This is a genomic window from Haloferax chudinovii, assembly GCF_042663345.1.
Classification (GTDB): domain Archaea; phylum Halobacteriota; class Halobacteria; order Halobacteriales; family Haloferacaceae; genus Haloferax; species Haloferax chudinovii.
In genome coordinates this window covers 1-53,505 of record NZ_JBHTAB010000011.1, presented here as the reverse complement: position 1 = coordinate 53,505, position 53,505 = coordinate 1, and the positions used below count along the sequence as shown (strand labels likewise).

At 68.4% G+C, this 53,505-nt stretch carries 61 protein-coding genes and 2 pseudogenes (1 of these 63 only partly in view); 25 read left to right on the top strand and 38 right to left on the bottom strand.

The window, feature by feature from the left end; all coding sequences use genetic code 11:
• Window positions 1–480, bottom strand: the start of a protein-coding gene (locus ACFQI8_RS16740) for an anthranilate phosphoribosyltransferase (RefSeq protein ID WP_390246795.1). 603 nt of this gene lie to the left of the window's left edge; 480 of the gene's 1,083 nt are visible here — the first part of the coding sequence; the start codon lies at window positions 478–480; its stop codon lies off the left edge, out of view.
• A 108-nt stretch (window positions 481–588) separates the two neighbouring features.
• On the opposite strand from ACFQI8_RS16740, the gene ahbB (ACFQI8_RS16735) reads away from it, so the two are divergent.
• Window positions 589–1,632, top strand: coding sequence for a siroheme decarboxylase subunit beta (gene ahbB, locus ACFQI8_RS16735; RefSeq protein ID WP_390246793.1), 1,044 nt, complete (start codon window positions 589–591; stop codon window positions 1,630–1,632).
• A 59-nt stretch (window positions 1,633–1,691) separates the two neighbouring features.
• Here ahbB (ACFQI8_RS16735) and ACFQI8_RS16730 read toward each other — a convergent pair whose 3' ends face one another.
• Both ACFQI8_RS16730 and ACFQI8_RS16725 read right to left on the bottom strand, forming a co-directional pair.
• Complete coding sequence (locus ACFQI8_RS16730; protein WP_390246791.1) at window positions 1,692–2,561, bottom strand: CehA/McbA family metallohydrolase; 870 nt, start codon at window positions 2,559–2,561, stop codon at window positions 1,692–1,694.
• Window positions 2,562–2,714: 153 nt separating this feature from the next.
• Window positions 2,715–3,749, bottom strand: a complete 1,035-nt coding sequence (locus ACFQI8_RS16725; RefSeq protein WP_390246789.1) for an NAD(P)/FAD-dependent oxidoreductase — start codon at window positions 3,747–3,749, stop codon at window positions 2,715–2,717.
• A 156-nt stretch (window positions 3,750–3,905) separates the two neighbouring features.
• On the opposite strand from ACFQI8_RS16725, the gene ACFQI8_RS16720 reads away from it, so the two are divergent.
• From ACFQI8_RS16720 to msrB, 5 genes are all read left to right on the top strand, one after another.
• Entirely contained in the window at window positions 3,906–4,634 is a 729-nt protein-coding gene (locus tag ACFQI8_RS16720; RefSeq protein WP_390246787.1) for an HAD family hydrolase, read from the top strand.
• Window positions 4,631–5,407 carry an aldo/keto reductase gene (locus ACFQI8_RS16715; protein ID WP_390246785.1) on the top strand — a complete coding sequence of 259 codons (777 nt, stop codon included), beginning with the start codon at window positions 4,631–4,633 and terminating at the stop codon, window positions 5,405–5,407. The genes ACFQI8_RS16720 and ACFQI8_RS16715 overlap by 4 nt, the downstream gene beginning before the upstream one ends.
• A gap of 86 nt (window positions 5,408–5,493) precedes the next feature.
• A complete protein-coding gene (locus ACFQI8_RS16710; protein WP_390246783.1) occupies window positions 5,494–6,198 on the top strand; it encodes an RAD55 family ATPase in 705 nt (234 codons plus the stop codon).
• A gap of 13 nt (window positions 6,199–6,211) precedes the next feature.
• Entirely contained in the window at window positions 6,212–6,628 is a 417-nt protein-coding gene (locus ACFQI8_RS16705; RefSeq protein WP_390246781.1) for a hypothetical protein, read from the top strand.
• A 63-nt stretch (window positions 6,629–6,691) separates the two neighbouring features.
• Window positions 6,692–7,093 (top strand): peptide-methionine (R)-S-oxide reductase MsrB, encoded by a 402-nt coding sequence (msrB, locus tag ACFQI8_RS16700; protein WP_390246779.1) that lies wholly within the window; start codon window positions 6,692–6,694, stop codon window positions 7,091–7,093.
• Window positions 7,094–7,186: 93 nt separating this feature from the next.
• On the opposite strand, the gene ACFQI8_RS16695 is transcribed toward msrB, so the two are convergent.
• From ACFQI8_RS16695 to ACFQI8_RS16685, 3 genes are all read right to left on the bottom strand, one after another.
• Window positions 7,187–7,639, bottom strand: coding sequence for a DUF8036 family membrane protein (locus tag ACFQI8_RS16695; protein ID WP_390246777.1), 453 nt, complete (start codon window positions 7,637–7,639; stop codon window positions 7,187–7,189).
• Window positions 7,636–7,935, bottom strand: a complete 300-nt coding sequence (locus tag ACFQI8_RS16690; protein WP_390246936.1) for an ArsR/SmtB family transcription factor — start codon at window positions 7,933–7,935, stop codon at window positions 7,636–7,638. The genes ACFQI8_RS16695 and ACFQI8_RS16690 overlap by 4 nt, the downstream gene beginning before the upstream one ends.
• Window positions 7,936–8,156: 221 nt before the next feature.
• Window positions 8,157–8,591, bottom strand: a complete 435-nt coding sequence (locus tag ACFQI8_RS16685) for a hypothetical protein (protein ID WP_390246775.1) — start codon at window positions 8,589–8,591, stop codon at window positions 8,157–8,159.
• Window positions 8,592–8,840: 249 nt separating this feature from the next.
• On the opposite strand from ACFQI8_RS16685, the gene ACFQI8_RS16680 reads away from it, so the two are divergent.
• Window positions 8,841–9,119, top strand: coding sequence for a hypothetical protein (locus ACFQI8_RS16680; protein ID WP_390246773.1), 279 nt, complete (start codon window positions 8,841–8,843; stop codon window positions 9,117–9,119).
• A gap of 36 nt (window positions 9,120–9,155) precedes the next feature.
• On the opposite strand, the gene ACFQI8_RS16675 is transcribed toward ACFQI8_RS16680, so the two are convergent.
• A complete protein-coding gene (locus ACFQI8_RS16675; protein WP_390246771.1) occupies window positions 9,156–9,584 on the bottom strand; it encodes a universal stress protein in 429 nt (142 codons plus the stop codon).
• Between the two features lie 196 nt (window positions 9,585–9,780).
• Here ACFQI8_RS16675 and ACFQI8_RS16670 point away from each other — a divergent pair, with 196 nt between their 5' ends.
• Window positions 9,781–10,800 (top strand): NAD-dependent epimerase/dehydratase family protein, encoded by a 1,020-nt coding sequence (locus ACFQI8_RS16670; protein ID WP_390246769.1) that lies wholly within the window; start codon window positions 9,781–9,783, stop codon window positions 10,798–10,800.
• A gap of 101 nt (window positions 10,801–10,901) precedes the next feature.
• Window positions 10,902–11,120 carry a hypothetical protein gene (locus ACFQI8_RS16665; RefSeq protein ID WP_390246767.1) on the top strand — a complete coding sequence of 73 codons (219 nt, stop codon included), beginning with the start codon at window positions 10,902–10,904 and terminating at the stop codon, window positions 11,118–11,120.
• Between the two features lie 120 nt (window positions 11,121–11,240).
• Here ACFQI8_RS16665 and ACFQI8_RS16660 read toward each other — a convergent pair whose 3' ends face one another.
• Complete coding sequence (locus tag ACFQI8_RS16660; RefSeq protein ID WP_004062666.1) at window positions 11,241–11,849, bottom strand: translation initiation factor IF-2 subunit beta; 609 nt, start codon at window positions 11,847–11,849, stop codon at window positions 11,241–11,243.
• A 139-nt stretch (window positions 11,850–11,988) separates the two neighbouring features.
• Between ACFQI8_RS16660 and ACFQI8_RS16655 the strand changes: the two genes are divergently transcribed.
• The gene (locus ACFQI8_RS16655) at window positions 11,989–12,207 is read left to right on the top strand and encodes a DUF8015 family protein (RefSeq protein WP_390246765.1); all 219 of its coding nucleotides are present in this window, start codon (window positions 11,989–11,991) and stop codon (window positions 12,205–12,207) included.
• Between the two features lie 130 nt (window positions 12,208–12,337).
• Here ACFQI8_RS16655 and ACFQI8_RS16650 read toward each other — a convergent pair whose 3' ends face one another.
• From ACFQI8_RS16650 to ACFQI8_RS16640, 3 genes are all read right to left on the bottom strand, one after another.
• Window positions 12,338–13,057: a fumarylacetoacetate hydrolase family protein gene (locus ACFQI8_RS16650; RefSeq protein WP_390246763.1), complete on the bottom strand. Its 720-nt coding sequence runs from the start codon at window positions 13,055–13,057 to the stop codon at window positions 12,338–12,340.
• A 90-nt stretch (window positions 13,058–13,147) separates the two neighbouring features.
• Window positions 13,148–13,369, bottom strand: a complete 222-nt coding sequence (locus ACFQI8_RS16645; RefSeq protein WP_390246761.1) for a hypothetical protein — start codon at window positions 13,367–13,369, stop codon at window positions 13,148–13,150.
• A 184-nt stretch (window positions 13,370–13,553) separates the two neighbouring features.
• The gene (locus tag ACFQI8_RS16640) at window positions 13,554–14,396 is read right to left on the bottom strand and encodes a potassium channel family protein (RefSeq protein WP_390246759.1); all 843 of its coding nucleotides are present in this window, start codon (window positions 14,394–14,396) and stop codon (window positions 13,554–13,556) included.
• Window positions 14,397–14,715: 319 nt separating this feature from the next.
• On the opposite strand from ACFQI8_RS16640, the gene ACFQI8_RS16635 reads away from it, so the two are divergent.
• On the top strand, window positions 14,716–17,070 hold the full coding sequence (locus ACFQI8_RS16635; protein WP_390246757.1) for a methyl-accepting chemotaxis protein: 2,355 nt from the start codon (window positions 14,716–14,718) through the stop codon (window positions 17,068–17,070).
• On the opposite strand, the gene ACFQI8_RS16630 is transcribed toward ACFQI8_RS16635, so the two are convergent.
• From ACFQI8_RS16630 to ACFQI8_RS16565, 14 genes and pseudogenes are all read right to left on the bottom strand, one after another.
• A complete protein-coding gene (locus tag ACFQI8_RS16630; RefSeq protein WP_390246755.1) occupies window positions 17,041–17,859 on the bottom strand; it encodes a hypothetical protein in 819 nt (272 codons plus the stop codon). The genes ACFQI8_RS16635 and ACFQI8_RS16630 overlap by 30 nt on opposite strands.
• Before the next feature lie 127 nt (window positions 17,860–17,986).
• On the bottom strand, window positions 17,987–19,375 hold the full coding sequence (locus ACFQI8_RS16625) for a uracil-xanthine permease family protein (RefSeq protein ID WP_390246753.1): 1,389 nt from the start codon (window positions 19,373–19,375) through the stop codon (window positions 17,987–17,989).
• A gap of 145 nt (window positions 19,376–19,520) precedes the next feature.
• On the bottom strand, window positions 19,521–20,066 hold the full coding sequence (hpt, locus tag ACFQI8_RS16620) for a hypoxanthine/guanine phosphoribosyltransferase (RefSeq protein ID WP_390246751.1): 546 nt from the start codon (window positions 20,064–20,066) through the stop codon (window positions 19,521–19,523).
• Between the two features lie 408 nt (window positions 20,067–20,474).
• Window positions 20,475–20,696: pseudogene (locus tag ACFQI8_RS16615) on the bottom strand (hypothetical protein); the annotation flags it as partial.
• A 123-nt stretch (window positions 20,697–20,819) separates the two neighbouring features.
• Window positions 20,820–22,073, bottom strand: coding sequence for a M20 family metallopeptidase (locus tag ACFQI8_RS16610; RefSeq protein WP_390246749.1), 1,254 nt, complete (start codon window positions 22,071–22,073; stop codon window positions 20,820–20,822).
• Window positions 22,066–23,466, bottom strand: a complete 1,401-nt coding sequence (locus ACFQI8_RS16605) for an APC family permease (protein WP_390246747.1) — start codon at window positions 23,464–23,466, stop codon at window positions 22,066–22,068. The genes ACFQI8_RS16610 and ACFQI8_RS16605 overlap by 8 nt, the downstream gene beginning before the upstream one ends.
• Before the next feature lie 115 nt (window positions 23,467–23,581).
• Entirely contained in the window at window positions 23,582–24,271 is a 690-nt protein-coding gene (locus ACFQI8_RS16600; protein ID WP_390246745.1) for a helix-turn-helix domain-containing protein, read from the bottom strand.
• A gap of 100 nt (window positions 24,272–24,371) precedes the next feature.
• Window positions 24,372–25,400: a deoxyhypusine synthase gene (locus tag ACFQI8_RS16595; RefSeq protein ID WP_390246743.1), complete on the bottom strand. Its 1,029-nt coding sequence runs from the start codon at window positions 25,398–25,400 to the stop codon at window positions 24,372–24,374.
• Window positions 25,401–25,481: 81 nt separating this feature from the next.
• Window positions 25,482–26,243, bottom strand: a complete 762-nt coding sequence (locus tag ACFQI8_RS16590) for a Nif3-like dinuclear metal center hexameric protein (RefSeq protein ID WP_390246741.1) — start codon at window positions 26,241–26,243, stop codon at window positions 25,482–25,484.
• Window positions 26,244–26,297: 54 nt separating this feature from the next.
• Entirely contained in the window at window positions 26,298–27,116 is an 819-nt protein-coding gene (gene speB / locus ACFQI8_RS16585) for an agmatinase (RefSeq protein WP_390246739.1), read from the bottom strand.
• Window positions 27,117–27,131: 15 nt separating this feature from the next.
• On the bottom strand, window positions 27,132–27,506 hold the full coding sequence (locus tag ACFQI8_RS16580) for a translation initiation factor IF-5A (RefSeq protein WP_004062652.1): 375 nt from the start codon (window positions 27,504–27,506) through the stop codon (window positions 27,132–27,134).
• 94 nt (window positions 27,507–27,600) lie between these two features.
• Entirely contained in the window at window positions 27,601–28,029 is a 429-nt protein-coding gene (locus ACFQI8_RS16575; RefSeq protein ID WP_390246736.1) for a DUF5518 domain-containing protein, read from the bottom strand.
• 57 nt (window positions 28,030–28,086) lie between these two features.
• Window positions 28,087–29,763 carry an ABC1 kinase family protein gene (locus ACFQI8_RS16570; protein WP_390246734.1) on the bottom strand — a complete coding sequence of 559 codons (1,677 nt, stop codon included), beginning with the start codon at window positions 29,761–29,763 and terminating at the stop codon, window positions 28,087–28,089.
• 8 nt (window positions 29,764–29,771) lie between these two features.
• Complete coding sequence (locus tag ACFQI8_RS16565) at window positions 29,772–30,140, bottom strand: Hsp20/alpha crystallin family protein (protein WP_390246732.1); 369 nt, start codon at window positions 30,138–30,140, stop codon at window positions 29,772–29,774.
• Window positions 30,141–30,309: 169 nt separating this feature from the next.
• Between ACFQI8_RS16565 and ACFQI8_RS16560 the strand changes: the two genes are divergently transcribed.
• The 3 genes from ACFQI8_RS16560 to ACFQI8_RS16550 all read left to right on the top strand — a co-directional run bounded on the left by ACFQI8_RS16560 (window position 30,310) and on the right by ACFQI8_RS16550 (window position 34,277).
• Complete coding sequence (locus ACFQI8_RS16560; RefSeq protein WP_390246730.1) at window positions 30,310–31,530, top strand: molybdopterin molybdotransferase MoeA; 1,221 nt, start codon at window positions 30,310–30,312, stop codon at window positions 31,528–31,530.
• Window positions 31,527–33,431: a molybdopterin biosynthesis protein gene (locus ACFQI8_RS16555; RefSeq protein ID WP_390246728.1), complete on the top strand. Its 1,905-nt coding sequence runs from the start codon at window positions 31,527–31,529 to the stop codon at window positions 33,429–33,431. The genes ACFQI8_RS16560 and ACFQI8_RS16555 overlap by 4 nt, the downstream gene beginning before the upstream one ends.
• 99 nt (window positions 33,432–33,530) lie before the next feature.
• Entirely contained in the window at window positions 33,531–34,277 is a 747-nt protein-coding gene (locus tag ACFQI8_RS16550; protein WP_390246726.1) for a response regulator, read from the top strand.
• A gap of 58 nt (window positions 34,278–34,335) precedes the next feature.
• Here the strand turns inward: ACFQI8_RS16550 and ACFQI8_RS16545 are convergent, their stop codons facing one another.
• The 8 genes from ACFQI8_RS16545 to ACFQI8_RS16510 all read right to left on the bottom strand — a co-directional run bounded on the left by ACFQI8_RS16545 (window position 34,336) and on the right by ACFQI8_RS16510 (window position 40,025).
• Window positions 34,336–35,004 carry an HAD family hydrolase gene (locus ACFQI8_RS16545; RefSeq protein WP_390246724.1) on the bottom strand — a complete coding sequence of 223 codons (669 nt, stop codon included), beginning with the start codon at window positions 35,002–35,004 and terminating at the stop codon, window positions 34,336–34,338.
• A 46-nt stretch (window positions 35,005–35,050) separates the two neighbouring features.
• The gene (lwrS, locus tag ACFQI8_RS16540; RefSeq protein ID WP_390246722.1) at window positions 35,051–35,446 is read right to left on the bottom strand and encodes an LWR-salt protein; all 396 of its coding nucleotides are present in this window, start codon (window positions 35,444–35,446) and stop codon (window positions 35,051–35,053) included.
• Window positions 35,443–35,718, bottom strand: a complete 276-nt coding sequence (locus ACFQI8_RS16535) for a 4a-hydroxytetrahydrobiopterin dehydratase (protein WP_058825764.1) — start codon at window positions 35,716–35,718, stop codon at window positions 35,443–35,445. Before ACFQI8_RS16535 ends, lwrS begins: the two co-directional genes overlap by 4 nt.
• Window positions 35,719–35,763: 45 nt before the next feature.
• Window positions 35,764–36,294, bottom strand: a complete 531-nt coding sequence (locus tag ACFQI8_RS16530; RefSeq protein WP_390246720.1) for a hypothetical protein — start codon at window positions 36,292–36,294, stop codon at window positions 35,764–35,766.
• A gap of 62 nt (window positions 36,295–36,356) precedes the next feature.
• The gene (hemA, locus tag ACFQI8_RS16525) at window positions 36,357–37,751 is read right to left on the bottom strand and encodes a glutamyl-tRNA reductase (RefSeq protein ID WP_390246718.1); all 1,395 of its coding nucleotides are present in this window, start codon (window positions 37,749–37,751) and stop codon (window positions 36,357–36,359) included.
• Complete coding sequence (locus ACFQI8_RS16520; RefSeq protein ID WP_390246716.1) at window positions 37,748–38,395, bottom strand: precorrin-2 dehydrogenase/sirohydrochlorin ferrochelatase family protein; 648 nt, start codon at window positions 38,393–38,395, stop codon at window positions 37,748–37,750. Before ACFQI8_RS16520 ends, hemA begins: the two co-directional genes overlap by 4 nt.
• A gap of 1 nt (window position 38,396) precedes the next feature.
• Window positions 38,397–39,458, bottom strand: a complete 1,062-nt coding sequence (gene ahbB / locus ACFQI8_RS16515) for a siroheme decarboxylase subunit beta (protein ID WP_390246714.1) — start codon at window positions 39,456–39,458, stop codon at window positions 38,397–38,399.
• Window positions 39,459–39,626: 168 nt separating this feature from the next.
• Window positions 39,627–40,025: a DUF5778 family protein gene (locus ACFQI8_RS16510; RefSeq protein ID WP_390246712.1), complete on the bottom strand. Its 399-nt coding sequence runs from the start codon at window positions 40,023–40,025 to the stop codon at window positions 39,627–39,629.
• A 108-nt stretch (window positions 40,026–40,133) separates the two neighbouring features.
• On the opposite strand from ACFQI8_RS16510, the gene uppS reads away from it, so the two are divergent.
• A complete protein-coding gene (gene uppS / locus ACFQI8_RS16505; protein ID WP_390246710.1) occupies window positions 40,134–41,063 on the top strand; it encodes a polyprenyl diphosphate synthase in 930 nt (309 codons plus the stop codon).
• A gap of 31 nt (window positions 41,064–41,094) precedes the next feature.
• On the opposite strand, the gene ACFQI8_RS16500 is transcribed toward uppS, so the two are convergent.
• Together ACFQI8_RS16500 and ACFQI8_RS16495 are read right to left on the bottom strand one after the other, a co-directional pair.
• Entirely contained in the window at window positions 41,095–41,463 is a 369-nt protein-coding gene (locus ACFQI8_RS16500) for an Rz1 protein precursor-related protein (RefSeq protein ID WP_390246708.1), read from the bottom strand.
• A 140-nt stretch (window positions 41,464–41,603) separates the two neighbouring features.
• Window positions 41,604–42,212 carry an undecaprenyl diphosphate synthase family protein gene (locus ACFQI8_RS16495; protein ID WP_390246706.1) on the bottom strand — a complete coding sequence of 203 codons (609 nt, stop codon included), beginning with the start codon at window positions 42,210–42,212 and terminating at the stop codon, window positions 41,604–41,606.
• 162 nt (window positions 42,213–42,374) lie between these two features.
• Here ACFQI8_RS16495 and ACFQI8_RS16490 point away from each other — a divergent pair, with 162 nt between their 5' ends.
• Window positions 42,375–43,688 carry a DUF92 domain-containing protein gene (locus ACFQI8_RS16490; RefSeq protein ID WP_390246704.1) on the top strand — a complete coding sequence of 438 codons (1,314 nt, stop codon included), beginning with the start codon at window positions 42,375–42,377 and terminating at the stop codon, window positions 43,686–43,688.
• A gap of 16 nt (window positions 43,689–43,704) precedes the next feature.
• Window positions 43,705–44,154 (top strand): GNAT family N-acetyltransferase, encoded by a 450-nt coding sequence (locus ACFQI8_RS16485; protein ID WP_390246702.1) that lies wholly within the window; start codon window positions 43,705–43,707, stop codon window positions 44,152–44,154.
• A gap of 42 nt (window positions 44,155–44,196) precedes the next feature.
• On the opposite strand, the gene dnaG is transcribed toward ACFQI8_RS16485, so the two are convergent.
• A complete protein-coding gene (dnaG, locus tag ACFQI8_RS16480; RefSeq protein WP_390246700.1) occupies window positions 44,197–45,630 on the bottom strand; it encodes a DNA primase DnaG in 1,434 nt (477 codons plus the stop codon).
• A 213-nt stretch (window positions 45,631–45,843) separates the two neighbouring features.
• Window positions 45,844–46,593 carry a sugar phosphate isomerase/epimerase family protein gene (locus ACFQI8_RS16475; RefSeq protein ID WP_390246934.1) on the bottom strand — a complete coding sequence of 250 codons (750 nt, stop codon included), beginning with the start codon at window positions 46,591–46,593 and terminating at the stop codon, window positions 45,844–45,846.
• 208 nt (window positions 46,594–46,801) lie between these two features.
• Between ACFQI8_RS16475 and ACFQI8_RS16470 the strand changes: the two genes are divergently transcribed.
• The 8 genes from ACFQI8_RS16470 (at window position 46,802) to ACFQI8_RS16435 (ending at window position 52,327) form a co-directional block, all read left to right on the top strand.
• Window positions 46,802–47,017: a DUF3311 domain-containing protein gene (locus ACFQI8_RS16470; protein WP_390246698.1), complete on the top strand. Its 216-nt coding sequence runs from the start codon at window positions 46,802–46,804 to the stop codon at window positions 47,015–47,017.
• The gene (locus ACFQI8_RS16465; RefSeq protein ID WP_390246696.1) at window positions 47,017–48,516 is read left to right on the top strand and encodes a sodium:solute symporter family protein; all 1,500 of its coding nucleotides are present in this window, start codon (window positions 47,017–47,019) and stop codon (window positions 48,514–48,516) included. The genes ACFQI8_RS16470 and ACFQI8_RS16465 overlap by 1 nt, the downstream gene beginning before the upstream one ends.
• 69 nt (window positions 48,517–48,585) lie before the next feature.
• On the top strand, window positions 48,586–48,870 hold the full coding sequence (locus tag ACFQI8_RS16460) for an amphi-Trp domain-containing protein (protein WP_390246694.1): 285 nt from the start codon (window positions 48,586–48,588) through the stop codon (window positions 48,868–48,870).
• A 75-nt stretch (window positions 48,871–48,945) separates the two neighbouring features.
• A complete protein-coding gene (locus ACFQI8_RS16455; RefSeq protein ID WP_390246692.1) occupies window positions 48,946–49,464 on the top strand; it encodes a GNAT family N-acetyltransferase in 519 nt (172 codons plus the stop codon).
• 116 nt (window positions 49,465–49,580) lie between these two features.
• Complete coding sequence (locus ACFQI8_RS16450; protein WP_390246690.1) at window positions 49,581–50,378, top strand: YqcI/YcgG family protein; 798 nt, start codon at window positions 49,581–49,583, stop codon at window positions 50,376–50,378.
• Between the two features lie 28 nt (window positions 50,379–50,406).
• Window positions 50,407–50,973 (top strand): cysteine hydrolase family protein, encoded by a 567-nt coding sequence (locus ACFQI8_RS16445; protein ID WP_390246688.1) that lies wholly within the window; start codon window positions 50,407–50,409, stop codon window positions 50,971–50,973.
• The gene (locus tag ACFQI8_RS16440) at window positions 50,951–51,076 is read left to right on the top strand and encodes a hypothetical protein (protein ID WP_390246686.1); all 126 of its coding nucleotides are present in this window, start codon (window positions 50,951–50,953) and stop codon (window positions 51,074–51,076) included. The genes ACFQI8_RS16445 and ACFQI8_RS16440 overlap by 23 nt, the downstream gene beginning before the upstream one ends.
• A 126-nt stretch (window positions 51,077–51,202) precedes the next feature.
• Complete coding sequence (locus tag ACFQI8_RS16435; protein ID WP_390246684.1) at window positions 51,203–52,327, top strand: putative sulfate/molybdate transporter; 1,125 nt, start codon at window positions 51,203–51,205, stop codon at window positions 52,325–52,327.
• Between the two features lie 813 nt (window positions 52,328–53,140).
• Here ACFQI8_RS16435 and ACFQI8_RS16430 read toward each other — a convergent pair.
• A pseudogene (locus tag ACFQI8_RS16430) lies at window positions 53,141–53,505 on the bottom strand (integrase core domain-containing protein); the annotation flags it as partial.

Here is a 53,505-nt window from a genome sequence, read left to right as displayed (position 1 = left end):
GTCGACCATGTCGGCGGACTCCTCGGGGTCGAGTTCCGTGCGGACGCCGAGTTCGTCGAGGACGTGCTTGTAGGCGTCCTGCTTCTGTGTCGGGACGCGGTCGCCGGAGTGGACGACGACGGGCGTGCCGGCCGCGGCGGCGACGACGCCGGCGGCGACGCCGAGGATGGCGGTCTTGCCCTTGCCGTCGTAGTTCGCGCCGCAGTCGACCGGGTCGGCGTCGGGCTCGGCGTACTCGACGTGTTCGGCCATCACGTCGGCGTAGGCGGCGAGTTCCTCCGCGTTGTTGTGCTTCCAGCGGTTGGCGAGCCAGAACGCCCCGAGCGTCGTGTGGTCCGGTTCGCCGGCGAGGATGCGGCGCATCGCCTCGGTCGCCTGCTCGCGGTTCATGTCCTCGGCGGACTTCGTGCCCGTGCCGACGACTTCCGTCATCAGACGCTTCAGCGGCCATTCCCCGAACTCGCTTTCGACTACTGCCATGCGCCTGTGTTCGCGCGAGCGGTCAAAAAACGTCCCGTTCGGTCCCGTCGCCCGGGAGCGTCCGCGCCGTCCGAAAGCGATAGGCTTCCCGACTCCTAACGCCGGGTAATGAGCGCGTTGTCGGACGATTGGCGGGACGACATCGACGAGGTCGATGCGGCGCTTATCGACGAATACCAAAGCGGCTTCCCGGTCGAACAGCGGCCGTTCCGCGTCGTCGCCGCGGAGTTAGGCATCGACGAGGACGACGCCCTCGACCGCGTCCGTCGGCTCCGCGAAGACGGCGTCTTCCGGCGGTTCGGGCCGGTTCTCAATCCGCCGGTCATCGGCAGTTCGACCCTCGCGGCCGTCTCGGCGCCCGAGGAACGCTTCGACGAGGTCGCCGAGCTCGTCAACGGCTACCGGCAGGTGAACCACAACTACCGCCGCGCCCACGAGTGGAACATGTGGTTCGTCGTCACCGCCGGCTCCCGCGAGACGCGCGACCGCATCCTCGCCGAAATCGAGGAGCGAACGGGCTGTGCGGTGTTGAACCTCCCGATGCTTACCGACTACTACATCGACCTCGAGTTCCCCATCGTCAACGACGACCGCTTCGCACGCGAGAGCCTCGGCGCGACCGACGTGAGCGCCACCCGCATCTCCGAGGACGCGACCGGCGACCTCTCGGCGCTCGAAGCCCGCCTGCTCGTGGAGATTCAGGGCGGGTTCCCGCTGTCGAAGACGCCCTACAGCGACGTGGCCGACGCCCTTGACGCCGAGGTCGACGACGTGCTCGTCGCCGTCGAGCGCCTGCTCGCGGACGGCTGTATCAAGCGCATCGGCTGTGTCGTCAACCACATCGTCACGGGCTTTCGGAACAACTGCATGGTCGTCTGGAACGTCCCCGACGACGAGCTCGACGCCCGCGGCGAGGCCGTCGGGAGTCTCCCGTACGTCACGCTCTGTTACCACCGGCCGCGCCGTCCCGAGCAGGGCTGGGAGTACAACCTCTTTACCATGATTCACGGCCGGGACGCCGACGCCGTCGACGAGAAGATAGACGAACTCGCGGCCGACCACCTGCCGTTCGACCACGAGCGACTGTATTCGACGGCGAAGCTCAAGCAGACCGGCGCGCAGTACGAGGAACTCGTGAGTTCTGACGACTGAGGTAGAGAACAAAACGCGCGTTTCGACGCCCGCGCCGCCGTCCGCGTCACATCAGTCCGCTACCGCGACAGCGGCGACAGCCGGTAGAGCATCCGCGCGGCCTGCGCGACGCCCGTCTTCGCCAGCGACCCGCTTTTGAGCGCGCCGAGTTTCGCGTAGTAGCCGGACCTGAACGCGCCCTTCTTGGCGAGGAGCGCGCTCCCGAGCGCCCCGCGCTTGGCGTAGTACGCGGACTTCCGGCCGGCCGCACCGGCGTAGTGCTTCGTGCTCGTCGGAATCGGCGTCCGGCGGCCCTGCACCTCGGTCGAACCGCTTCGGATGGCGTCCAAGATGTCGTCGGCGGTGAGGGAGGCCCGCGACACGTCGGAGATGTCGATTTCCGTGTAGGCGCGGCCGACGTACCCGACTTTGTGGGCGTCGCTCCCGGCGACGCCGGGGTACTGGCGCTTCGCGGCGAACCGGCGGGCGCGGCGGTTCTTGTAGCCCGTGAAGAGCCACGAGTTGTACGTCTCGATGGCGTCGAAGGCGTCGCCGCCCGCGGCGTCGTGATACCGGCCGAGCCGACGGCGACCGATGCCGTGTCGGCTCCGCTGGAACGGGTGCGGGACGATGGCGACGCCGCCGCGCTCGCGCACCCAGCGGGCCGTCTCGTCCAGCGGGCGACGCCGCGGCGGAAGCTCCTCCACGCCGAGCGCGAGGAGGTGGCCGTCGGCCGTCGAGACTTCCACGCCGGGGATGCCGACGAGGCCGTACATCGGCGCGAGTTGCGCCGCTCGAAGGGACTCGTCGATGACGTCGTGGTCGGTGACGACGACGGCGTCCAACCCGATTTCGGCGGCCTGCTCCAAGATGAGCTCCACCGGGTCGTGCGCGTCGTACGAGCCTTCCGAGTGCACGTGGGGGTCGATGCGGACGGTCAGCGCAGACACGACTTCTCGTTAGGTCTCGGCGACGAAAAAGACACGCCCGAATCGTGCTAGCTCGCGGCACGCTCGTCCGCGGCGTCCCTGACGGGTCGGACCGCGTCGAATCCGCGTCACGAGCCCCGGGAAGCCGACGGTTGCGACGGCGGGCCTACGGGCCTACTGCTCGGCGATTCGCTCGCCGGCTTCGACGCCGCTCCAGAGCGCGGCGTGCACCCGGCCCTCGCCGACCGTCCAGTCGCCAGCGAAGTAGAGGCCGTGAGACTCTCCGCGGCGGAGTATTTCGCGGTCGGCGACGCCGTCGGGAAGCGCGTATCGCCAGCCTTGGTCGTCCACCCAGTCGGGGTCGCGCAGGCGCTCGTCGTCGAGGAGGTCGGCGACCATCCCGGCGACCTCCTCGGCCGCGTCGTCGAGGGGGTCGTCGTAGTGCGCTTCGGACCACTCCGGGCTCGGTTGGACGACGAGCAGGCTCTCGCCGTCGGGAACGTGGCCGTCCTTGCACTCCTCGCGGGCGACCCAGCCGACCGGATGGCTCTTGCCGGGGTTGACGAGCGCGTACCACGGCTCCTCGCGCTCGAAGGGGTAGTGGAGGACGACCGTTCGAATCGTCCGGTACTCGACGCTCCCGATGGCCTCTCGGAGCGCGACCATACACTGGTCGCCCCAGCCCATCTCCGTGAGAATCGCGGCCGTCTGCGGGGCCGGCGGCGTCAGAAGCACCGAGTCGAACGGGCCGTGGCGCGTCCCCGCCTCGTCGACGACGGACCAGTAGCCGCTGTCGGGGTTGTGGTCGATTGCGGCGACGCGGGTCTCCCGCTCGAGTGTCGCCTCGGTCTCCGCGAGCAGGCGCTTCGCCAGTTGGGTGATGCCCTCGGTCCACGTCCACTTGTGTTGGTCGCGGTCGTCGCCCGGGGAGATGACGCCGTCGGCGTCGAACGTCCAGACGGGCTCGTCGACGTCGACCAGCCCGTCAGCACCCAGTCCGCGGACGAGTCGCTCGGTGCGGCGGTCGTAGTCTTTCACGTAGTTCGCGCCGTGGTCGTACCGACAGCCGTGCCGGCGGCGCGTCGCGGCGCGCCCGCACACGCCGCGGCTCTTTTCGAGAATCGTGACGTTCGCGTTCGCCTCGCGGAGCGCGTAGGCCGCGCCAGACCCAGCGGCCCCGGCTCCGACGATGCACACGTCGCGAGTCATCTCGCCACCCCGCGTGTGAGTCCAGCCAGCATCGGTTACAACTGCGGCTTCGAGGCGCTAAAAGACTCGCAACGCGGCGGGATTGGGGGCGGCGTTCGCGCCCGCCGCCCCGACCGGAGGCGAAAGCGATTCACGTCGCGCCGCCGGAGTCCGGGTATGTACGACTCGGTCATCTTCGACCACGACGGCGTGTTGACCACGCTCGTCGACCTCTCGCCCCTCCGCGACGCGACGTGGGACGCCTTCGCCGAACTCGGCGTTTCTGACCCCGACCCGTCCCACGTCGAGCAGGTGGTCATCCACGTGTCGCCCGAGGACGTGCGCGCCGCCGCCGACCCGTACGACCTCGACCCCGAGACGCTGTTCCGCGTCCGCGACGAACGCCAGTCGGCCGCCCAACGGCGGGCCATCGCCGACGGGCAGAAGGTCCCCTACGACGACTTCGACGCGCTCCGCCGCATCGACGCCCCGATGGGCATCGTCTCCAGCAACCAGCAGGCGACCATCGACTTCGTCGTCGACCACCTCGACGCGACCGACCTGTTCGGCACCGCCTACGGCCGCGAGCCCTCGATGACGAGCCTCCACCGCAAGAAGCCCGAACCCTACTACCTCGAACGCGCCATGGCCGACCTCGGCGTCGAGTCGCCGCTTTTCGTCGGCGACAGCGACAGCGACATCGCCGCCGCCGAGGCCGCGGGCGTCGACTCCGCGTTCATCCGTCGAGGGCACCGCGCCGACCACACGCCGACGCCCGACCCGACCCACGAAATCGCCGGCCTCGACGACCTGCTCGAACTCGACGGGGTCCCCGTCGACGGCGGGGCCGACGCGCCGGGTCCCGCGGTCGACGGCGGCCGCGAGGGCAGGGGGCAGACGCGGTGAGTTTTTCTCTCCCCCGCATCGGGCTCGGGACGATGGGCCTCGACACGCCCGACGAGGCCGCCGCCGTGACGACGGCGCTGGAGCTGGGCTACCGCCACGTCGACACCGCGCAGATTTACGGGAACGAGGCGGTCGTCGGCGACGCGCTCGCGGCGGCGGACGTGCCCCGCGAGGACGTGACGCTCGCCACCAAGGTCTGGGCGGACAGCCTCGCGCCCGCCGACGTGCGCCGGACGACCCGCGAGAGCCTCGACCGACTGGGAGTCGACTCCGTCGACCTCCTGTACGTCCACCGCCCCATCGACACGTACGACCCCGAGGCGACGCTGTCCGCCTTCGACGAGCTCGTCGACGACGGCCTCGTCCGCGGCGTCGGCGTCAGCAACTTCACCGTCGCCGAGGTAGACGAGGCGCTCGACCTGCTCGACGCGCCGCTCGTCGCCCACCAGACGGAGTACCACCCGCTGTTCCAGCGCCCCGCGCTCTGCGACCACGCCGAGGAACACGGCTACGACGTGGTCGCGTACTCGCCGCTTTCGGGGGGCCGCGTCCGCGACGTGGACGAGGTCGTCGCGGTCGCGGAGAGATACGGCGCGACGCCCGAGGCGGTGAGCCTCGCGTGGCTGGCCGAAAAGGGGCTGTGTCCGATTCCGAAGGCGTCGAGCGAGCGTCACCTCCGGGCGAACCTCGACGCCGTCTCGCTGGACCTCGACGCGGCCGACGTGGCGACCATCGACAGTATCGAATCTGAAGTCGAACTGTTCCCCGAGTGACGAGTCGGTCGTTCGATGTCGTTCCGAAGTCTCAATTTCGATACTAGTCCCGGAACGATTATAACAGGGCGGGCGAGTGTCCGACCATGCGGATTCCGAGTGGGGTAAGCGGGTTCGACGAGCTCATCCAGGGTGGTTTCCTCCCGCGCCGACTGTACGTGCTCAGCGGACCGCCGGGGAGCGGAAAGACGACGTTCACGGCGCAGTTCATGGCCGAGGGACTTCGCAACGGCGAGAAGTGTATGTACATCACCATGCACGAGACCGAAGACGAGCTGATAAACGACATGTCGGGGTTCGACTTCGGGTTCGAGACGCTCGCCAGCTCCGAGGGCTTTCACTTCGTCAACCTCGTGAGCCCGAAGGGGAAACACATCCTCAATCAGTTCTCCCAGAGCGGGAGCTCGTCGAGCGTCCAGAGCCTCACCGACAAGATCGTCGCGTTCGTCAACTCCCGGCAGGTCGACCGGCTCGTCATCGACTCGACGATGTTGCTCCGGCTGTTTTTCGCCAACGGCTCCGAGGAGATGACGCGGTTTCTGACGGCGCTCAAGCAGGGCGACGCCACGACGCTTCTCGTCTCCGAGATGACCGACCCCTCGTCGTACTCCGACGAGCACTTCCTCGCCCACGGTGTGGTGTTTTTCCACAACTATCTGGAGGCGACGGGGATGACACGCGGCATTCAGGTCATCAAGATGCGCGGGTCGAACATCGACTGCGACATCCGCCCGATCGAGTTCAGCGACAACGGGCTGGTCGTCGACCCCCGCTCGAAGGTCGACCTCTGAGGAACCCATAACCATGTACGAACGGGTCTACGGGACGGACTGGCAGACGATATCGGACGAGGAGGCCATTCGCCGGATGTACGCCCTCGGTGTCTCCAGCGCGCTCGGCCACCCGAATCGGGGGGAGTTCGAGCGCATCCGACGACAGGCCGGCACCGCCTACGGCCGGAGCGTCCTCCAACTCGCCTTCGAGGAGGGCAAACAGCGCGTCGCCCGCAACGAGTCGGAGTACGATTCGAAACAGGACGTCTGGGAGGCGCTCGTCGACGAGGAGACGACGCCCGCCACGACGGGCCGCGCCGACGTGACGATGCAGAAGTCGACGGACAAACAGGGCATCCCCGACGCCGTCGGCCGAGCGTCCGCCCTCGACAACCGACGCGACGACGTCGCTCGGATTCGACTCCCGGAGTTCCTTCGGCGCGGGTAGTCGGCAACACCACTGAGGCGCGTCGCCGACGGGCCTTTGGGCGTCCGAGCCCTCTGTCGACCCATGAGCGACAGCGAATTCAGCCTCTCGGAGTCCGAATGGCGCGAGCGACTTTCGGAAGACGCCTACCGCGTCCTCCGCGAACAGGGGACGGAACCGCGGTTCTCCGGCGAGCACGTCGACCGGAGCGACGACGGCGTCTACCGGTGTGCCGGCTGTGGGACCGAACTGTTCGACTCGGAGACGAAGTACGACTCCAACTGCGGGTGGCCGAGCTTCTACGCCGCCGAGGACTCGAACATCGAGCTTCAGCGCGACCTGAGCCACGGGATGGACCGCACCGAGGTGGTCTGTTCGACCTGCGGCGGCCACCTCGGCCACGTCTTCGACGACGGGCCGGAGCCGACCGGCAAGCGCTTCTGTATCAACTCGGTCGCGCTCGACTTCGAGGAAGACGGGGAGTAGCTCGGAGAGAGAACGCGACAGAACGGAGCACGCACGACAGAAGGGGAAACGGGTCGGACCGAATCGCCGCCGCCGACCCAGAGACCCACCGTCTCACGCCGAACTCTGATACGTGAGGAACGTCACGGCGACGGCCGCAAAGAGGTCGGGCAGGAACGTGAACGGACCCAGTCCGCTCCCCCTGAACCCGAGGAAGAGCGACGCCAGCGGGTTCGACGTGAGGGCGTACAGGAGCAGTGCCGCCGTAAAGAGGAGCAGGCTCAGGGTAAACCGGTTCGGAAGCTCCCGGTAGAGCATCGCGTAGGTGCCCGCGAGGAACCCGAGCGCGACGAGGTTGTACGTCGAGACGAACAGTTTCAACTGGATGAACAGGTCCGGGATGGGCGGGCCGCCGGGACCTCCCGGCTTATGCGAAACGAACAGTTCGGGGGCGAACCACGCCACGAGCTCGGGGGTGAACCACGTCGCGAGCGCCGCGACGGCGAGCGAGACGCCCACGACGATGGCGGTTCGCCGCAGGGGGTCTCGGCTGGCCGCGTCGCTCACGCGCCGTCACCCCCCGCGGAGACGTCGGTCAAGTTGGCCTTTCGAGCCACCTCGTTGAGCACGTCGAGGTTGGCTTCCATCCGGTCGGTCAGAAAATACGTCTTTCCGTAGTTGTCGCCCATTGTCATCAACACGTTGTTCTCGACGAGGAGTTCCAAGTGGTGCTGTGTCGTCTTGTAGTCGAGGTCGAGTTCGTTCGAGAGTTGGTTGGCGTTCATCGGCATATCGTCGAGCGCGCGGATGATTCGCAGGCGGTTCCGGCCCCCGCGCGATCCGCCGATTAGCCACCACAGCACACGTCGCATCCGGGTGAACCGTCAAATCCGGACGTATTAAAACGGCGGGCCTCGCGTCCGCGCCGGCGGCGGCCCGCGGTGAGGGGTACGGGGGAACCCGATTCGCGGTGGGTGGCGCGACGATGGTGGTTTCGGTGGGTCGTCGCGGGTGAATCGGCGTGGGGAGTGTCGTCAGCGGGGTGTGCGTGGGGAGGGGAGTCGTCAGCGGGGGAACGCGGGCGTCAGTCACCGCGCGGCCCGAAGCCGCCGCGGCCGCCCGCGCGGACTTGGATACCGTCGCCGTCGCCGTCGCCGTCACAGGCGAGCGCCGACGTGTCGACGCCGAACTCGGCGAGCGTCTCGTGGACGGCGGTTCGAATCTGGTCCGTCGTCGCGCCGTCGGCGCGCATGTCGGCGACGAGCGTCCGAATCTCGTCGGCCTGTTCGTCGGTCAGATTGGAGCGGTCGTGCAGGTGGTCGCCCGGCGCGTCCCGGGTTTCGTCGGCGGTCCCGGCGAAGGGACCGTGCCAGCCGCCGTCGGGTCTGACGGCGGTCCCGTCGGTCGCTTGGACGGCGTCCGACGCATGCGTCTGGACTGCGAAACCGGCGGCGGCCGTCCCCGCGAAGACGAGCGAGGCGACGACGAGCGCAACCCCGAGCGTTGTGAGTCTGGTCATAATCTGTTCCTCCGTCTCATCCGACGCTCAGCGGCTAAAAGAGGATTTCCCGAACTCGAACACGAGTCCACCGTGAATCCGCCCAGAGTTAGGCCCAAATTACGCCGGGAACCCCCCGACAGGCGCGGCGGACCGCGGGTACGCGCGGCGCTTCGAGAACGCCGGTATCAGGATGGTAGGGCGTGTCTAACGGTAGTCTATGGTGAGTAGCCGACACGTACCAAACTAGGGTGACGGCGTAGAGAGGGTATGTCTCGTAGTTACCCCGTCAACCGTCACTCGGCCCGGCCCCGGCGGCGACCCGCGTTCACGCCGTACGCGCTCGTCGTCGCCGGTCTCCTGACGTTCTGTATCGCCGTCATCGCTCCCGTCGCCGACCTCTCGGCGAGCATGTCGGTGATGAACGTCGCCGGCGGCGGGTCAGCCCCGGCGTTCGACGGGGGAACGCTCGTCCTCAGCGGCGGCCTGCTCCTCGTCAGCGCCGCCTCGACGTTCTTCGGCCTCCTCCTGTTGCTCCTCCGACTCTGAGTCGGGCGGGACGGCGGGCGGGCGACCGCGGGCGACCTATCGACGCTCGATAGGGGTGGCGAGCACGGGGACCTTCGACTGGACGACGACCGACCGCGAGACGCTTCCGAGGATGTTGTCCTCGAACCGGGCGTGGGTCCCCATCGAGATGAGCGCGGCGTCTATCTCCTCGGCGACGGCGAGAATTTCCTCGGCCGGGTCGCCGCGGCGGAGTTCGGTGGCGGCGTCGACGCCGTACTCGGCCATCGTCTCTGCGGCCTCACCGAGTGCCGCCTCGCCCTGCGACCTGAGTTCCTCGTACACCTCGTCGACGCGTTCGTCGGCGAGCGTCAGGAAGGCCCGTTCGTCGACGACGTAGACCAGGGAGACGGCGGCGTCGCGTTCGGCCGCGAACGCCGCGGCGTCTTCGATGACCGGTTGCATCGAGTCACTGCCGTCGGTCGGCACGAGGATTGTGTCGTACATCAACTGGGAGTTAGGTGGGGAAGCTATCACTCTCTTCGCCGGTTCCCGGACGGTGGGAACTACGCGGGGCGTGAGACGCGGGGCGAGACGCTCGGGGGAACAACCACTTTCATAATCGATTATTGACTCCGAGGCGAGATGAGTGTTGTCGCTCCGCTGTCCGGGGTTTATGAACGCTCGCCGCGGCGCTCCACACATGGACGTGTTCGTCATCGGTGGCACGGGACTGCTCGGCACGGGAATCGTTCGGCGACTTGTCGCCGCCGGCCACGACGTGACCAGCCTCCAGCGTGGCGAGACCGACGACGACCTCCCGTCGGGCGTCGAGCGGGTCGCCGGCGACCGGGGCGACTCGTCAGCGCTCCGCGGCGCGATTCGGGACGCGAACCCCGAGGTCGTCGTCGACATGGCGTGCTTCGACGCCGACACAGCCCGCGACGCGGTCGAAATCTGCCGGAGCGTCGTCGACCGCTACGTCTTCTGCAGTACCATCGACGTGTACCACCGGCCGCCGCCGAAGAATCCCGTCACCGAATCGAGCCCGCGGACCCCACCGGTCAGCGACTACGCGGCCGGGAAAATCGCCGCCGAAGACGTGTTCTTCGACGCGCACGACCCCGGCGAGTTCGAGGTAGTCGTCATCCGCCCGTGGAACACCTACGGCGAGGGCGGGACGCTCGTCCACACCCTCGGCACGGACTCGTCGTACATCGACCGAATCCGCGAGGGCAACCCCGTCATCGTCCACGGTGACGGGACCTCGCTGTGGGGGCCGTGCCACCGCGACGACGTGGCGCGGGCGTTCGTCGGCGCGGTCGAGCGTCCGGGCGTCGGCGGCCGCGCCTACAACGTCACGAGCGAGGAGACGATGACGTGGAACCAGTACCACGAGCGGGTCGCCGCCGCGCTCGACGCGCCCGAACCCGACCTCGTTCACGTTCCGACCGAGGTGCTTCGCGAAGTCGCGCCCGACCGGACGCGGATGCTCCGAGACCACTTCCGGTACAGCACCGTCTTCGACAACGGGCGGGCGAAGGCCGACCTCGGGTTCCGCTACACGGTCGGGTTCGAAGAAGGCGTCAGCCGGGTGGTGTCGTGGCTCGACGCTCACGACGCGGTCGAGCCGTGGGACGCCGACCCCCTCTCGGACGACCTCGCGGCCGCGTGGCGGGAGTCGACCGACGCGTTCGTCGCGGGGTTCGAGTCGAGCGAGTGAGAGAACCCGACCCGAAACGCGCGACTGCGAGTGCCGCGGTCGCTCTCGGCTCGTAGGAACCGCCCCCCGTCTTTTCATCGATTCCGCCCCGATATTCGAGCATGCTCCGAGCCCTGCTAGCGGCGTTCGGCCTCGTGGAACTGCTCTTCCCGGACAAACTGGTCGCCGCGGTGACGCGCCTCGCCTACGAGGACGGCGACGAGATGACGGCGAAGCCGTGGGTGTCGACCGCGGCGCGAGTCGAGGGAGCGACGTTTCTCCTCGTCGCGCTGGTGGGACTCCGCGGTCGGTGCGGCGGTGACGACGACGAAGACGAGTGACCGGTCGGTCGCCGGAAGACGACCCGCGACGGGAGAATAGAAACGCCCGCGGCGAGAGAATATGAGACTGTGCGCGGAAGTCGGTCGCCGAGCGACTCGTGTTCCGCCGTGGGACCCGATTCAGGCGAGACGCGCGAACGCGAGCGACCCGCTCGTGTTCTTGATGTAGACGCGGACGGTCTGTCCCTCCTGCGCGCCGGGCACGAAGATGGTGTACTTCCCGCGCTGGGCGACGCCGTCGCCCTTGCGGCCGGTCCCGGTGATTTCGACCTCGTAGGTGCGGCCCTCTTCGACGGCCTCGCGCTGGCGCTTGTTGCTCACGCTGGAGCGCTTCTGGACCGGGCGGAAGGCACCGCAGGCCTCACAGCGAAGCATGTCGACGCCGTCCTCGGTGACGAGGCGGGTGTCCGGCAGGCCGCACTCCGAGCAGATGACGTACTCCTCGACGTAGCCGTCGATGGCCTCCTCGAAGTCGTTGATGGAGAACGACCCGCTGTAGCGGGCGCGGTCGCCTTCCAGTTGGCCGCTCGTCCCGAGCGTACGCTGGATGGCGCTGTGGAGGTGCGCGGGCGTCCGCGAGAGCGCGTCCGCAATCTCGCCGAGGTTGGTGAGGCGGGTGAACGCGCCGTCGGTCTCGCCGGACGGGTCCGGCACCGTGAGGCGTTCCTGTTCGACGTTTCGTTCCGGTAGGACGTTGAGCGCTCGGTCGAGCGCAGTCTGATACTCCATAGGCGTTCGAGTGTCTGGCAACGTATAGCCGTTCCGTGACCGTCCTTGCCGCGGCGTCGCCGGCTCGGCGTTCGTTTCAGCGCCCTCGACGACGCAACCGAGCGCCACGCCTTCGGCGCTGGCTCGCTAACGATTCGTCATGGGCTACACGTGGCAGTACTACGACCTCGTACTCCTCGGCATCCTCGGGAGTCTCCTCGCCGGCGTCGTCGTCGGCCAACTCACCCCGATGGAGCCGCAGACGACGCTCGTCGGCTTCAGCGCCCTCGCGGCGGTCGTGATGGCCCACGGCCTGTTCGTCAACGGTCCCGTGGACGAGCCGACCGACCTCACAGACGAGGTCGAGTCGCTGAACTGAGCCGGGCGGTTCGACGACCGTCGGCCGCCGACCGCCTGCAACCGCCCGCCGGCTATGGCCCACCAACCGCCGGCCATCGCCCGCCGGCCATCGCCCACCGCCCATCGCCCACCAACCGCTAACCGCCTGCTTACTCGCCGTCGACGACGCGGTTCGTGAGCGTGCCGACGCCCTCGTACCAGATTTCCACGTCGTCGCCGGGCTCGACCAGTCCGGGGTTCGCGGGACTGCCGAAGGAAATCACGTCGCCCGGCTGGAAGGTGTAGCGCTCCGAGAGGAACGAGACGACCTCGGCGGGCGAAAAGAGCATCCGCTCGGTGGTGGCTTCCTGCCGGAGTTCGCCGCCGACGTGAGTCGTCATGTCGATGTTCGACGGGTCCACGTCGGTCGCTATCCACGGGCCGAGCGGTCCGGAGCCGTCGAACGCCTTTCGAGCCGTTCGGCCGGGCTGGTCGAGCGCGTCGAGGTCGTTGAGAATCGTGTAGCCGCGGACCACGTCCGGCACATCGGCCTCGGCGACGTCCGAGCACTCGCGGTCGATGACGGCGGCCAGTTCGCCGGCGTAGGTCAGCTCGTCGGTCCAGTCGGGGTACTCGACGTCGGCCCCGGGGTCCAGCACCGACACCGGCGGCTTGATGAACCAGTCGGGCTGGTCGGGGATGTCGTAGTCCATCTGGTCGACCGTCGCCGCGTAGTTCCGACCCACGCAGTAGAGCGCGGTCGGCTCGCAGGGAGCGAGCAGTTCGGCGTCGACGCCGACTTCGTACTCCTCGCCGTCGGCCGCCACGACGCCCTCGTCGTACCGGCCCGAGACCACTCCGTCGTCGGTTCGAATCCGTGCCAGTCGCATTACCCGCGCCTGCGTCGGCCACTCACTTCAAGCGACGTGTCTCCGCAAGCGGGTGTGAAAAAACGTCCACGCGCGGGCCGCCGCCGCGACTCAGTCGGACGCGGACGCTCGGTTCATTCGCGGCATCGACCGGTTCTCGCGGTCGACGAGGTTGTGGATGCGCTCGGTACGCGTCGATTCGAACTGGCGCTGACACCGGGCGACGCCCGACGCGGAGTCGGCGCGGTCGGGGTTGGTGGTCTCGCTTTCGGCGGACTGTTCACGGACTGTTCGCAGGGTCGGTCCGTCGGTCGGGGTGGCGTTCGTGCTCACGATTTCGGGGTGAGTTCGGGTCGGTCGGACGGCTGTGCGGCGACGAGAAGAGTTAGGGACGGACGCGTACGACCGACATTGTTGTACCCGGCAGTACAGGCCAATCTATAATAAACATTCATGTTCGAACAGCGGACGCGTTCTCATCTCTGCGAACCGTCCGACCGCGTCCGTAGATGCGCGTTCACTCCCGCGAATCGTACTCCTGATAGATGACGTGCCCGCAGGACTTGCAGTGAGAGGCGTCGGCGTCGTGGTAGGCCAGCCCGCAGTTCTGGCAGGTGACGTTAACCTTGTCGCGGTGACCCCACTCCTTGACGATTTTGCTCGCCTGCCACGGGATGAGGATGACGCCCGCGAGGATGGCGGCAACCGTCACCCACCGGCCCGCCTCGGTCACCGGGACGATGTCGCCGAAACCGACCGTCGAGAGCGCGACGACGACGAAGTAGAAGGCGTCGCCGAACGACCCGATGTCGGGGTTCACCCGGTGTTCGAACGAGTAGAACATCCCCGCGGCGACGAAAAAGAGAGTGAGCACCGTCAACAGCAGTTTCATGACGCGGAGCGTCCCGACCGAGACGGTGCCGAAGAAGAACTCCTCGTCGCGCGTGAAGCGGTAGAACCGGAGGACGCGAACCACGCGAATCACCCGCAGGAAGCCGATGTTGGCGGCGACCGACGAGACGGGGAGCACGAGCACCGCCAGCGTCGGCAAGATAGCCAGCAGGTCGACGAACGAGTAGACGTTGAACAGTTCGGCGGTCCGGTCCCGCGCGCCGTAGAGGCGGAGGAGGTACTCCGCGAGGAAGACGATGGAGACGGCGGCCTCGACGGACCAGAGCGTCGACTGCACCGACGCCGAAAGCGGGGAGGTCTCGGCGACGAACACCCCGACGAACAGGAGGTTGAGCCCGAGGAGCGCGATGTCGATGGTCTTGCCGACCACGGTCCGGTGGTCGAGGAGGTAGAACCTGACCACGTCCCGCGGCGTCTCGCGGCGCGACCCTCGCGCGTGACCGTCCATGCCTCGTCTTCGGCGGTCAGATACTTATACCGTCGTGCGCTGAGAGCTCTGTTCGTTTTCGCTTTTGAAACTATATATTCCTAAAATCACTGTCGTCGATACCGCGTCAGACGCGTCTCATCGGCCACTCGAACTGACCCAGCGTTATCTCGACTACAAACGAGAAATAGCCGACAAACGCGTGCCAATACGCGTAAAAATCTCGTGCCGCGCTCGACAGCACCCGGATGTTTTTGGGTGTTCTATCCATGTTGGTATTCGTTCAATTAGTTCTATATAGTAGACGAATTTATCACAGATGAAATGAAACCCCCGTTCGATGGGAGAACGCTGGTCACGCCTTCGGGACGCGCTCCCCGACGGCCTATCGGACAGACTCGATGACCGATTCCCGCGGCCGTCCGTCTCGGCGGCGGTCCCGCGGGTGATTCGCCGCACCTACGCCCGGAAGTTCTTCGCGGCCGTCCTCGTCGCGATGGTCGTGATGGCGGGTGCCGGAGCGGTCACCTACACGCAGGTCCGCGACACGCTCGACGCGCAGGTCGAACAGCAGCTCACGGCGACCGCGGACCTGCAGGCCGACGGGCTCGAATCGTGGCTCGCCAGCAAGCGCCTCCAGACCCGGACGACCTCCTCGACGTGGCAGTTCCAGCCCGGCAACTCGCAGGCGGCCAGTAGCTATCTCTTTCAGCGGAGCGGCGAGCTCGGTCAGTCCGACGTGACGGCCATCCACTACGTTGACTACGCGACCGGCGAAATCAAAGAGAGCACCGCGAGTTCGCTGGAGGGCGAGTCGGTCGCCGCGGTCGGCCTCCCGTGGGACGATCTCGAACGGAACGTCAACCCCGAACCCGAGCGGGTGTACGTCTCCTCGTCGACGTTCCGGTCGCCGGTCGACGACGAGGTCTCGTTCGTCCTCGCGAGCAAGCCGCCGGAGAACGCCGAGTCGGTCGTCCTCGTCACCGTCAGTCTCCCGGCCCGGCTCGCGGCGACCGAACAGACGATGGCCGGAAGCGCGACCACGCTGTACGCCGCAGACGGGTCGACCATCGTCTCGACGGCCGAAAACGGGAGCGTCGCGCCCCCCGACGATGGTCGCTTGGCGAACGGGAGCGCGGCCGCCCTCGGCAGGTCCGGCGGGAACGTCGTCGCGTACACCGAACTCGACGGCGTGGACTGGACGCTCTCGACCGCGGTCCCCGCGGCGAGCGCCTACGGCGTCCGCGACCGCGTCGGCGGCGGCTTGCTCGCGACGATACTCGTCGCGCTCGGCTCGTTGGGTGCCGTCGCCGTCGTCGTCGGCCGGCGGACCACGCGGACGCTCGGCGAGCTGACCGCGCGCGCCGAGGAGATGTCCAATGGCGACCTCGACGTGGACCTCGATACCGACCGCATCGACGAGTTCGGAACGCTGTACGACTCGTTCGACGAGATGCGCGCGTCCCTGCAAACGAGCCTGAACGAGGCCGAAACGCTCAACGACCACCTCGAATCGAAGGCGGAGGAGTACCGCGCCGTCATGGAGCGCTGTGCCGACGGCGACGTCGCCTGCCGGATGGACCCCGACTCCGAGAGCGCCGCGATGGGCGACATCGCGCGGGCGTACAACCGGACGATGGACGAGCTCGGGGCGGTCATCGCCGACGCGCAGACGTTCAGCCGGGCGGTGGCGGAGTCGAGCGCGGCGACGAGCGCGGGCGTCACCGAGGTGAACGACGCCGGCGAGGCGGTCGCCGAGTCGATGACCGATATCCTCGACGACGCGGTCCGACAGGACGAACACCTCGACGACGTGGCCGACCGCGTCAACGACTTCTCGGCGACGATTCAGCAGGTGAGCGCCTCGGCCGCGTCGGTCGCCGACAACGCCGAGGCCGCCGTCACCCGCGGCGAACGCGGCCGCGATGCGGCCGACGAGGCGATTTCGGAGCTACGGGCCATCGAGACGGCGACCGACCGCACGGTCGAGCAGGTCGAGGAGCTGGCGGCCGCCGTCGCCGACATCGAGGACGTGGTCGAGTTCATCGACAAACTCGCTTCGCAGACGAACATCCTCGCGCTCAACGCCTCCATCGAGGCGGCGCACGCGGGCGAGGCGGGCGACGGCTTCGCCGTCGTCGCCGACGAGGTGAAGGGCCTCGCCGAGGAGACGCAGAAGGCGACCGGGCGAATCGGTGCCTCCATCGACCGCGTGCGCGAGCAGGCCGACGCGACCGCCGCGGACATCAGAGAGACGCGGACGCGGGTCGTCGAGGGCTCCGAGACCATCGAGGAGGCCGTCGAGGCCATCGACACCATCGTCGACGACGCGGCCGACACCTCGGAGGGGATTCGGGAGATTCGCCGCGCGACCGACCGGCAGGCCGAGGCGACGACCGAGGTCGCCGCCATGGTCGAAGACGTGTCCGCCATCAGCGACCGAACCAGCGCCGGGGCTCGCGAGGCCGCGGCGGCGACCGAAGAACAGACCGCGGCGCTCGCGTCGGTCGCAGAACGGGTGGACAGACTCGCCGAGCGCGCCGGCGACCTCCGGGCCGCGCTCGACCGGTTCGAGGTCGCGAACGACGGCGAGACTCCAGCCACCGAGGCGCTCCCGAGCGCGCCCGAGGCGCGGCTTCACGGCGGCGATGCGGCGGCGACCGCCTCAGAGGACGATTACGCCCTCGGGGAGTAGCTCTCGCTCGGTTCGTTTCGCCTCCTCGCCCTCCTCGACGAGCGTCGTGTCGTCGACCGGCTCCGAAAACCGGTTCGGGTCCGGTTCGACCCGCTTGAGCATCGACGAGAACACCGGCCCTTTCCGACCGCCGGCGGAGGTGACACCGCCGTACTGCCGCTCTTCGAACGTCGACTCGTCGGGGCTGGGGAACTCCTCGCGGATAATCTCCGCGGTGTCTCTGATGTACTCGGCGGCCTCTTTTTGCGAGTAGAGGCTCTCGTTGTAGTAGCGCTCGGCGTACTCGTCGTCGAGTTCCTCCGTGGAGTGTTCCGGCGACTCGTAGAGCACGGACTCCGTGGTCGTGTGGCCGCTGGCGAAGCGGATATTGACAGTGAAGCAGTCGGGGTACCGCAGGATGATGGGGAAAAACAGCATGTCGGTGACGGTGATTCGCTGTTGCATCCGCCAGAGTCCCTCGAAGTAGTAGGCGGTGAGCGCGCCGAGACGGTCGTCGCGCTCCCCGCTGTTGTACGCCATCGCAATCTCCTCGAAGTCGTCGCCGGCGATGTGCCGGCATCGCCGCTTGTAGCTCTTGGCGATGCCTTCGAGTTGCGTCTCGTAGGCTTCGAGCAGGGGGATGTCGGGGTCGGCGAGCATGTCCGCCTTCCGCTCTTGGGCGTCCGCGACGTTCATCATGTTCTCGTGGAACAGTCGCTCGGCGTCTTCGTCCGGTAGGGGCGTTCGAACCGCCTGTCGGTACAGCACCCGCGTATCCCCGTTGAACGTGACCCGCTGCTGCTCGCTCATCGTGCACTAGTAAGGTAGCGAACAGAAATCAATTCGTCGGTAATCCGGACGGTTTCCCGACAGTCACGAGACACGAACTATAAATCGCTCTTGAAACGGTAATCAGTTCTCATCTGTTCGGCGTGTGTCAGTCGTCGGTTGACGCGCGGCCGTCCGCGCCGTCGGCGGCGTCCGCGGCGACCGACTCGTCGGCCGCGTCGAAAAGCGGGCTCTGGTCGCCCGGCGCGAGCGTGTTGAGCACGAGCGCCGTCAGCGCGGTCACGATGACGGGCTGGCCGAAGAACGTCGCGGCGGCCTGCGGGAGCCCCGAGAGCGCGTCGGGTCGCGTGGCGACGCCGAGACCGAGCCCGAGCGAGGCGGCGACGACGACCATGTTGCGCCGGTCGAGGTTCGTGTGGAGGAAGACGAGGCGGACGCCGCTGGCGGCGACCATCCCGGCCATGAGCAGGACCGCGCCGCCGAAGACGGCGCTCGGGATGGTCGCGACGGCCGCGCCGACCTTCGGGCTGAGACCGAGGACGGCGAGGACGACACCCGCGACGCCGACGACGTACCGGCTCATCACGCCGGTGAAGTTGACGATGCCCACGTTCTGCGAGAACGAGGTGACCGGGAACGCGCCGAACACCGACGCGATAGAGCTCATGAGGCCGTCGGTAAAGAGGCCGCCGCGGAACTCCTCGTCGGTCGGGTTGCGCCCCTCGGCGGCGGTGATGCCGGACATGTCGCCGACGGTCTCCATCGCGGAGACGAGAAACAGGAACGCGAAGGTGACGATGGGGACGGGTTCGAACGTGACGCCGAACGCGCCGGGCCGGGGAACCGCGACCCACGCCGCGTCGGCGATGGGCGAGAAGTCGACCACGCCGAGCGGGACGGCGACCGCGTAGCCGACGGCGATGCCGACGAGCGTGCTCAGGAGCCGCGTGATGCCGTCGGTAAAGAGGTTGAGCGCGACGGCGACGCCGAGGACGAGCGCCGCGAGGCCGATGTTGTGGGCCGCGCCGTAGTCGGCGGCCCCGACCCCGCCGGCGGCGTAGTCCATCCCGACCGGGACGAGATAGAGGCCGATGATGACGACGACGAGACCCGTCACCAACGGCGGGAAAAATGGTTTGATGCGGTCGAACTGCCAGCCGATGAGTCCCTCGACGACGAAGCCGGTGACGAGAATCGCGCCGAACACCGCGCTCAGGCCGTAATCGACGCCGATGGTCGTCGCCGCGCCGACGAAGGTGAAGCTCGTCCCCATCACGATGGGGAGCCGCGAGCCGACCGGGCCGACGGCGTACGCCTGTACTACGGTGGCGAGCCCCGAAAACAGGAGCACCATCTGGACGACGTAGGCCGTGTCGGCGACGCCGAGTCCGACCGCGCCCGCGACGATGAACGCCACGGCGGTCGCCGGGACGATCATCACCGAGACGTGCTGTATCCCGAGGAGAATCGACTCCAGCAACGGCGGCCGGTCGTCGATTTCGTATTCGAGGCCGAGTTCGCCGCTCTCGTCTGACATCTGTACTCGCCACGAGCGACCCCCGTTCAATAATAGTTTCGCGTTCGAGCGTATTTCACGCCACGTGATGTGTCGTTATATGCATTTCTGTGCATATTCGTCGCGAAAATCCGAATCGCGGTCGCGCCGGTCAGCGACGGTCCGCTCAGTGAATCTCGACGCCGTCCTCGTCGACGCTGATGTCCACGAGGCTCGTCGCCTCGTAGTCGGTGTCGTCGAGGGCGGTCTCGCCGACCTTCCGGATGGCGACGACGATGTCGGAGACCTCCGCGCCGATGTCGTCGAGCGCGCCGCAGATGGCCGCGAGCGTCCCGCCGGTCGAAAGCAGGTCGTCCACGACGAGCACGCGGTCGCCGGCTTCGATGTCGTTGATGAACATCTCCGACTCGGAGTAGCCGGTCGTCTGGTGGAGCGCGACCTCGCCGTCGAGGCCGTACTCGCGCTTGCGGATGACGACGAGCGGCACGTCCGTCTGGAGCGAGAGCGCGGTGGCGATGTGAATGCCCATCGCCTCGGGCGCGACGATTTTGTCCACGTCGAGGTCGGCGGCGCGGGTGATGCCGACGACGACCTCGCGCAGGAGTTGCGGGTCGAGCATCGGCACGCCGTTGCTGACGGGGTGGACGAGGTAGGAGTAGCCGTCCTTGTCGATGATGGGCGCTTCGTGTAGGGACTCCTCGAGTCGCTTCATGGGGTCCGTTTCACGAATCGACCCAAAAGTGGTTCGCTCTCCGAGAGTACCTCTTTCCACCTCGCGCGCGATTCGAGCCATACGACGCCACGGTCGGCGGGTCGTAGTCGCTCTTTCGATTCACAGTAGTCGGCTCGAATCGACCGGCTTCGGTAGCTCTGTCACCGTCGCTCGTTCGGGAAAATGGCCTCGGCACTCATAGGGCTCCGCATCACCGAGTGCCTAGTTCGGTTCGGAACGGTGCCGTCGTCATCGGCCACTTCGCTCTCGCCCCGCAACCGAGTAATTACCATCGGTCTCGCCCGCCCCCGGTTCGGTCACGGCTTCTCCAACGCGGACACGCCGTGGGGTACCGCCCCCCGCCCGAAACCGACCCCTCGCCGGCGACGACGCCCCAGAGCCGGACGTGCTCGCCTTGTCCGCGGTGACCGTGCCCGTCGTCGTAATCCGGAGTCGGAGGTCGCGCTTTGCGCCCTCGGGCGTCTTCCCGGTGGCCTCCACGGGCACGTCGGGGCCGCGGAAGCGGACGCGCGTCTCGTAGCCTCGCGCCCCCCAGACGCGCTCGAAGACGGCGGCGAGCTCGACGTCGGAGCGGTCCGAAACGACCGACGTGAGACGGGGCGCAGTCATTGCGTGCGAGGATGCCGGGCGGGGGTGTTCGGTGTTTGCGCCCGGTTCCCGCCGTTGAGAACGCACGGCGCGAACTGGGGGCCGGAGGCAGTTCGGGTGGAACCCCGAACACCGACCGCCGCCTCAGTCGAGGAACCGAGCCGCGGCGTCGACGACGATGTCGGCCACGTCGACCACGTCGTCGGTGAAGACGAACTCGCCGGCGGCGTGGATATTCTCGCCGTCGGGGCCGACGATGACCGTCGGGAGGCCGGCGCGGTCGCCGAGGTAGTTGAAGTCACCGACGCTGGAGAAGTAGCCGTAAGTGGGGTCCACGCCGGCGACCGCGCGGGTGGACTCGGTGAGGGCCGACACGAGCGAGTGGTCTTCGTCCGTCACGTAGGGACCGTAGCGGATGCCCTCGTCGGGCGCTTCGCGGAACCCCACGTCGACCTCGCTCCCCAAGCCGAGTTCCTCGACGACGCGCTCGGCGTCGGCACGGGCGTCTTCGAGGGTCTCGCCGACGACGACGTGGCGGTCGACCATGAGTCGAGCGCGCTCGGGGACCGACAGCGTCTGGCTCCCGCCCTCGATTTTTAGCGGGCAGGTCGACCCCGTCCCGAGTTTCGGGTGGTCGCCCACGTCGAGGTCGTCGAGCGCGGCCGCGAGTTCGCCGGCTTCGACGACCGCGTTGACGCCGGTGTCCGGTTTCGACCCGTGTGCGGCCTGCCCGCGCACTTCGATGTCGTAGAAGTAGCGGCCGCGCGCGCCGAGGAGGAGCGCCGGGTTCTCGATGTCCTCCTGTGCGAGAATCGGGCCGGGTTCGGTGACGATGGCGGCGTCGCAGTCGTCGACGACGCCGTCACGGATGAGGCGGTCGGTGCCGAGTCCGTAGGGGCCCTCTTCGTCCACGACGGCCGTGAGGAGCACGTCGCCGGCGAGGTCGCAGTCGGCGAGGGCGTCGAACGCGGTCATGACGGCCGCGAGGCCGCCTTTCATGTCGCACGCGCCCTGCCCGTACAGTTTCCCGTCCTCGATGCGGCCCGAACACGGGTCTTCGTCCCAGTCTTCGACCAGTTTCACGGTGTCCATGTGGGCGTTTAACAGGAGCGTCGGCGCGTCCGGGTCGGACCCCGCCAGTCGAGCGACGACGTTGTCGCCCTCGTACTCCGTGATGTCCGGTTCGCTCACGTGGTGGTACTCCGGGTCGTGCCCCCGGGCGTCCAACCAGTCGTAGACGAACTCGCTTATCTCGGCCTCCTCGAAGTACGGGCTCGGAATCCGCACGAGTCCCTGCAAGAGGTCGATGGTCTCGTCGGGGTCGACGCGGGGGGCGGCGTCGCGGTCGAAGTCGGAATCGCCCGAGTAGTCCCCGTGCGGCGTCGCGTCGTCAGTCATCGCTCACCCCGCGGACGGACGGGTTGTACTCGTCGGAGGGGACGCCGGGGAGCGTCCCGAGGATGGCCTCAACGTCGTGGTCCTTCCGTTGGCCGCGGTACCAGTAGACGCCGAAGACGACGAGGCCGACGGCGACCCACGGGAGGTAAATCGACAGCGAGCCCTTGTACGCCTCGGTCAGGAGGCCGACCGCGCCGAGCGAGCCGACAAGCGCCGTCACCGTGAGGAGCGACGGGCGGGAAAAGCCCGCCTCCGCGCGGAGGTCGGTGCGGCTGTAGAGCACGTACAACACCGTTATCGACACCGCGGCGTAGGCGATGAGGTAGCTGAACGTGGCGATGGCGATGGCCTGACTGAGGCCGGTGCTCCAGAAGGCGAGGCCGGACGCGACGACGTACAGCGTCAACAGGGACCAATGGGGCGTCCCGAAGCGGTCGGAGACCGCCGAGAACTTCTTGGGGAACACCTCGTCCCACGCCCACGAGTAGGGCATCTTGATGCCCGCGGCCATGACCGCGTGAACCGACGACGCGGTGGCGAGCAGGCCGCCGATACCGACGATGGCCGTGCCGATATCGCCGAGAAACACCGCCGCGGCCGTCGACAGCGGCCGCGCCGAGTTCGCGAGGACCGTGTAGTCGCCGACGACGCCGTAGATGACGGCGGCGGTCAGCACGTACAGGAAGATGAGGATGGCCGTTCCGCCGGCCATCGCCAGCGGCAGGTTGCGCGAGGGATTCTTCACCTCCGCGCCCATCTGCCCGGCGACGGCGATGCCGATGTAGGCGTAGAACAGCGGGACCGCGGCGGCGGTGAAGCCGTCGAAGCCGCCGGTGAAGAACGGCTGGTAGTTCGCGGCGTCGATGTTCAACAGCCCGGGGCCGACGAGCACGAGTATCGACAGGATGAGGAAGCCGAAGATGGCGTTCTGCGAGCGGCTGTAACTCTTCGCGCCCACGAGGTTGACGAGAAAGAGAACCGTCAGGAGGCCGAAGCCGGCCAGCGTCGGGTCCACCGAGGGGTAAAACACCTGTAAGTAGCTCCCGAAACCGATGGCGAGGGCCGCGTCGGCGGCCATGTAGCCGAGCCACTTCGACCACGTCACCACGAACCCGGGGAGGCGGCTGTCGAACGCCCGCGAAACGTAGGCGTACGACCCCGCCGCGCCGGGGAAGATCGTCGCCATCCAGCCGTAGTTGAGCGCGATACTCATCGCGAGCAGTCCCGAGAGGACGACGACGAGGATGACGCTCGGTCCTGTCGTCGAACTCGCCGTGCCGAGGGTGACGAACAGCCCCGCGCCGAGCGTCCCCGCCACCACGGTGCTCACCGCGCCGAACAGTCCGATGTCCCGCGAGAGACTTCGTCCATCGTTCACGTCTACCGATGACATGCTATCACATGGATCGATTGTCGCCTAAAGTACCCCTCCCTCTCATGAGTGGGGTGGCGGGAGAGCGAGCGTCGCTCTCCCGACGGAACCCGACGCGAGGGACCCGAACCCGGGCTCAGTAGTCGCCGAGTAGTTTCGACTCCGCCTTGCGGAGGTGTTCGAGGAGCGTCGCCTTCGAGATGTCCAGTTCCGCCGCCAGCGACGCCGCGCTCACCTCGCGGGGCCACGTGTAGTAGTCGCGGCGGCGGGCCAGTTCGTACACCTCGCGCTGGCGCTCGGAGAGCGCGTCGGTGCGGAACATGCCGCCGCCGTCCTCGGGGGCGGTGATGAGTTCCACGTCGATGTCGGCGTTCCGCTCCTCGCGAACCTCCTCTAACCGCTCGTGGACGGTCTGCCGCGTCTCGTGGACGAGCACGGTCCAGCGCTCGCGGCCGCCCTGCATGCGAACCGGCTCGTCGGGGATGAACCCCCGCGAGACGAGGGCGTCGTTGATGGAGTTCTGGAGGTCGTAGCGGACGACGATTCCCCGCGCGGCGCTCCCCGGCACCCCGGCGTCGCCGCCGTGGTCGTCGGTCTCCCACACCGACTCGGTCAAGTCGGACGCGCGGACGGCCGAGACGAGGTCGTCCACCTCCTCGGTCGTGTCGGCGTAGGCGGTAAAACGCCCGTTGGCGAAGCCCTCTATCTCGTGGACGCCGTGACCGAGGAGTCCCCCGCTCGTCTCCGCGGTCACCTGTAGCGTCCAGCAATCCGGGTGCCAGATGTCGAGACAGACCCGAACGCCTCGTCCCCCCTCTCGCGACATTCGTTAGCATGGAAGGGCGCTCGCCGGGTAAAAAAGTATCCACCCTGACGCGACGGCCGGTCGGGACGGACCGTCTCGGCGGTCGCGGTCCGTCGCGGCGTTACTCGATTCGCTCGCGCGCCGCGGCGACCAGAAGCGGGAGCATAATGGTCGCGTCGCCGAGGACCGTCGCGTTGCGGGCGTCCTTCTCCAGTTTGCCCCACGAGCGCGCCTCGTCGAGCGTCGCGCCCGAGAGGCCGCCGGTCGCGGCGGGGTCCATCGTTATCTGGACGCCGTAGTCGTACGCGCCGGGCGTGACGAGCATCGTCTGGAGCGTGAAGTTCTTCGGGACGCCGCCGCCGACGAGGAGACAGCCGGCCGTGTCGGCGTCGTACGCGAGGTCGGTCAGCGGCGTCATGTCGGCCAGCGCGTCCAGCGAGAACGACGAGGTCTGCGAGTACATCCACGCCTGCAGGCCGAGGACCGAGTCCTGTACCGCGGGGCAGTAGATGGGCACGTCGGCCTCGTAGGCCGCGGCCGCGACGCCGGCGTCCTCCTCGATTCCCTCGCGGTCGTTGACCTCGCTGTTGGCGCGACCGAGTTCGCGGCAGAGGGCGGCGATGCTGACGGTTCCCTCTTCTTCCAGCGCCGGGAACACCTCGTCGCGCAGGTGCGACTCGAACAGCGCGAAATGTTCCTGCGGGAGGTAGACGTTGTAGATGCGGTCGACCTCCTCGTCGCGGAGCGTCTCGTCGTGCTCGCGTTCGGTCTTCTCGCCGTGGTGCTGGGCCCGTCCGTGATGGTGCTTGCCGCCGATGGCCTCGATGGCGTCGTGGGTGAGGTTCGCGCCCGTCGTCACGAGGGCGTCCACGTGGCCGTCGCGGATGAGGTCGGAGACGACCTTGCGCATCCCGGTGGGGACCATCGCGCCGGCCAGCGACATGAACACCGTGCAGTCGTCGTCGGCCAGCATCTCGGCGTAGATGTCGGCGGCCTCGTGTACGTCGGCCGCGCCGATGCCCGCGTGGCCGTACTGCTCGACTAACTCGCCGACTGTCATACCGCCGCGGACCTCGGCGTGGCCCAGCGGGTCGTGTTGGAACTCCTCGCGGTCCGGCATCTCGTAGCCGTTATCGTCGTGGTCGCTCATGCGAGGGAGTGCGTCGGCCGAGCGTTTGAACGCCCCGGTCCGGCGAGGCCGTGCGGCGGGTTGGCAGACGTTCGGTCGCCCTTACAGCCCGGTCGGGTGGCTGACGTACTCGGTCTCCAGCCCCCACTCGTCGGCGAGGTCGCGCAGGCTCCGCACGCCGAACGTCTCGGTCGCGTAGTGGCCCGCGAGGAACACCGAGATTCCGGCCTCGCGCGCCTCGTGGTATGCCTTCTGTTTCCCCTCGCCGGTGACGAGCGCGTCGACGCCGCGGTCGACGGCCTCGTCCAGCCAGTCGACGCCGGAGCCGGTGACGACCCCGACCGACGAAAGCTCGTCGGGACCGAAGTCGAGGACGGTCGTGCCCGCGCTCCCGTCGAGTTCGTCGAGCGCCGTCCGAATCTCGTCGGCCGACTTCGGCGACTCGAAGGTCCCCGCCTGCCCGATGTGAATCGGCCCGAGCGACCCGAACGGCTCGGTGTCCGCGAGGCCGAGGTGGTCGGCGACGCCGGCGGCGTTGCCGAGTTCCTGATGGCCGTCCAGCGGGAGGTGCGAGACGTAGAGGGCGAGGTCGCCACGAATCAGCGGCTCGATGCGGTCGAAGTCGCGGCCGGTCACTCGGTCGAGACCGCCCCAGACGAGGCCGTGATGGACGACGAGGAGGTCGGCGTCGGCGTCGAGTGCGGCGTCGATGGTCGCTTCCGCGGCGTCGACGGCGAAGGCGACGTTCTCGACCGACTTCTCGTCGGGGCCGACCTGCAGGCCGTTGGCGCTGGCGTCCACGTCGGCGAAGTCGTCGGTCGCGAGCGTCTCGTCGAGTCGGGCGACGATGTCGGAGAGTTGCATACCGGGGAGTCGTGACTCGGGGACTTGTAAGGAACGGGGTTCGCCGCGGGTCGATTACCCGTCTACCCGCTCGGCGGCGTGCGAGAAGACGAACTCTCGGAGGAGCTTCGCCGCCAGCGACGCGGCCTGTCCGTCGTCGCGGTCGTTGACCTCGACCACGTCGAAGCCGTCGGCGTGGGGCGCGACCGCCCGAACCGCGTCTCGCATCTCGCGGGAGGTGAGGCCGAACGGCTCTTTCGTGCCCGTGCCGGGCGCGAACGCCGGGTCGGCGGCGTCGATGTCGACGCTCAGATAGACGGACTCGTCGTCGAAGTCCGGCTCCCAGTCGGCGACGGCTTCGGGTTCGACCACGGTCACGTCGTCGGCGTCGGCGCGCTCCCACTCGTCGGGCGAGCCGGTTCGCGCGCCGAGAATAACGGCCTCGTCGACGCCGAGACCGTCGAGGACGCGGCGGGTGGCGGTGGCGTGGCTCCACTCGTTGCCGTCGTACTCCGTTCGCAGGTCGAGGTGGGCGTCGAGACAGACGAACACGTCGGGGTCGACGCCGGTGACGCCGGCGGCGGTGACGGTGTGTTCGCCGCCGAGGACGACGGGGACGGCGTCGTCCCAGACGGCGTCGCGGACGCTCCCGGTGAGCCATTCGACGTACTCAGGTGCGTCGTCCCACGCGCGGACGTCGCCCGCGTCGTGGACGCGCAAGTCGGTGAAAAACTGGTCGGTTCGCCGGTCGTAGTCGTCGAACGACTCGGCGAACCGACGGATTCGATTCGGTCCGAACCGGGTTCCGGGTTGGAAGGACGTCGAGATGTCGAGCGGAGCGCCGAAAAGGACGTAGTCGGCGACCTCGCGGTCTGCGATTGCTCCGGGAAACATCTCTGTGGCCCCCGTTTAGACGATCTTTCGCTGGCCTTCGTACTCGAGGTACTCGATCTCGTCTTCGGGGTTGAGGTCTTCCTCCTCGGGGATACGCATCGTGAACGTCTGGTACGTTTCGAGGTCCATGATCTGGGCGTCCTCACCGGTGACGGAGACGACTTGGCCCTGCTTCCGCTCGATGATGGGGACCCACACCTTCGCGTCCACAGGCTGGGAGAGCGAGCGCTTCTTGCTGTCGAAGACGCCACGGGCTTCGACGCGCGCCTTCGCACTACCGTGCTTACCGGGCTTTGCGGTACTGTAGGCGTTGATTTTGCACGGCTTTTCTTCCATCATGACGTAGCTTCCTTCTTGGAGCTCGCGCACCTGCTTCTGCTCTTTCGCCATGCCTCTCCGTTATCGGATGGAGGGTATAAACGGTTTGGAACCGTCTTCGCACGCGAATCCTTCTCGTGAAAATCGCGGGCGTCGGCCGGCTCGGTCAGGCGTCTTCGACCGCGTCGACGTCGGCCATCTCCGGGTCGAACCACGTCCCCGTCGCGTCGCGCCTGGCGCGACTCCCGAGCGCGCCGGACGCGACGTTCGGCAGTGCGAGCGCGAGCATGATGGCGGTCGTCAGCTCTCCGGGCGTCTCGACCAGCGGGATGACGTACTGGAACGGAAAGAGAATCGGCGTCCGTTCGAGAAAGGTCAAAAGCACCGAAAGCGGCATGAGCAGACAGCCCCAGGCGACGCCGGCCATGAGGCCGTGCCACCCGCCGTCGGCGGGGTCCGTGCCGACGACGTAGCCGGCGAGCGCGCTCCCCGTGACCCCGCCGACGAGGGTGAACTGCCCCGTCATCGCGTAGACGAGCGATTCGGTGCACGCGGCGAGACACACCCCCACGAGCACCGCTCGCCACTCCGTCATGGCAGAGAGCGTGTCCCCGCGGGGCGATAAAATTACGCGCCCGATTCTCAGCTTTGATTACTCTCTGCGGCGCTCTTTGAGGTTCTGCCGGGTGAACTGCGGCGTCGTCCGGATGCCCTTCCGCGAGCGGAACGACCGCCACAAGAGCAGGGCCACGACGCCCGTCGGCGCGCCCGCCGCGCCGACCGCGACCAGGTTCTCCGGGTTCAGCGCGTAGATGATGACCGTCGAGACGAAGCCGAACGACAGGAAGATGCCGTAGATGAGCCGCTTTGCCAGCTTGTCGAGGACGCCGCGGTTGTCCTCCAGTCGGACGTTGAGCGTCAGGTTGTCGCGGTCCGCCCGGTCGAGGACGCGTTCGAGCTTGGGCGGCACCCGGAACAGCGACTGAGCGGTCTTCTGGCCCTGCTGGCCGACGCCCTCGATGATTTTCTGGACGCTCTCCTCGCGGTACCCCTCCTCGGTCAGGTAGTCGGTCGCCACCGAGATGAAGTCGAACTCGGGGTCGAGCGTGACACAGACCCCCTCGACGACGCCGGCGACCCGGAGCACGAGCGCGAGGTTCCGCGGGAGCCGAAGCGGGAACTCGTAGATGGTCGATTCCACCTGTTCGAGGATCTGGTTGACGCGGTACTGCTCGATGTCGTCGCCGCGGGCGTCGGCGATGGCGAGCTCCATCACGTCGCCCATCACTTGCCGGTCGACGTTCGGGCTGAGCGTCCCCATCTCGATGAGCGTGTCGAGGATGCCGTCGACGTCTTGGTTGGCGACGGCGATGTAGAAATCCACGATTTTGTCCTGGATGAACGGGTCGACCTCGCCGTGCATCCCGAAGTCGTAGAAGATGATGCGCCCGTCGTCGGTCACAGAGAGGTTCCCTGGGTGGGGGTCGGCGTGGAACACGCCGTCGTCGACGATCATCTGGAGGTAGATTCGCTGGAGGTTCGTCGCCAACTCCGTGCGGTCGATTCCGCGGTCGTCCAGCGCGTCGATGTCGTTTATCTTGGTTCCGGGGAGGTACTCCATCGTGAGCACCCGGTCGTCGGAGCGCTCGGGAATCGGCTCGGGGATGACGAGCGTGTCGTCGTCCGCGAAGTTCTCCTGAATCTCGACGAGCGTCTTGGCCTCCTCGGCGTAGTCCATCTCCTCGCGGATGGTCTTGCCGAACTCGTCGGCGAGGTTCTCCAGCGAGAACGCCCGACTCTCGCCGATAAAGCGCATGAGAAGCGGCATGGACCACCGAATGACTCGGAGGTCGGCCTCGACGAGGTCCTCGATGCCGGGGCGGCGGACCTTGACGGCGACCTTCTCGCCTTCGTACTCGGCGACGTACACCTGCCCGAGACTCGCGCCGCTTATCGGGTCGCTGTCGAACGAGTCGAACGCCTCTCCGACGGGACCGAGCTCCGCTTCGAGGACGGCTTTCGACTCGTCCCACGGCGCGGGCGGCACGTCGTCTTGGAGGCTCCCGAGCACCTCGATGTACTCCGGCGGGAGGATGTCGGGGCGCGTCGACAGGAGCTGTCCGAGCTTGATGAACGTCGGCCCGAGCGTCAGTAGCGACTCCAAGAGGACGTCGGCGCGGGCGACGCGCATCTCGGTCGTGACGCGTCGGCCGCCGCCGAACAGGAGGTACTTCCGCTTGTCACGGGTGTACGCGACGATGAGCGGGAAGAACTGGTACAGGACGACGAGGAACCGCCAGTAGGCGCGGAGGTTGACCAGCGTGACCACCCGCCTCGTCAGGCGTCTTCGTCGCCGGTGGCGATGGGGATGGTCCGCTCGGAGGCGGCCTCGCGCTTGGGGAGCCGGATTTCCAGCGTCCCGCGCTCCATCGACGCCTCGGCCTCGTCGGCCACGGCGTCCGGGGGAAGCGGGACCTCGGCGTCGAGGAACAGCGAGCGCTCCTCGCGGACGTAGTCGAACTCGGCGGGGAGCCGTTTGTCGCGTCGCGCTTCGACGACCAATCGGCCCTTCTCGACTCTGAGCTCCGCCGCCTCGGCGGTCACGCCCGGGAGGTCGAGAACCAAGAGGTAGGACGTCTCGGACTCCAACAGGTCGGCGAACACCGCGTCCGGGAGGTCGGACAGCGCGTCGCGCAGTGCTGACATGAACGCTCATAGGGAGTCGGGGTCGAAAAACCCGGCGGTCTCGCGCGCTCGCGCGAGCGCACACTACAACGACCGTCTCGGGAACCGCCCGCCGTCGCGTCCGTCTCGGGAACCGCCCGCCGTCGCGTCCGAGGCCGACGCTTTTTGCCCCCCGAACCGAAGGGTCGGTATGAACCACGACGACCGACGCACGGCCGGGTTCAAGCAACGAACGCGGCTGTCGGACGCCCGCGAGTCGCTCCTCGCGGCGGCGACGCCGCACGACCGAACCGTGCGCCGACCGCTCGCCGAGGCCGACGGCCGGGCGCTCGCGGACGACGCGGTCGCGCCCGCCGACGTGCCCGGCTACGACCGCGCCGCGATGGACGGCTACGCCGTCCGCGCGTCGGACACCTTCGGCGCGAGCGGCCGCTCGCCGAACGTCCTCCGAATCGTCGACGGCCCGGTCGAACCGGGGACGGCCGCCCGCGTTCACACCGGCAGTGACGTGCCCGACGGGGCCGACGCCGTCGTGATGGTCGAACACACGGAACGCCTCGGCGACGAACTCGAAGTGTTCGACGCGCTCGCCGAGGGCGAGAACGTCGGCGAGCGCGGCGAGGACGTCCGCGAGGGGGCCCCGCTGTTCGAGGCCGGCCACGAGCTTCGCCCGTCTGACATCGGCCTGCTTCGCTCCGTCGGCGTCGAGGAAGTGACCCTGTTCGAACGCCCCCGCGTCTCGGTCATCCCGACCGGCGAGGAACTCGTCGAGTCCGACCCCGGCCCCGGCGAGGTCATCGAGACCAACGGTCTGACCGTCTCCCGACTGGTCGAGCGCTGGGGCGGCGAAGCGAGCTACCGCGACATCGTCGTCGACGACGCCGACCTGCTCCGCGAGGCCGTCGAGGCAGACCTCGACCACGACGTGGTCGTCACCACCGGCGGGTCGTCTGTCGGGGAGCGCGACCTCATCCCCGAAGTCATCGACGACATCGGCGAGGTGCTGGTCCACGGCGTCGCGCTCAAACCGGGCCACCCCGTCGCGGTCGGCGTGGTCGAGGACACGCCGGTCGTGATGCTCCCCGGCTACCCGGTCGCCTGCGTCGTCAACGCCTTCCAGTTCCTCCGCCCGGCGCTGAAGCACGTCGGTTCGCTCCCCGAGCGCCCCCTGCCGACGCAGGAGGCGACGCTCACCAGAAAAATCCCGAGTTCGCCCGGCACGCGGACGTTCGCCCGCGTCAGACTCGACACGTCGGGCGACGAACCGACCGCCGAGCCGACCCGGACGAGCGGGTCGGGCATCCTCTCCAGCGTCGCGCTCGCGGACGGGTGGGTCGTCGTTCCCGAGGAGATAGAGGGCTACGACGAGGGCGACACGGTCGCCGTCGAGGGCTGGGAGTGGTCCGCATGAGAAAGCAGTTCCGCGACCTCGCCTCCCCGGCGGACGCGCGCGAGGCCATCGCGTCGCTCGACCTGACGCCCGACGCCGAGACGGTCGGGCTCGAAGCCGCCCGCGGCCGGGTCCTCGCCGAGCGAATCGACGCCGAACTCGACGTGCCCGGCTTCGACCGCGCGAGCATGGACGGCTACGCGGTCCGCGCCCGCGACACCTTCGGCGCGGACGAGGCCGACCCCGCCGAACTCGACCTCGTCGGGGCGGTCCACGCCGGCACCGAACCGGACGTGGCGGTCGACGCCGGGACCGCGGTCGAAATCTCCACCGGCGCGGTGATGCCGCCGGGCGCGGACGCGGTCGTCATCGTGGAGCGAACCGAGGAGCGAGACGGCTCGCTCGTCGTCTACTCGGCGGTCGCCCCCGGCGACAGCGTGATGCCCGCCGGAACCGATATCGCCGCCGGCGCTCGCGCGCTCGGCCCCGGAACGCGCCTGACGCCCCGCGAAATCGGCCTGCTGTCGGCGCTCGGCGTCGACGAGGTGCCGGTCCGCGGGAAGCCGACCGTGGGCATCGTCTCGACCGGCGACGAACTCGTCCGGCCGGGCGACGAACTGCGCCCGGAGGCGGGCGAAATCTACGACGTGAACTCCTACACCATCGCCGCGGGGGTCGAGGAGGCCGGCGGCGTGCCGACGCTCTACCCCCACGCGGGCGACGACTACGAGGAGATGGAGCGCCTGCTCCACAAGGCGGCCGACGAGTGCGACCTCGTGCTCTCGTCGGGGTCGACGTCCGCGAGCGCGGTCGACGTCATCTACCGCGTGGTCGAAGAGCGCGGCGAACTCCTGCTCCACGGCGTCTCCGTCAAGCCCGGCAAACCCATGCTCGTCGGCACGCTCGGCGAGGGGAGCGCGTACATCGGCCTGCCGGGCTACCCGGTCTCCGCGCTCACCATCTTCCGGACGTTCGTCGCGCCGGCAATCCGCGACGCCGCGGGCCTCTCGGAACCCCGGACCGCGACGGTCGAAGGCGCGATGGCCGCCCGCGAGCGGTACGCAGAGGGTCGGACGCGGCTCATGCCGGTCGGACTCGTCGACGACGGCGACGGAAATACGCTCGTCTACCCCGTCGACAAGGGGTCGGGCGCGACGACGAGCCTCGTCGAGGCCGACGGCGTCGTCGAGGTTTCGGCCGACGTGGAGTACCTCGCCGAGAGCGAGTCGGTGACGGTCAACCTGTTCTCGCCCGACGTTCGCGCGCCGGCACTGCTCGGCGTCGGCGAGGACGACCCCGCGCTTTCGCGCCTGCTCGACCGCGTGTCGTCGCCGCGGTACCTGCCGTTCGGCTCCCGCGAGGGTCTGCGACGGCTCCGAGACGGCATCTCCGACGTGGCCGTCGTCGCGGGCGACCGAGGCGACGCCGCCGACGGCATCGACGCGGTCGAACTCGGCTCGTGGACCCGCGAGTGGGGGCTCGTGGTGCCCACGGGCAACCCGGAGGGGGTGTCCGGCCTCGCGGACCTCGTTGACGGCGACCTCCGGTTTATCAACCGGGATTCGAACTCCGGCCTGCGGACCGACCTCGGCAACGCCGTCGCCGCCCTCGCCGACGAGCGCGGGACGACCCGCCACGAACTCGTCGAGTCAATCGAGGGGTTCGACCGCGGGACGAAGGCGTTCGAGAGCCCGGCGCGGGCGGTCGCCGCCGGCCGCGCCGACGCCGGACTCGGCCTCCGTGCGACCGCCGACTCGCTCGGACTGGACTTCGTCTCGCTCGGGACACAACCGGTCGCCGTCCTCGCGAACCCGGACCGGACCGAGAAACCCGGCGTCGACTCGTTCCGCGACGCGCTCGCGGCGAGCGACGACGTGTTTGCCGCCCTCGCAGGAGTCGAGAGGGGCTACGCGCCGCGGTAACGTTTTAGAAAGCCGTCGCGAGCCGTTCAGATATTCCCGTTCCACTGAAGTATAAACTAAGTGGAACGTTTTTATCCACGTAGCGTGTACAATTGGTATATGAACCGCCCGCTGACGGTCCTCCACGTCGACGACGACCCCGAGATGCTCGCCCTCTCGGCCGCCGCGTTCCGCCAACTCGACGCCGTTTCTTTTCTCACCGCCGAGTCGGCGACCGAGGCGCTCGACGTCATCTCCGCCGAGTCGGTCGACTGCGTCGTGAGTGACTCGCTCGTCCTCCCAAACGGCGTCCCGCTCGTCAAGGCAGTCCGACAGGGGCACGCGGACATCCCCATCCTCCTGTTCACGGCGAAAGAGTGGTCCGAGGTCGCTGATGTCGCCGCCAGCGCTGGCGTCAGCGAGTACGTCCAGAAAGCCGGTCCCGGCGACCTCGCGACGGTCCTCCGGCGGGTCCGCGACTTCGTCGACGACGACAGCGTCGACTCCGCGCTCGCCGTCGGGGTTTCCGCGGTCACGCAGGCCCTCGAAGAACACGCCGACGCGACCGCCGAGGCGACGTTCGGCGTCGACGACAACTGGGAACTCGTCGGGCAGTGGCTCGGCGACGAAGAGCTCGGCATCCTCATCGTGGAGTCCGTCGAGTCCTACGGCGGACTCTCGGCCATCGAGACGCCGCTGTACGAGTACGTCGACACCGACGCGCTCGAAGAACTGCTCCGACCCGTGGTCGAGGCCGAAGAGCGCCCCGGCATCGAGGTCCGGTTCCCCTACGAGGACATCCAAGTCGCCGTCACGAGCACCGGCGACATCTTCGCTCGCCCCTCGCCCGAGCGGCCGCTCTCCTGAGCGTCGGTTCTTCATCTCCAGTTTCTCGCTTCTCACTTTTCGCGCGTCGAGTCGAAACTCAGCCGGACCGGACGAGGTCGTCGAAGCTCTCGACGCGATACTCGCCGAGCACGCACCGCCCGCGGTGTTCCGGGCCGTGGCGTTCGACGTGGATGCCGTCCAAGCCGGCGTTCCACGCGGCCCCGATATCGCTTTCGCCGTCGCCGGCGAGCACGCCCGCGGTGCCGCCGTCGGTCAGGACCCGGTCGTCGAGCCCCAGTTCGCCGATGGCGCGGCGGACCGGCGCGGCGTCGGGTTTCCACCCCGTCTCCTCTGTACAGCAGACGACGGTATCGAACCAGTCGCGCACGTCGAGGTGGTCCAACACGGGGTCGGTCAGGAACTGCTGGCAGTGGGTGACGATGCCGACCGGGCGGCCGGCGGCGTGTATCTCCTCGACGAGGCGCTCGGCGTCGTCGTGGAGGTACGTCACTTCGGCGCGCTTTGCGGGGTCTTCCTCGCGGTGGAACGCGGGCCAGAACTCGTCGGGGTCGATGCCCCACTCGCGGAGCATCGGGTCGCGCGCGCCGCCGAGCCCGTGCCAGATGGTCTCGGCTTCGCGGTCCGTGAACCGCCGGCCCAGTCGGTCGCCGACGCGGTCGAACACGTCGCGCGTGTACGACCACTCGGCATCGACGAGGGTTCCGTCGAGGTCGAACAGCCAGAAATCGTAGTCATCGGCGACCATTCGGACAACAGAGTACGTCAGGCGTGGATAAATGTCTTCCCCCGCGTCAGGAATCGGTTGGTTCGACGCGAATTGCGCTCCCGAAGTACTTGTGGAGCACCTCGCGGACCGAGTCGGCGTTGAACGCGTCGAGGTCCGCGGCGACGGCCTCGCGGAGGGCGTCCAGCGACGCCTCGTCGGCTCGGAGCTCCGCGAACGAACACGAGACGACGGGGGCGTCGAGCCACGACGCCGCGAGGTCGCGGGCGTGGCGCTCGTCGTTCACCTCGCCCCGCCACAGCGCGTCGCGGAACAACAGCCAGCCCTCCTCGCCGGGCGGCGGCGGCGTGACGCGGACCGTCGTCTCGAACTCCCGCGGGTCGGTCTCGACGCCGGCGGCCGAGTCGAGGCGGAAGCGGACCCGGAAGACGTAGGTGAGCGCCGCGGTCCCCTCGTCGCTCACAGCTCGTCGTCGAACAGGTCCGCGAGTCGGAGGTCCTTGTCGGTGATGCCGCCCTCTTCGTGGCTCGTGAGGCGGACTTCGACCTCTTGATACCGAATCGTTATCTCGGGGTGGTGGAACTCCTCTTCGGCGACCTCGCCCACGCTGGCGGCGAACGCCACGCCGTCGAGGTAGTCGTCGAACTCGTAGACGCGGACGATTTCGTCGCCGTCGCGTTCCCAATCCGAGCCGAGCTGTGCGTCGATTTCGTCGTCCGAGAGCAGGTCTGCCATGCCGAACCCGTCGGGTGGCACTCGCATAAGGATTCTGCCGGGCTGTCAGGTCGCCCCCGCGCGGAGGACGAACCGCGGCCCCGTCAGGAGCCGTCGCCCGCCGCGCTCGCGGCCACGGACGACGCGTCCCGTGACCGAGACCTCGTCGCCGCGGCCGACGACTCCCGTCATTTCCTCGCCGCCGAACGCGACGTGACCGGCCGGCGGAACGCGGACCCGAACCTCGCCGGTGGCGTCTCGGAGAACGAACGGGCACGTCGCGCGGCCGACGACCGCGCGGTCGCCGTCGCCCCCTCGGTTGCCGTCCGCATCCCCGATGCCACTCCAGACCTCGACCGCCGGCCCGTCGCTCGCGACTTCCACGACGGTGCCGACGACGGTCGCCCGAGCGACGCCGCCGAGGTCGCACACCCGTCGTTTCGGGGTCGCTTCGACGAGGCGGCGACGCGCCCGCGCTCGCAGGCGGTTCACGAGATGTCGGCCGACGGCCGAAAACCCGCGGGCGGCGGCTCGTCGGCGGTCGGCGTCGAGGCGGGAGCGACGCGCGAGGCTCGTCGATTTCGGTCGGCGTACCATCGACGCGAGGTGGTCCCGCGTTCGGATAAGAAGGTTCGCTCGCCGTCCGCTTCGGCCGGCCGTCAGTCGTCGGAGAGCTGTTCGAGGACGCGCCGTGGCACCTCGCCTTCGAGCGCCTCGCGGTCGAGGTCCTCCGGCGGCTCGCTCGAGAACTCGATGGACGGCCCGGACGGCTCGGACGGCTCGGCCGACCCCGACGCCCCGAGGTCGCCGAAGCCGGGGTCGAACAGCCGCATGGCGGTCTGGATGGTCGTCCAGTCGTCGTCGCCGGCGGCGTCGCGGAGGCTCTTGGTCGGCGCGGCGAGAATTTGGCCGACGAGCGCGTCCGCGAGCGACTCGACCGTCTCGCGCTGTTCGTCGGTGAGGTCGCCCTGGGCTTCGAGCTTCGACAGCGCCGTCGATACCTCGCGGCGCTTGACGTGCTCTGCGGCCTCGTACATCGAGCTGATGGCCTCGTCGGCGCGCTTGCGCTTGTAGGCGGCGAGCAGGCGGTCGAACTCCTCGTCTATCATCGCCTCGACTTCGCGGGCGGCGCGTTCGCGGCGCTCCGCGGTCCGGTCGGTCACCGTCTCCAAATCGTCGATGTCGCGGACGCGGACACGGTCGATGTCGCCGGCGGCAGGGTCGACGTCCCGCGGCTGGGCGATGTCGATGAGCATCGTCTCGCCGGCGTCGTCCAACTGGTCCGGCGTGACGACGTAGTCGGGACTGCTCGTCGCCGTGATGACGAGGTCGGCGTCGCGGAGGCGACCGCGGAGGTCGCCCAGTCCCGCGGCGGTCGAGACGCCCGGAACCTCGCGGGCGAGGTGGCGGGCGTTGGCGACCGTCCGGTTCGCCACGACGAGGGTGCTCACGTCGACCGACGCGAGCGCCTTGGTCGCGAGCGTGCCCATCTCGCCGGCCCCGACGACGAGGGTGTCAATCTCGCCGACGGAGGCGTCGAGTTCGGCCCGGGCGAGCCTGACGGCGGCGCTCCCGAGCGAGACGGCGCCCTCGTTGATTGCCGTCTCGTCGCGGGCGCGCTCGCCGACGTGAACGGCCTTCATGAGCGCGTCTTCGAGCATCGGGCCGATGGCGTCGCGTTCGCGGGCGACCTCGATACCGGTTTTGACCTGTCCGAGAATCTGGTCTTCGCCGAGGACGAGCGATTCGAGCCCCGACGCCACGCGCATGAGGTGGCGGAGGGTCTCTTCGTGGTCCATGTAGCGGACGCTCCCGTCCCGGACGTCGGGAGCGAAGTCGTCGAGCGCGCGGCGGCCGTCGGCCGCGTCGTCGGTGACGACGTACGCCTCGGCGCGGTTACACGTCTGCAGGGAAAACGCCTCGGCGACGCCGTCGCAGGCGAGGAGTCGTTCGACGACCGTCCGAACGTCGTCGCTCGAAGCGGCCTCTATCTCGCGAACGCTGGCCCGGTCGTGGGCGACGCTCACACCGGAGATGACGCCCGAATCTCTCATGAATCACCTCGCTGTGTGTCTCGTATCACGCGCGCTACCTCTCGTCGGGGGTTTGCATCGCCGGTACGTAAAGCCTTCCAAACTGACGGGTCTCGCACGACCGCGCGAATCGCATCACGGCGCTCGGCCGGCGACCGGTCGGACGCCTTGAGCTCCGCCCGAAGCTCCGCGGTCAGCGCGGCCATCTCGCCCGCTCCCGCCAACTCGGCTTCGACGCGCTCTCGGAGGTGCTTCGAGAGGGCCGGACTCGCCCCGCCGGTCGTAATCGCGACCGACACGTCGCCGTCCTCGACGGTGGCCGGGACGACCACGCTCCCGGCGTCGCGCTCGCCGCTCCGGTCGGCCCGGTTGACCAGCGCGCCGGCGTCTCGGGCCGCCGCGACGACCGCGTCGTTCACGGCGTCGTCGTCGGTCGCCGCGACGACGAGCGCCGGGGCGAACCGCTCGACCCAATCGGGGACCTCGTCGGGCGCGGGGGCCGCCCGAACGAGTTCCGCGTCGCCGAAGTCGCGGTCGGCGAACGCGGGGCTGACGACGACAGTTCGCGCCTCGCGGGCGAACCGGCGGGCCTTCCGCGCGCCGACGGGCCCCCCGCCGAAGACGACGACGGTCTCGTCGGAGAGGTCGTGAACCAGCGGAATCATCTCACTCCGTGTTCGCCTCGGCTCGTTCGTCCAGCCTGATACCCGTCTTCTTCAGGATGCGCGTCGAAAACAGGGTGTCCCAGTCGTCGTCGCCGACGTCCCAGTAGTCGCCCATGACCTCGCGCACCTGTTCGATGCGGGCCTCGCTCTCCTCCTCGGAGCGGCCGTGGGTCATCGCGAAGAAGTTGTACGGCCAGACGCCCTCGTGTCGCGGCCGGCGGTAGCAGTGGGTGACGAAGTCCAGCGAGGCGATTTCGGGGCCGACCTCCGCCACGAGGTCGTCGGGGACGTTCCAGACGGTCATTCCGTTTTCCGAGTAGCCGAGCGCGTAGTGGTTCGGGATGACGCCGACGCGGCGGACCTTCCCCTCCAGATTGAACCGCTTGATGGTCTCGACGACCCACGCCGGGTCCCGCCCGATGGCCTCGGCCACGTCCGCGTAGGGCGTCTCCGTAATCGGCAGGCCGCCCTGAATCTCCATGACGAGGTCCCGCTCGTCGGGCGTCAGGGTGCGCGCGTCCGTCGGCTCCACGTCGGGGCCGAGGTGCGAGCGGTCGAGGTCGCCGTCGGAGACGGGGCCGTCGAGGAGGAACTTCGCGCCGACGTGGAACTCGTGGCGCTTGGGCATGTTGTACGTCGGTTGGCCCGTCTCGTCCTCGATGTCGCCGAGCACCTCGTCGACCCGCGACTCGTCGGCGACCGAGACGACGAACCACATGTTCAGGTGGGGGTGCTCGCGCTCGTAGTTGTGCGCGACCTCGCGGTGGGCGTTCACCTGCTCGGCCACCTCGTCGAACCGCTCGGGGGGCGCGTGCATGGCGACGAGCGTCGCCGTGCCGCCGATTTCCTCGGCGTTGACGAGCGCGCCGAACCGAGAGAGAACGCCCTCCTCGTCGAGCGTCCGCACCCGCTCGCAGAGGTCGGCCGCCGACACGTCCACCCCGCGCTCGCGGAGCGCGACCGCCGCGGGTTCGAAGGGCCGCTGGACGACGGGAAAGCCGCCTTGGAAGGCGTTGACGATAGCGCGGTCGAGACGAGAGAGGTCCGCGTCCGCCTGTATCATGGGCGTCACTCGGGATGCGAGGCGGATAAACGCCTCGCTTGTTCTCACCACGACGAACAGAATCGAACGCCCGGCGAGCCGGCCGTGAACGGTCGGCGCGGGCGGAGCGAGCGCCCCCGCTCGTGAATTAAAAAAGGACGGTCGAGCGTCGACGGGCCGCGGCCCGCGTCAGGGGACCGGCGTGACGCGGTCGATGTCGTCGAGCGCTTCGAGCCCCTCGACGATGGCGTCTTGGTCGGCGATGGCCTCGTAGTAGAACACGAGGTCGAACGTGCCGTCGCGGACGAGCTGTTGGCACTCCCAGACGAACTCGTCGTCCTCGACGGAGCGCCCCTGGAACTGGTTCGACGAGAAGTCGGTGTCGTCGTTGCCGGCGTAAATCCAGGCGTCGCCCTTCCCCGCGTGCTCGGCGATGACGTCGTTGATTTCGACGGTCAGCTCCTGCATCTCCAGGTCCTCGCGGCTGGTGAGGTCGGTGTGGACGATGGCCCCAGCGAGTTCGATATCGCCGGGTTCGAGTAGCGCGAGGGTCCGCTGGTAGAGGTCCTCGTCGATGGTCTCGCTCATGTCCGAGTCTTCTCGGGGAGATACAAACGGGTGGCGATTCGTCGCCCGCCGCGCCGTGCGACGGTGTAACCCAAAAGACACATTGCCTCGGGAGACGACCAACAGTGTATGTTCGGGTGGGTCCGACGCGGCTTTCGACGCGCCTACGAGCGGGTGCTCGACCGAGAGATCGGCGACGGGCCGACCCACGTCGCCATCATTCAGGACGGCAACCGCCGGTACGCCCGGAAGAACGGCGACGACGCCCCCGACGGCCACAAGGCCGGCGCGCAGACGACGGAGAACGTGCTGACGTGGTGCGAGGAACTCGGCATCGAAGAGCTGACGCTGTACACCTTCTCGACCGAGAACTTCGACCGCCCGGACCACGAGCGCGAGCCGCTTTTCGACCTCATCGAGGACAAGCTCTACGAGTTCGCCGACGCCGACCGCGTCCACGACACCGAGGTCGCCGTCCGCGCCATCGGCGAGGTCGACATGCTCCCCGAGCGCGTCCGCGACGCCGTCGAGTACGCGGAGTCCCGGACCGCCGACTACGACGGCTTCACCCTCAACATCGCCCTCGCGTACGGCGGCCGCGCGGAGCTCCTCGGGGCGGCCCGCGACGTCTGCCGGGCGGTCGAGCGCGGCGACCTCTCGCCCGACGAGGTGGACGTGTCGGCGGTCGACCGCCGCCTGTCCAGAAAGCCCGTCCGCGACGTGGACCTCATCATCCGCCCCGGCGGCGACGAGCGCACCTCGAACTTCCTGCCGTGGCACGCCAACGGCAACGAGGCCGCGGTCTACTTCTGTGCGCCCTACTGGCCGGAGTTCTCGAAGGTCGATTTCCTGCGCGGCATCCGCACCTACGAGTCCAGAGAGCAGTCGTGGCAACGCACCCGGACCGAGCGCGCCGTCACGCTCGTTCGGGCCGTCGCCGAAGTCGAGTTAGAGGACGCCCGCACCGTCGCCGGTCGCCTCCGCGAGCAACTCCCCTCGTCGGGGGCCGACGAGGTGTCCGCGGAGTTGGCCAAGCGGACCGATGAGACGGCCGACTGAGTCGGTCGGCGACCGTATCCGAGCTCGCCGGTTATGACGATTTTCGAACCCGCCGCCGGAACGTCCGCCAGCAGAACCATCCCAGTAACGCGGCGCTCTGGCCGAGCACGATGGCGACGAACTCGGTTTCGTACCGCGACCCCAACAGCAGTATCGCCCCGCCGTAGACGGCGGCCGGAACCCACGAGCGCCAGCCGTCGTAGCGCGATTCGAGGAACAGCCACGGCGGGACGATAGTCACGCCGACGAGCGCCCACGGCCAGTCCGGCGGAGCGGGGTGATTGAGCCAGAGGATGACCAACAGCGAGACTGCGAGGAGCACGTGCCCGTCTTTGAGCCACTCGCTGGCCGGCGGTGGCGGCGGGAGGAGGTCCGTTCTGTCGGTTGGGGAGGAGGGCATTGGGCTCGTGTTGCTACTCAATCAACATATCTGTGTGGTCGAGGAGAGAGTGGCGGCGATGCCGCCACGTGATTCGCCCTCCCGTCCAAACTTCTGTCGCACGCTTCGAGCGCGACAGCGTTTGGACGATTCGCTGACGCTCATCGTCCAAACCTCCGCTGGCGGTGCTGATAGTCCCGCAACGCCCGCAGGTAGTCCCGCTTCCGGAAGTCCCGCCAGTTCACGTCGGTGAAGTAGAGCTCGGCGTAGACGGACTGCCAAATCATGAAGTCCGACAGGCGCTCCGCGCCCGTCTTGACCACGAAGTCCGGTTCGTCGGGGAACACGAGTCGCTGTTCGATGTCCGCGGCGTCGATGTCGTCGGGGTCGAGCGCGCCCTCGTCGACCTCGGCGGCCAGCGACCTGACGACCGAGGCGAACTCCCGTTTCCCGCCGAGGCCGATGCTGACCTGCACGGGGGCGTCGGCGCGCTCGGTGTCGCCCGGTTCGCGGACTTCGACCCGGTGGGGCACGTCGAGCTCGCGGAGCTCGCGGGCGAGCGTCGGGACGACCGCCTCGTCGAGGACGCTCACGGAGATGGTGACGCGGTCGCTCCCGAACTCGAACGCCCAGCCGACGAACGCTTCGAGCGTCTCGTAGGCACCCTGTTCCAGCAGGTCGCGCTCGGTGATGACGAGCGCGACGTGCTCGGGGGCGTCGGCGTCGTCGAGGCGGAACCGGAGGGCGAGATAGGAGTCGTACAGTCCCACGGGAGTCGTTCTCGGGGCGATTCTCCTAACGCTTCGGGTTCGGTGTCGCTTCCGCGGTCGCCGCCGCGGCACGGGTCCGTCGACGCCGGCCCGCGGACCCGCAGTGGTTCGGTCGTCGGTGATGTCGGGAGGGTTAAGTGCGCGTCGGGGATACCGCATGGTGTGACTTCCACGGTACGGCGAGCGGGCGGATTCGCGGTCGTCGGGACGTTGGCCCTCGCGGCCCCCAGTCTCGGCGCGGCCGCGTTCGCGCCCTTCGCCGCAGTCGCGCTCTTGGCGGCCTTCGTCGTCGACGACGGCCCCCTCTTCGAGCTGTTCGCGCGGCCCGGCGACCGGCAGGACGGCCGGCTCAACGGGCTCGCCGGGTTCGCACTGGCCGCGACCGGACTCGCTCTCTTGGCGACGGTCCCGCGCGTCACGATGCCGATTTCGGTGTTCGCCGCCGCGGTGTTGATACTGGCCTACGGCAACCTCGGCGCGCGACTGGTGGATTCGAGAACGTCCGACGAGTCGCTTCGCGCGGCGGGCTTCGTCGGGGGCGCGGTCCTCGCCGGCACGGCGGGACAGGCGGCCATCGCGTCGCTGACGGGCGGAGCGATGCTTCTCGCCCGATTCACCCTGCTCGCGGCCGTCGGCGGCCTCGTCGGTGCGGTGCTTCGGACGACCCTCTACGAGCGCGACGACCCGCTCGTCATGCTCTCTATCGGGCTCGTCCTCTGGGGCGTCGAGGTGCTCGCGGGGCCGGTGTCGCCGACGCAGACCGGCGTCGCGCTCGCTCTCACGGTCGCGCTCGGCTACGCCGCCTACGCCCTCGGCACGGCCTCCGTCGCCGGCATGATAACCGGCGTGCTTCTGCTTCTCTTCGCGGTCGTCTTCGGCGGCTTCGGCTGGGCGCTCGTGCTCGTCTCCTTCTTCGGCGTCGGCGCGCTCGCCACCAAGTTCCGGTACGACAGCAAGGCCGAACGCGGCGTCGCCGAGGGCAACGACGGCGCTCGCGGCACCGGCAACGTCCTCGGCAACTCGGGCGTCTCGCTCGTCTCCGTCGTCGGCTACGCCGCGGCGCAGACCCTCGGCTATCCGTTCGTCAGCGACCTGCTCGTCCTCGCGTTCGCCGGGTCGGCCGCCGCCGCGATGAGCGACACGCTCTCCAGCGAAATCGGCGGGCTGTTCGACCAGCCGCGGCTCATCACCTCGCTCAAGCCCGTCCCGGCGGGGACCGACGGCGCGGTGACGTGGCAGGGCGAAGTCGCCGGCGCGCTGGGCGCGGCCCTCGTCGCGAGCGCGAGCGTGCTGGTGCTTCCCCTGCCGGCGCAGACGGCCGCCATCGCGGTCCTCGCCGGCGGTCTCGTCGGGATGACGGTCGACAGCGTCCTCGGTGCGACAGTCGAAGGGTCCGGTCTCGGCAATCAGGCGGTCAACTTCCTGGCCACGTTCGCCGGCGCGCTGGGCGCGGTCATCGTCTGGATTCCGCTGTGACGGGGGCGACGCCGACGTGACGGGCGTTCGCGTTCGCCCCGCTCGCGTCGCCGACCGGCCGGCCGTCGAATCGCTCCAGCGATTCGTCTCGCATCCCTCGCCCGACCTGTTGGACGCGTGGCCCGCCGTCGGCACGCTCCTCGTCGCCGTCGACGCCGCCGACCGGCCGGTCGGCTACCTCCTCGGCGTCGGCGCACACCTGACCGAACTCGCCGTCTCGCCCGACCACCGGCGCGAGGGACGCGCCACCGCGCTCGTCGAGGCGTTCGCCGATGCGTGCCGCTCTGACGCCGACGCGGCCGGCGCGGCCGACGCGGCCGACGCGACTGACCCGCCGCTCACGTTACTGGTCCATCCGGAGAACGACGACGCGCGCGCCTGCTACGAGGCGCTCGGGTTCCGACGGGACGCCCGGGTCCCCGACGCGTTCGACGGCGACGACGGACTTCGGCTCGTTCTCGACTGACCGGGGCAGGTCGTCTCGGTCGGCGTCGCGGCGGGTCCGTTCTCAGTCGAGAAGCTGGTCCGCGGTTCTGACGCGGACGCTGACGGGCTTTTTGACGTACTCGCCGGCCGACCGCGCCACGACGTGTCCGACGCCGCGCTGGGCCGCGATGTCGACGAGCTTCTGGCTCGCCTCGCCGTCGACGACGACGATTGCCGGGGCGGGGTCGGCGTACTCGACGGCGTCGTAGACCGTCTCGACCGCGACCTCGTCGTCGATGCCGAGTTCGGTGTCCAACAGGCGGGCCATGCCGCTTCCGTCGGCGATGACCTCCCGAACGTGGTCGGCGAGCGATGGCCGCTCGGCCGCCGGTTCGACCGCCTCGGTGACGGCTTCGACCTCGGACTCGGTGAACGCCTCCGTGTCGGGAGCGGCGTCGGCGTTGGTGTCGGCGTCAGCGTCGGTGTCGGTGCGCGCGCTCGCGGCGTCCGCGGGCTTTTCGACCGCGACAGTGGCCCCCTTGGCTCCCTCGGCGGGCGGTTCGGTGACCGCATCGGCCGACCCGTTCGCGGGGCCGTCTGCGGATGGAGTCGCCGACGCCTCAGTCGTCGGCGACTCCGTGCGAGGGTCCGTCGGGGGCTCCCCCGTCCCGTTGACGGCAGCGACGGCGGCCCGGAAGTCCCCGTCGCCGTCGTCGGGGAGCGACGAGAGCGCGACCTTGTTCCGGAGGGCGTGGACGACCGACGCGCGGTCGAGGTCCTCGACCGACCGGCCGTCCGGCGCGAACGCGACGTAGTCCACGTCGCCCACCTGCGAGAGTTCGCGCAGGATGAGTTCGCCGCCGCGGTCGCCGTCGAGGAACGCCGTGACGGTCCGCTCTTGGGTGAGCTCCGCGACCGTGTCCGGGATGTTCGTCCCCTCGACGGCGACGGCGTTTTTGATGCCGTAGCGGAGGAGGGTGAGCACGTCGGCGCGCCCCTCGACGACGACGATGGCGTCGGAGTCGGCGACGCGGGGGCCGGCCGGAAGGCCGTGATACTCGGTGATGTCCTCGACGCGGACGCTCTCTTTGACCTCTTCGAGAATCTCGGTCGAGGACATCACGGTGTCGTCGAACGACTCCGTGAGGAGTTCCTTGGCGCGCTCGACGACCATCCGGCGCTTGGCCTCGCGCACGTCCTCGATGTTCGTGACTTCGATGACGGCCTGACAGGGACCGACGCGGGTCAAGGTCTCCAGCGAGGCCGCGAGGATGGCCGTCTCGACTTTGTCGAGGCTACTGGCGATGGTCATCTGGCCGAACGAGTGGCCGTTCTCGGAGTCTATCTGTACGTCTATCCGACCGACTTTGGAGGACTGTTGGAGGTCGCGGAGGTCGAGCTCGTCGCCGAGGAGGCCCTCGGTCTGGCCGAAGACGGCCCCGACGACGTCGCTCCGTTCGACGACCCCGTCGGCGGAGATGGAAGCGTGAATGAGATATTTTGCAGTGTCGTCCATTGGTGAAGTCACCCCGTTGGGGGTGGTGATATGGTGATTGTGATGGCGTCATGGGTCGTCCCCACGAACGTCATTATATAAGTTGCGCCCGAGGGAAATATCTATCGTGGCCGACCGTTCGAACGTCGGCCGGCCGTTCGCCGCCGTTCCCGAATCCGCGTTGTCGCCGGCGAACCGGCGCTCTCCCGCCGGCGTCGCCGACCGACCGATTCGTTATGCCTCCTCGTCGATTCGGTGCGCCGCGACGAACTCCCCGGCGTCCCGGCAGAACGCCGCCGGGTCCGCCGGGAAGTCGTGTTCGGCGACGGCCCACTCGACGAGGCCGTCGCGAGCGGCCGCGAGACAGCGGTCGAGGTCGAGTTCGCCCTCGCCGAGCGGTACGGGTCGCCCGCCGCGCTTCGCGCCGGCGTCGACCACCACGTCTTTGAGGTGGACGACCGGGGTTCGGTCGGCGTAGCGGTCGATGTACGCGACGGGGTCGTATCCGGCGGTGAGCATCCACGCGAGGTCGAGTTCGAAGCCGATTCCCGACTCCTCGGCGAGCCGGTCGAGCGCGGGCTCGCCCTCGACGGTGACGAGTTCGTGGTCGTGGTTGTGGTAGAGCAGTCTGACGCCTCGGTCGTCGCACTTCGCGGTCAGGTCGTCCAGCCGGTGTGCGGTCTCGTCGACCGCGTCGGCGTCGGCGAACGCCTCCGGCGGCAGGTACGGCACCACGAGCGTCTCGACGCCGAGCGAGCCGGAGCGCTCGCAGACCGCGTCGAGGTCGGCTTCGAGCTCCTCGATGGGGACGTGGGCGGCGGGCGCGGCGACCCCGGTCTCGTCGAGGGCCGCGCGGACCGCCGCCGCGTCGTCGACGCCCGCGAACTCCACGCCGTCGAAGCCGGCGTCCGCGGCGCGGCGCACGAGCGCCGCGGTCGGCTCGTCGAGGTCCCGAAGCGAGTAGAGCTGGATGCCGAAGTTCATGTGCGTCCGCTCGTCCGCGCCGCTGGAAACTGTTTCGGCGCTCGGTTCGACGCGACCGACCGATGGGACCGCCACCCCCGACGCGGCCGCGACGTGGGGGGCTTCGGTCATTCGACAGCCCCTGTTGAAGAAAATAGTTCTTCAATCAGGGGCAACGTAGGTCGATAGAGTAAGATTTACGCCTCGTTATCGATTATCGTTCCTACGAATGACGCGAGTTCGCATCGACTATCGCTGGATTGCTGTCTTCGCAATCCTCGTGACGTTCGCCGTTCCGTGGTTCCTCTGGGGCGACAGCAGGGTCTTCGCCGGCCTGCCGCTGTGGCTCTGGTGGCACATCGGCTGGATGGGGCTGACCGCGGTCGTCTTCCACCTGTTCACCCGGACGGCGTGGGACCGCGGCATCGTCGGGGAGGGTCGCTGATGGTCTCGGCGCTCGGCGTCCAACTCGGCGTCGTCGGCGCGTACCTCGTGGTCGCGCTCGCGGTCGGCCTGCTCGCCTACCGGCTGACCAGCCGCGACGCGGAGGACTACTACCTCGCCGGCCGCTCCATCGGGACCGTCGTCCTCCTGTTTACGACCTTCGCGACGCTCCTCTCTGCCTTCACGTTCTTCGGCGGCCCCGACCTCGCCTACCGGGCCGGCCCCGAGTGGATTCTCGTGATGGGCGTCATGGACGGCGTGCTGTTCGCCATTCTCTGGTACGTCGTCGGCTACAAGCAGTGGCTCGTCGGCCGCGCCCACGGCTACGTCACCCTCGGCGAGATGCTCGGCGACCGCTTCGGCTCGACCCGCCTGCGCGCCGTCGTCGCCGGCATCAGCCTGTTTTGGCTGTTCCCGTACGTGATGCTCCAGCAGATGGGCGCGGGCGAGGCCATCGTCGGCCTGACCAACGGGATGGTCCCGTACTGGGCCGGCGCGGCCGGTATCACCGTGTTCATGATTGCCTACGTCGTCATCGCGGGGCTCCGCGGCGTCGCGTGGACCGATACCATTCAGGGGCTGTTCATGCTCGGCGTCGTCTGGCTCGCGGTGGGGTGGGTCGCCACCGCGGCCGGCGGCCCCACGGCGCTGTCGAACGCCCTCGCGACCAACGAACCCGAGTTCCTCGCGCTCGGTGGCGGCCTCTACTCGCCGCAGTTCATCATCTCGTCGGCGGTCACCATCGCCTTCGGCGTGGCGATGTTCCCGCAGATAAACCAGCGCTTCTTCGTCGCCAAGTCGAGCGCGGTCCTCAAGCGCTCGTTCGCCCTGTGGCCCGTTCTCGTCGTCCTGCTTTTCGTCCCCGCGTTCATCCTCGGCACGTGGGCCGCCGGCCTCGGCGTCGCCGTCCCCGAGGGCGCGAACGTCCTCCCCGTGCTCCTCAACGAGTACACGCCGGTGTGGTTCGCCGCGCTCGTCATCGCCGGCGCGATGGCCGCGATGATGTCGTCGTCGGACTCGATGCTCCTCTCGGGGTCGTCGTACTTCACCCGCGACCTCTACCGGCCGTTTGTCAACCCCGACGCGAGCGAGGCCCGAGAAGCGTGGCTCGCCCGCATCGGCGTCGCTCTGTTCGCCACGCTCACGTTCGTCGCCAGCCTGTTCCGCCCCGGCACGCTCGTCTCGGTCGGCGACACCGCTTTCGGCGGGTTCGCCCAGATGGCCCTGCCGGTCATCGTCGCGCTCTACTGGGCGAAGACGACGCGGACGGGCATGTTCGCCGGTATCCTCGGCTCGCAGGCGTTCTACCTCGCACACGTGTTCGTTCCCGCAATCGAAGTCGGGTCGGTGACGCTGTTCGGCGCGACCTACCTCACGTGGGACTACGCCCTCTGGGGGATGGCGCTGTCGGCGCTTCTGACCGTCGGCGTCTCCGCGATGACCGCCGCCGCGCCCGAGGAGAACCAGTCCCGGTTCACCGACGGCCTCCGGGCCGACTGACCGCCGCCCGCGACAGTCGGCATTTCGCCGTAACGAACCTTATCCGCCTGCGCGAGTAACACCCACACTATGCCCGAAGAAGTGCTGTTCAAATCCGAGAACCGACAGCCCCGCGCCGAAATCGCCGCCTACCTCCGTACGGTCGCCGACAAGCTCGACGCGGGCGAGCCGATTACGCTGAAATCGGGCGACCAGACGGTCACGATGGAACCGCCCGCGTCGCCGACGTTCGAGGTGAAAGCCGAGCGCGAGGGTCCCGCCGAGGGTCCCGGCGAACTGAGCGTCGAGTTCGAACTCGAATGGGACGAGGGCGCAGAGGACGGTTCAGACGCGGGCGGCCTCGAAATCGAGTGAGGCGGTCGAAACTCGCCTCCGGCGACCGGCGAATACAGTTACTCTTTTGATATCTCAGCGAGTCGTCGGTGACTTATGGGGATTCGACCACTTCGAGCCGACGAGGTAGCGGCGCTCGTGGACGACCTGTGGCTCCCGTTCGCCGCGGAGATGGGCGACGTCGACGACTGCGACGCGCTGGCCGAGGACGTCGACGCGCGCGCCGAGGCGCTCGACTACCGGACCGAGCAGGTGGACGCCGAGGGCGTTCAGACGTTCGTCGCCGTCGCGGACGGGGAGTCGTCGTCGGGGTCAGAGACGGGACCGGACTCCGCCGAGGGGTCGCTCCGCGGCTACGTCACGGTCGCCGCGTCCGAGTCGCCGCCGGTGTTCGCCCGTGGGTCGGTCGCCAAGGTGAAAGACCTCTACGTCGCGCCCCCGGCGCGGGGCGAAGGCGTCGGTACGGCCCTCCTCGAACGGGCCCACGAGTGGGGCCGCGACCGGGGGTGCGAGCGGGCCGCGCTGAGCGTCCACGCCGACAACGACGCCGCCCGGTCGTGCTACGAGTCGATGGGGTACGAGACGCGATATCTGAAGCTCGACCGCCCGCTCTGAAGCCGGGCCCGACGGCGACTTCGACTGTCAGACCGAGGGCCGTCACCCGCCGTTTCGAGGGTCGAGTTCGGCCCGCGAACCCGAACTCTCAATGCCGCTGAATCCAACTGACGCGCATGAACGAGTCGGGTCACCAAGTGCTCATGGAGCAGGACGTGCTCCGCCGCCGCCTCGACGACGGCGACCTCCCCGACTGGGCGAGAAAGCACTACGAGACGTTCCGCGAGACGATGCTCGGCGACCGCGACGGCGCGCCGTTCCCCTGTTACTTCGGCATCGAGTCCGAGCGAAACGGCGACGCCCTCTACACCTTCGTGGATTCGATGACCGACAAGGACGCGCTGTTGGCGCTCCGCGAGACCCTCCTCGAATATCTGGAGGTGTATCCCGACTACTCCGAGGCGTGCTCGCTCGTCGCGTTCTTCAAGCCGCCGGCGGCAGACCTCACCGAGGCCGACTACCACGAACACCTCTGGCACGTCCTCCAGTTCCTCCACGTCAACGACCCGGAGCCGTGGCCGGCGGACATCCCGACCGACCCCGACGACCCGACGTGGGAGTTCTCCTTCGGCGGCGAGCCGATGTTCCCGACGACCCGCGCGCCGTTCTACGACGAGCGCGTCAGTCGCTACTGCCCGTGGGGGCTCGAAATCACCTTCCAGCCGCGGGCGCTGTTCGACGGCATCACCGCCGACACCGAGGCCGGCCAGCAGGCCCGCGCGGTCATCCAGAACCGCATCGAGGAGTACGACGGCGTCTGCCCGCACGCCGACCTCGGCGACTGGGGCGTCGAGGGCGACCGCGAGTGGCCGCAGTACATGTTCTCCTCCGACGAGTCGCAGGCGCCCGACGAGTGCCCGATTCGCATCACCCGCGAGCACCCGAAAGTGCCGATGGCTCCGGCGGACGACTGATGCCGGCCACCGATTCGAGGGCCGACCGATGACCGCCGCCGACCTCCCGGCCGACGCCGTGCTCGTCTGTATCGATATGCAGGTCGGCTTCGACGACCCCGCGTGGGGCGACCGCAACAACCCCGAGATGGAGGCGCGCGTCGCCGACCTGCTCGCGGCGTGGCGCGCGGCTGACCGCCCGGTCGTCCACGCCCGCCACGACTCCACCGAACCCGACTCGCCGCTTCGGCGCGACCGCGAGGGCTTCGCGTGGAAGCCCGAAGCCGAACCCGCCGACGGCGAACCGGTGTTCACGAAGCGCGTCAACAGCGGTTTCATCGGCACCGACCTCGAAGCGTGGCTCCGCGAGCGGGACCACTCGACGCTCGTCGTCTGCGGTCTCACGACCGACCACTGCGTCTCGACGACCACCCGGATGGCCGAGAACCTCGGCTTCGAGGTGTACCTCCCCGCGGACGCGACGGCGACGTTCGACCGCGAGAGCTACGACGGCGAGCACTTCTCGGCCGACGAACTGCACCGAACCGCGCTGGCGCACCTCAACGGCGAGTTCGCCACCGTCGTCGAGTCGGGTGACCTGTCGACGACGCGGTGAGCGGTCGGCCGGCTGTCCACCCTTCTCTCGCCCCGTGATGCTGTTCATGGGCGTCGATTACCTCCGCGGCGGCGTCCACGTCGACCGCTCGACGTTCGAGTGAGCGTCGGCACCGACGGCCGCGGGGCGTCGAGGCCGTCGTAACCTAATTCGGTTTCTCGAACTGGTCACTGTTCCGTCTCCCGATTACGCAAATGCATTTCCCCGTCGGCGCGGAATCCCCACTCGAATGGGCGTCTCGTTCCCGTACGGCGACGAACTCGCGGTGGACTTCGAGTGGCACGAGTTCACCGGCGCGGTGGGTGATTCGGTCACGGTCCTCCCTATCGTCGTCGCTGTCGCCCGCCTGACCGACCTCTCGTTGGCGGTCGTGCTCGTCTGGTTCGGCGTGTTTCAGGTCGTCTGGGGGCTGTACTACGCGGCCCCGCTGTCGGTCGAACCGATGAAGGCGCTGGCCGCGCTCGTCCTCGCCGAGACGGTCACGACCGGGGAGGCGCTCCTCGCCGGGTTCGGCCTCGGCGTCGTCCTCCTCGTCATCGGGCGCACCCGCTCGCTCGGCCGCGTGAGTCGCTATATCGGCGCGCCGGTCGTCCGCGGCGTCCAGTTCGGCGTCGCGCTCGTCCTCCTGTCGACGGGTCTCGAACTCGGCGCGGGCGACCTCCCGCTCGCCGGCCTCGCCGTCGCCGTCGCCGCCGTCGCCCTCCTCACCAGACGCTCGAACGTGAGCGCCCTCGCGGTCCTCGCGGTCGGCGGCGCGGTCGCCTTCGCCGACGTGGGCCACCTGTCGCTCACCGTCCCGTCGGTCGGCGACGCCGGACTGTTCTCGCTCGGCAACCTCTCGTTCTCGGTCGCGGAGGCCGCAATCGCCCAGTTGGCGATGACCGTCGGCAACGCCGCGCTCGCCACGTCGGTCCTGCTCGCGGACTACTTCGACCGCGACATCTCCGCCGACGAACTCGCCACCAGCATGGGCGCGATGAACCTCCTCGCGGTCCCCTTCGGCGGCTTTCCCATGTGCCACGGTAGCGGCGGCGTCGCCGGCAAGTACGCCTTCGGCGCGCGGACCGCCGGCGCGAACGTGATTCTCGGCGTCGGCTACGTCCTCGTCGCCCTGTTCGCCGTGGACGTGGTCGCCGCCTACCCGGTCGCCATGCTCGGCGTCGTGCTGGCGATTATCGGCCTGCAACTGGCGCGGACGAGTCTGACCAGCCTGACTCGCGCGGACGGCTACCCCCTCGTGGTCGCTATCGGCGTCGTCGGCGTCGCGGTGAATCTGGGCGTCGCGTTCGTCGGCGGCGTGGTCGCGTGGCTGGCGTGGGAGCGCTGGGGACGTACGGTGTGGGACGGGGTGTGATAGTCGGGTCAGTTGGTCGGTTTCATAACCGACCCCGTCCACGTATCACGTATGCAGACGCATATCGTTCCCGTCGGCTTCGACTACGACCGACTCGTCTCTCAATAAACAACGGTGGCCCCCAAGCGTGAAGCAATGAAGCACATCTGGCTGTCTCTCAGTAATAGGTGAACTGGTGATATTCGACGACTGTTCCGAACCACATCTGTTCGTAGAGACTGTGCCCTATCTCCGAAGGTTGTAGCACGCCGAGTTCACTCCCTCCTTCCCAGCCCGCGTGGAGGACAGTCTGCGTCATCGCTTCACCGAAATCTCGGCGGTGAGGCTTCCCTGTCACGCCGATATTATAGACTCCTGTGATATCCCCGCTCTGAGAGAGAAGGCCGCACGCGACGGGGCTGTCTTCTACTCAGCAGACTCGCGGATAAAGCGTTTCGTCTGTGAGACCGATTCCGACGACAACTGCCCTGCAATTTCTTTCGGCATACCAAACGCCGACGCCGAGACAGTATCAAACGCGGACATTCCGTCGCGGTCGGTCACAACTTCGATGTCGAACGAGCGTCCGGTTCTGGAACCGTTGCGAGCGACGTCAGAACCATCCCTGTTGTACGCGCTCTGCTTGTCCGGACATACTCGACGACGGCGACGAACAATAATGTATGGTCGAAGAGGACGAATCACCGGGGCGACCCAGTTCCGAACGTGAAGACGAGAGCGGGTGGGGACTTCCCGAGGAAGAGGCGAATCTTAGCGGTTGCACAGCTGAATTGATAGGTGATCTTGACTGAGTAAGGGTTCCGAAGGCACTGTCTAGTTAACCTCCTGAGCTGGCGGTCGTCCGTCGAGCGATTGATGCGGTCGCTGAAAGTTATAGTAATGAACGAACACTGCAAGCCACCGGCGGACGCTCAGCCGACTGCCCACCTATGAATTGTGGAAACGGTCAACTCTCATTTTGAACGTCTGAAACCACTTTTCAATCAGGTTTCGGTCTGTGTAGTCGACCCGACCGTTCAACCTTAATCGAGAGAAGGCAGTCCGATACCCACAAAGGCATCAGCCAGAAACACCGTCTCTGAACAGTCGTGTTTCTCACAGACTCCGTGGAGAAACGCAGCTGCTGGATCGGTTCCATGACGCTTGAACAGCGCGACGTCAAGAATCACTTTTGTGTC

Excerpts from the sequence above, each read along its gene's own strand:
- ahbB (WP_390246793.1), top strand. The coding sequence starts at position 589 with ATGAGCGCGTTGTCGGACGATTGGCGGGACGACATCGACGAGGTCGAT.
- ACFQI8_RS16725 (WP_390246789.1), bottom strand. The coding sequence starts at position 3,749 with ATGACTCGCGACGTGTGCATCGTCGGAGCCGGGGCCGCTGGGTCTGGC.
- ACFQI8_RS16720 (WP_390246787.1), top strand. The coding sequence starts at position 3,906 with ATGTACGACTCGGTCATCTTCGACCACGACGGCGTGTTGACCACGCTC.
- ACFQI8_RS16710 (WP_390246783.1), top strand. The coding sequence starts at position 5,494 with ATGCGGATTCCGAGTGGGGTAAGCGGGTTCGACGAGCTCATCCAGGGT.
- ACFQI8_RS16705 (WP_390246781.1), top strand. The coding sequence starts at position 6,212 with ATGTACGAACGGGTCTACGGGACGGACTGGCAGACGATATCGGACGAG.
- msrB (WP_390246779.1), top strand. The coding sequence starts at position 6,692 with ATGAGCGACAGCGAATTCAGCCTCTCGGAGTCCGAATGGCGCGAGCGA.
- ACFQI8_RS16685 (WP_390246775.1), bottom strand. The coding sequence starts at position 8,591 with ATGACCAGACTCACAACGCTCGGGGTTGCGCTCGTCGTCGCCTCGCTC.
- ACFQI8_RS16680 (WP_390246773.1), top strand. The coding sequence starts at position 8,841 with ATGTCTCGTAGTTACCCCGTCAACCGTCACTCGGCCCGGCCCCGGCGG.
- ACFQI8_RS16675 (WP_390246771.1), bottom strand. The coding sequence starts at position 9,584 with ATGTACGACACAATCCTCGTGCCGACCGACGGCAGTGACTCGATGCAA.
- ACFQI8_RS16670 (WP_390246769.1), top strand. The coding sequence starts at position 9,781 with ATGGACGTGTTCGTCATCGGTGGCACGGGACTGCTCGGCACGGGAATC.
- ACFQI8_RS16665 (WP_390246767.1), top strand. The coding sequence starts at position 10,902 with ATGCTCCGAGCCCTGCTAGCGGCGTTCGGCCTCGTGGAACTGCTCTTC.
- ACFQI8_RS16660 (WP_004062666.1), bottom strand. The coding sequence starts at position 11,849 with ATGGAGTATCAGACTGCGCTCGACCGAGCGCTCAACGTCCTACCGGAA.
- ACFQI8_RS16655 (WP_390246765.1), top strand. The coding sequence starts at position 11,989 with ATGGGCTACACGTGGCAGTACTACGACCTCGTACTCCTCGGCATCCTC.
- ACFQI8_RS16650 (WP_390246763.1), bottom strand. The coding sequence starts at position 13,057 with ATGCGACTGGCACGGATTCGAACCGACGACGGAGTGGTCTCGGGCCGG.
- ACFQI8_RS16640 (WP_390246759.1), bottom strand. The coding sequence starts at position 14,396 with ATGGACGGTCACGCGCGAGGGTCGCGCCGCGAGACGCCGCGGGACGTG.
- ACFQI8_RS16635 (WP_390246757.1), top strand. The coding sequence starts at position 14,716 with ATGGGAGAACGCTGGTCACGCCTTCGGGACGCGCTCCCCGACGGCCTA.
- ACFQI8_RS16630 (WP_390246755.1), bottom strand. The coding sequence starts at position 17,859 with ATGAGCGAGCAGCAGCGGGTCACGTTCAACGGGGATACGCGGGTGCTG.
- ACFQI8_RS16625 (WP_390246753.1), bottom strand. The coding sequence starts at position 19,375 with ATGTCAGACGAGAGCGGCGAACTCGGCCTCGAATACGAAATCGACGAC.
- hpt (WP_390246751.1), bottom strand. The coding sequence starts at position 20,066 with ATGAAGCGACTCGAGGAGTCCCTACACGAAGCGCCCATCATCGACAAG.
- ACFQI8_RS16610 (WP_390246749.1), bottom strand. The coding sequence starts at position 22,073 with ATGACTGACGACGCGACGCCGCACGGGGACTACTCGGGCGATTCCGAC.
- ACFQI8_RS16605 (WP_390246747.1), bottom strand. The coding sequence starts at position 23,466 with ATGTCATCGGTAGACGTGAACGATGGACGAAGTCTCTCGCGGGACATC.
- ACFQI8_RS16600 (WP_390246745.1), bottom strand. The coding sequence starts at position 24,271 with ATGTCGCGAGAGGGGGGACGAGGCGTTCGGGTCTGTCTCGACATCTGG.
- ACFQI8_RS16595 (WP_390246743.1), bottom strand. The coding sequence starts at position 25,400 with ATGAGCGACCACGACGATAACGGCTACGAGATGCCGGACCGCGAGGAG.
- ACFQI8_RS16590 (WP_390246741.1), bottom strand. The coding sequence starts at position 26,243 with ATGCAACTCTCCGACATCGTCGCCCGACTCGACGAGACGCTCGCGACC.
- speB (WP_390246739.1), bottom strand. The coding sequence starts at position 27,116 with ATGTTTCCCGGAGCAATCGCAGACCGCGAGGTCGCCGACTACGTCCTT.
- ACFQI8_RS16580 (WP_004062652.1), bottom strand. The coding sequence starts at position 27,506 with ATGGCGAAAGAGCAGAAGCAGGTGCGCGAGCTCCAAGAAGGAAGCTAC.
- ACFQI8_RS16575 (WP_390246736.1), bottom strand. The coding sequence starts at position 28,029 with ATGACGGAGTGGCGAGCGGTGCTCGTGGGGGTGTGTCTCGCCGCGTGC.
- ACFQI8_RS16565 (WP_390246732.1), bottom strand. The coding sequence starts at position 30,140 with ATGTCAGCACTGCGCGACGCGCTGTCCGACCTCCCGGACGCGGTGTTC.
- ACFQI8_RS16560 (WP_390246730.1), top strand. The coding sequence starts at position 30,310 with ATGAACCACGACGACCGACGCACGGCCGGGTTCAAGCAACGAACGCGG.
- ACFQI8_RS16555 (WP_390246728.1), top strand. The coding sequence starts at position 31,527 with ATGAGAAAGCAGTTCCGCGACCTCGCCTCCCCGGCGGACGCGCGCGAG.
- ACFQI8_RS16550 (WP_390246726.1), top strand. The coding sequence starts at position 33,531 with ATGAACCGCCCGCTGACGGTCCTCCACGTCGACGACGACCCCGAGATG.
- ACFQI8_RS16545 (WP_390246724.1), bottom strand. The coding sequence starts at position 35,004 with ATGGTCGCCGATGACTACGATTTCTGGCTGTTCGACCTCGACGGAACC.
- ACFQI8_RS16535 (WP_058825764.1), bottom strand. The coding sequence starts at position 35,718 with ATGGCAGACCTGCTCTCGGACGACGAAATCGACGCACAGCTCGGCTCG.
- ACFQI8_RS16530 (WP_390246720.1), bottom strand. The coding sequence starts at position 36,294 with ATGGTACGCCGACCGAAATCGACGAGCCTCGCGCGTCGCTCCCGCCTC.
- hemA (WP_390246718.1), bottom strand. The coding sequence starts at position 37,751 with ATGAGAGATTCGGGCGTCATCTCCGGTGTGAGCGTCGCCCACGACCGG.
- ACFQI8_RS16520 (WP_390246716.1), bottom strand. The coding sequence starts at position 38,395 with ATGATTCCGCTGGTTCACGACCTCTCCGACGAGACCGTCGTCGTCTTC.
- ahbB (WP_390246714.1), bottom strand. The coding sequence starts at position 39,458 with ATGATACAGGCGGACGCGGACCTCTCTCGTCTCGACCGCGCTATCGTC.
- ACFQI8_RS16510 (WP_390246712.1), bottom strand. The coding sequence starts at position 40,025 with ATGAGCGAGACCATCGACGAGGACCTCTACCAGCGGACCCTCGCGCTA.
- uppS (WP_390246710.1), top strand. The coding sequence starts at position 40,134 with ATGTTCGGGTGGGTCCGACGCGGCTTTCGACGCGCCTACGAGCGGGTG.
- ACFQI8_RS16500 (WP_390246708.1), bottom strand. The coding sequence starts at position 41,463 with ATGCCCTCCTCCCCAACCGACAGAACGGACCTCCTCCCGCCGCCACCG.
- dnaG (WP_390246700.1), bottom strand. The coding sequence starts at position 45,630 with ATGGACGACACTGCAAAATATCTCATTCACGCTTCCATCTCCGCCGAC.
- ACFQI8_RS16475 (WP_390246934.1), bottom strand. The coding sequence starts at position 46,593 with ATGAACTTCGGCATCCAGCTCTACTCGCTTCGGGACCTCGACGAGCCG.
- ACFQI8_RS16470 (WP_390246698.1), top strand. The coding sequence starts at position 46,802 with ATGACGCGAGTTCGCATCGACTATCGCTGGATTGCTGTCTTCGCAATC.
- ACFQI8_RS16465 (WP_390246696.1), top strand. The coding sequence starts at position 47,017 with ATGGTCTCGGCGCTCGGCGTCCAACTCGGCGTCGTCGGCGCGTACCTC.
- ACFQI8_RS16460 (WP_390246694.1), top strand. The coding sequence starts at position 48,586 with ATGCCCGAAGAAGTGCTGTTCAAATCCGAGAACCGACAGCCCCGCGCC.
- ACFQI8_RS16455 (WP_390246692.1), top strand. The coding sequence starts at position 48,946 with ATGGGGATTCGACCACTTCGAGCCGACGAGGTAGCGGCGCTCGTGGAC.
- ACFQI8_RS16450 (WP_390246690.1), top strand. The coding sequence starts at position 49,581 with ATGAACGAGTCGGGTCACCAAGTGCTCATGGAGCAGGACGTGCTCCGC.
- ACFQI8_RS16445 (WP_390246688.1), top strand. The coding sequence starts at position 50,407 with ATGACCGCCGCCGACCTCCCGGCCGACGCCGTGCTCGTCTGTATCGAT.
- ACFQI8_RS16435 (WP_390246684.1), top strand. The coding sequence starts at position 51,203 with ATGGGCGTCTCGTTCCCGTACGGCGACGAACTCGCGGTGGACTTCGAG.